Consider the following 56,585-nt stretch of genomic DNA (forward strand, 5'->3'; position numbering starts at 1 on the left):
AACAAATCCTCAAGATGCCCCAGTCTCTCCTGAGCGTCACAACCGTCTTTCCAGTCCGTCAGGCCGCCTCTCCAGCCCGTCACCAACGCCTCACCAGCGCCGGTGAAGGGGTATTTACGGATTAGGTCCGGGACCTGCAAGACCCATTTTCAAAAAACTTCCATTTTTTTCTCAGATGACGATTTTTCTATTAAATTACATACAATTAACGACTTCATCATGCAGCTTTCATCCAACTGTACGCCCGTTTTGCCCCGAGAAACTTTAGCAAATGATGCCGCAACGCGGAATCGCAGTGGGAATCCGCTGTCGGGACATGGGTCGGAGCATTCGCAGCAATACAAAAGGCCGCCCCGATCAATATCGGGGCGGCCTCCATGGGTCAGCGAACCTGCGGTTCAGACCAGGTCGAACCGGTCCGCGTTCATCACCTTGGTCCAGGCGGCGACGAAGTCAGACACGAACTTGCCGTCCGCATCCGCCTGCCCGTAAACCTCGGAAATCGCCCTCAGTTGCGAATTCGAGCCGAACACCAGATCGACGCGCGTGCCAGTCCATTTCACGTCGCCCGTGGCCCGGTCGCGGCCTTCATACACGCCCGGCTGGTCCTCCGCAGGTTTCCACTCGATTCCCATATCCAGCAGGTTGGTGAAGAAATCGGTGCTCAGCGCTCCGACCCGGTCGGTGAACACGCCATGCGGCGATCCGCCGTGGTTTGCACCCAGAACCCGCAGCCCGGCGACCAGAACGGTCATCTCGGGCGCCGACAGGGTCAACAGCTGGGCCTTGTCCACCAGCAGATCCTCGGGCGAGACGCTGTATTCCTGGCGCTGATAGTTGCGGAACCCGTCGACCATGGGTTCGAGCACCGAGAAGGATTCGACATCCGTCTGCTCCTGCGATGCGTCCGTGCGGCCCGGGGCGAAGGGGACCTCGACCTTGTGCCCGGCGGCAGCGGCGGCCTGTTCGACGGCGGCGGCCCCGCCCAGAACGATCAGATCGGCCAGCGACACTTTCTTGTTTCCGCTTTGCGCCGCGTTGAACGCTGCCCGGATGCCTTCGAGGACCGAGAGCACCTGGGACAGCTTTTCCGGCTCGTTCACGGCCCAGTCCTTCTGCGGGGCCAGCCGGATCCGCGCACCGTTTGCGCCTCCGCGCTTGTCAGAGCCGCGGAAAGTCGAGGCCGACGCCCAAGCGGTCGAGACCAGCTGTGGGATCGACAAGCCGCTGTCCAGAATCCGGGCCTTGAGATCGGCGATATCCTCCGCGTCGATCAGGTCATGATCCACCGGCGGCACGTTGTCCTGCCAGATCAGCTCCTCGTCCGGCGCCTCGGGGCCGATATACCGGATCTTGGGGCCCATGTCGCGGTGGGTCAGCTTGAACCAGGCGCGCGCGAAGGCATCGGCGAATTCTTCGGGGTTCTCGTGGAACCGCTTCGAGATCGGGCCATAGATCGGATCCATCCGCATCGCCATGTCGGCGGTCGACATGAAGATCGGAACCCGCTTCGACGGGTCTTCCGGATCGGGAGCCATGTCCTCGGGCTGGATGTCCTTGGGTGTCCAGACCCAAGCCCCGGCCGGGCTTTTGACCAGTTCCCAATCATATTTGAACAACACGTCGAAATAGCCGTTGTCCCACCGGATCGGGTTCGCGGTCCAGGCACCTTCCAGCCCGCTGGTGATGGTGTCGCGCCCTTTGCCCTTGCCGAAGGTGGACAGCCAGCCGAACCCCATCGCCTCGATCGGGGCGGCTTCGGGCTCGGGGCCCACATGGCTGGGATCGCCCGCGCCGTGCATCTTGCCGAAGGTATGGCCGCCCGCGGTCAGCGCCACCGTTTCCTCGTCGTTCATAGCCATCCGCGCGAAAGTCTCGCGGATGTCACGGCCCGAGGCCACCGGGTCCGGCTTGCCGTCGGGGCCTTCGGGGTTCACGTAGATCAGGCCCATCTGCACGGCGGCCAGCGGGTTTTCCAGCTCGCGGTCGCCGGTATAACGGCTGCCTTCGGTATCGCTGGTGGCCAGCCATTCGGCCTCGGGGCCCCAATAGATGTCTTCCTCGGGCGCCCAGATATCCTCGCGGCCGCCGGCAAAGCCGAAGGTCTTGCCGCCCATCGATTCGATGGCGCAGTTGCCGGCCAGAATCATCAGGTCGGCCCAGGAAATCTGGTTGCCGTATTTCTGCTTGATCGGCCACAGCAAGCGGCGCGCCTTGTCCAGGTTGCCGTTGTCGGGCCAACTGTTGAGCGGCGCGAACCGCTGGGAACCGGTCGAGGACCCGCCCCGACCATCCGCGGTACGATAGGTTCCGGCGCTGTGCCAGGCCATGCGGATGAACAGTCCGCCGTAGTGGCCATAGTCCGCCGGCCACCAATCCTGCGAATCCGTCATCAGATCATACAGGTCCTGCTTGAGCGCCTGGTAATCCAGCTTCTTGAACGCGTCGGCATAGTTGAAATCGGCGCCCAGAGGATTGCTGACCGGCTGGTGCTGATGCAGGATCGACAGGTTCAGCTGGTTGGGCCACCAGTCCCGATTCGATCGGGTTCCGGCGCCGTGCATGATGGGGCATTGGCCCGTGTTGGGGGTGTCGCTTCCGTCCATCTCAATCTCCGATCCTGGCTGGTGTCAGTCTGTTTGCGAGGCAACCGTGCGAATGGCACGTCAAAAAGGGGCGGACCGCAGTCCGCCGGAATACCCCGAGTCATAGCAAATCCCAGCCATGAGAAAAAATTTTGTTTTCGGATTGATTTGATAGATATTGATTATGGCTCTGCCGGGTTCCTTCAAACCGATCCCCATCCACATGACGCGGCGTTCCCCAACGCCCAGATTGCCTTTTGCGGCCGGTGCTTCAAACTGCGGGCTGTGACGCGCGACACCGCGCGGGCCACAGGGGAGGATCGCCATGCAATTCGACTACGTCATCGTCGGCGGAGGGTCCGCGGGATGTGTGCTGGCCAACCGTCTGAGCGCCAATCCGGGCACGCGGGTCTGCCTGCTTGAGGCGGGCGGGGGCGGAAACGGCATTCTGGTCCGAATGCCCGCCGGGGTGGTCGCAATGCTGCCGGGGCGACCCAGGATCAACAACTGGGCCTTCGAGACGGTGCCGCAACCGGGGCTGGACGGCCGCAAGGGCTATCAGCCGCGCGGCCGGGCCCTGGGCGGATCCAGCGCGATCAACGCGATGCTCTATGTGCGCGGGCAACGGCAGGATTATGACGGCTGGGCCGATCTGGGCTGCGAGGGCTGGGACTGGGACAGCGTCCTGCCCTATTTCAAACGGTCCGAGAACAACGAACGCGGCGCGGATGACCTGCATGGCGCCGACGGCCCGCTTCAGGTGTCCGACCAGAAAGAAGAACGCCCGATCACGCGCGCCTTCGTCGAGGCCGCCGCCCAGTTGCAACACAAGGTGACCGACGATTTCAATCGCGGCGACAACGAAGGCGCGGGGCTGTACCAAGTCACCCAGTTCCATGACCCCGACAAAAACGGCGAGCGGTGCTCGGCCGCCGCGGCCTATCTGTTTCCAGTCATGGACCGGCCGAACCTGACGGTCATCACCGGGGCGCAGGCGCGCGAGATCACCTTTGACGGCCACCGCGCCACGGGCGTGATCTATCGCCAGGGCAGTAAGGGCGCCGACCTCACCGTCACCGCCACGCGCGAGGTTCTGGTTTGCTCGGGCGCGCTGAAATCGCCGCAACTGCTGCAGCTGTCGGGCATCGGCGACCCCGAGGACCTGACCCCGCATGGCATCGCCGTCCGCCACGCGTTGCCAGGCGTGGGCAAGAACCTGCAGGATCACCTGGATTTCATCCTGGCCTACAAGACAAAGGACACAGACAATTTCGGCATCGGCGCCGCCGGTACGGTGGGGCTGATCAAACATCTCATGCGGTGGCGCAAGAGCGGGGTGTCGATGGCTGCCACCCCCTTTGCGGAAGGCGCCGCCTTTCTGAAGACCTCTCCCGATCTGGACCGCCCCGACATCCAGCTGCATTTCACCATCGCGCTGGTGGACGACCACGCGCGCAAGCTGCATCTGGGCTATGGGTTCAGCTGCCATATCTGCAAGCTGCGCCCCGAAAGCCGCGGCACCGTCTCGCTGCACAGCGCCGACCCCTTTGCCGCCCCGGCGATCGACCCGGCCTATCTGTCCGACCCGCGCGATCTGGACACAATGATCAAGGGCGCGCGGATGACGCGCGAAATCCTCGAGGCTCCGGCCCTTGCCGAATACCGCCACAAGGAAATGTTCGGCACCGACACCGCCCGGACCGACACGGATTGGGAACGCCATATCCGCGCGCGGGCCGATACGATCTATCACCCCGTGGGCACCTGCAAGATGGGAGTGGACGACATGGCGGTGGTCGATCCACAGCTGCGGGTGCACGGGATGCAGGGGCTACGGGTGGTCGATGCTTCGGTCATGCCGACGCTGGTTTCAGGCAACACCAACGCGCCCACGATCATGATCGCGGAAAAGGCCGCCGACACGATCCTGGCGGATGTGGCCTGATCAGTCGCCGTTCAACGCCTGATCCGCGTGCAGCGCCTCAAGGCCCACGCGATAGTTGGGGTATTTCAGCTTCACGCCCAGATCGGTCTTGATCCGGTCGTTCCGAACGCGCTTGTTCTCGTTGTAGAAGCTGCGGGCCATCGGCGTCAGGTCGGCCGTATCGAAATCCACCGCAGGCGGCAGCGGCAGGCCCTGAAGCTGCGCGGCATAGCCGATCACGTCCTGCGGCGGCACCGGTTCGTCATCGCAGACATTGTAGATCGCGCCCGGATCGGGACGGAGCATCGACGCCTCGAGCACCTGTGCGATGTCCTCGACATGAATGCGCGAAAACACCTGCCCCGGCTTGATGATCCGCCGCAGCCCGCCTTTCTTCAGCTTGGAGAACGGCCCCCGCCCCGGCCCGTAGATGCCCGCAAGGCGAAAGATGTGCAGCGGCAGGCCGGGAATTGCGGCCCAGTCCTGCTCGGCCTGCAACCGCCAGCGCCCGCGCTCGGCCGTCGGGGTCGCCGGCGTGGACTCATCGACCCAACCGCCCTGGTGGTCGCCATAGACGGCGGTGGTCGACAGGTACCCGACCCAGTCGAACCGCCCGGCGCGGGCGGCGAGCTCATCCCGCAGGGCGACCAGAACCGGATCTCCCTTGGCCGTGGGCGCGGTCGAAATCAACAGATGCGTGACCCCGTTCAGATCGGGGTCCTCGCCCGGCCAGACCAGCGGTTCGGCCCCGGTGGCGCGGATGGCGTCTTTCTCGGCGGCATCGCGGGTGGTTCCGACGATGCGCCAACCCTTGGGGGCCAGCCGGCGCGACAGCGCGCGCGCGGTATAGCCGTGCCCGAATGAAAAAAGAGTTCCAGTCATGGCCCCTTGTTGATCGCGCCGCGGGCGGGATGCAAGCGCCGGATGGACGCACTTGATTCGAATCTCCGCCTGCGCCTTCATGGTGTGATGAGCGATGACAAACCCAGCCTGCACGCGGCTTATGCGCTGAAAACTCCGGCAGACAACAAACGGCTCTATGCCGAATGGGCGGGAGATTACGATCGCGGATTCGCCGCGCGCGAGGATTACCAGCTGCACATCCATACCGCCCGCGCCTTTGTCGGCGCCGGGGGGCAGGGTCCGGTGCTGGATGTGGGCGCGGGCACCGGCCTGTGCGGCGCGGTTCTGGCCGATCTGGGCGTGGGGCCGATCGACGCCACCGACATCAGCGCCGAGATGCTGGACAAGGCAATGCGCAAGGACATCTACCGCGACGCGATCGAGGCTGACCTGAACGAGGGCATCCCGGTTCCACGTGACAGCTATTCGGGCATCGTGTCGTCGGGCACCTTCACCCACGGCCATCTGGGCCCCGAGGTTCTGCCCGCCCTGCTGCGGGTGGCCCGGCCCGGGGCGCAATTCGCCCTGTCGATCAACGCCAAACACTTCGAGGCGCTGGGATTCGCAACCGCCTTCGACAATCTGCAGGCCGAGGGCCGTATGGAACATCTGACCCTGACCCCGGTCCGCATCTACGGCGACCTCGCCTCAGGCCCCAACAAGGACGACACCGCGCTGATCGCCCTGTTCGAGAAATCCTGATCCGCCTCAGCGACCCTTCCAGACCGGGTCGCGTTTCTCGGCAAAGGCGCGGGCGCCTTCCAGATTGTCCTCGGAGCCATAGAGAACATCGACCGTGCGCAGCTGCCGCTTGGTGATGCGGTTCATGATGTCCTGGAACTTGGAATCCTCGGCCTCGCGCACGATCTCTTTGATTGCGGCATAGACCAGCGGCGGACCGCTGGCCAGCAGGCGAGCCAGCTCCCATGCACGGTCCATCAGCTGGTCGGCCGGGACGATCTCATTCACCAAGCCCCAGCGATGCGCCTCTTCGGCGTCGAACCAGCGGCCGGTCAGCAGCAGTTCCATCGCGATGTGGTAAGGTATGCGCTTGGGCAGCTTGACGCTGGCCGCGTCCGCCACCGTGCCCGAGCGGATTTCCGGCAGGGCAAAGGTGGCGTGATCGGCCGCCAGAATCATGTCGGCACTCAAGGCCAGCTCCAGCCCGCCGCCGCAGGCAATCCCGTTCACGGCGGCAATCACCGGCTTGTTCATGTCCCGCAACTCCTGAAGGCCACCGAAACCGCCGACCCCGTAATCCCCATCCACGGCATCGCCCTCAGCCGCGGCCTTCAGGTCCCAGCCGGGGCAAAAGAATTTCTCTCCGCCCCCCGTCAGGATCGCCACCCGCAGGTCGGGATCATCGCGGAAGTCGCGGAACACTTCGCCCATCACCCGGCTGGTGGCCAAGTCGATCGCGTTTGCCTTGGGCCGGTCCAGGGTGACTTCCAGAATGGCGCCGTCGCGTTTGGTCTTCACTGGGTTCATGAGCTTGCCTTTCGGATCAGGGCATCAACCGCCACCGCGCCCGTCGCGGTGCAGATGAGGGGGTTGATTTCAACTTCGCTGACAGTGGCGGCATTGGCAATCACATAGGACTGCACCGCGTCGATGGCGTCGAGAATCGCCTCGAGATCGGCTGCGGACTTGCCGCGATAGCCCGCCAAAAGCGGGGCATAGGCCAGCTTGCTCAGCGCCGCCCGGGTTGCGTTACGATCCGAGGGCACCAGCAGCGACACGGTATCGCGCAGGATCTCGGTCAGGACGCCCCCGGTGCCGAGGGTCAGCACGAACCCATGCGCCGGATCGCGCGTGACACCGATCAGCAGTTCCGCAACACCGCCGGCCGCCATTTCCTCGACCAGCACGTCGGCGGTGCCCACCCGGCGGGCGGCGTCCGCGATTTCGCTCGCCTCCACGCCCAGCAGAACCGCGCCATGTTCGGATTTGTGCGCCAGCCCGACGCCCTTGACCGCGAAGGGGCCGGTCAGGTGGCGTGTCGCCTCTTCAGCCTGATCGGCCGGAAAGACCACGCTGCGCGGCACCGTCAGGCCGTGTTTCGCAAGCGCCTGTTTCGCCTCGGCCTCGGTCAGGGTTGTGTCCGCCTCCCGCTTACCGGGCAACTGGACAGGCGCGGCCGGCGCGGGCAGCGGGCGGGCGGCGGCCTCGGCTGCGGCCAACGCCTCGTGCAGGCCGGCAAAGGGAACCACGCCACCGTCCAGCAGTTTTTGCGCCACGTCTTCGGGCATCAGCTCGGGCAGGGTGGCCACCACGGCAAAGGGCCTGCCAGTTTCGCTTGAGCAGTTCAGCGCCGCCTGTGTTGCGCAGGCCCAGTCGGTGGCATCCGTATGCGGATAGTCCACAATCGACAGTGTCAGAGCCACATCCGGGCCCGTCATTCCTTTCCACGCCCGCGTCATCGCCTGAGTGTCTCGCCAAATATAGGTGTGGTAGTCGAGCGGATTTGCCAGCGCCACCATCGGCCCCAGCGCCGTGCGCAGTTCTCTTCGCTGATCCTGTGTCAGCGGTGGAAAATGCAGATCCCGCCCGACCGCCATGTCGGCTCCCAGACTGGCTTCGCCCCCCGAACAGCTGATCATGCTCAGGCCGTTCCCGCGGAGCCTGCCGGCGACGTGGAACAGCTTGAGCGTTTCCAGGAAGCTTGGCACATCGACCAGACGCGCAATGCCCAGCCGGTCCAGAAACGCCTGCGCCCCGGCATCACCGCCTGCCAGCGATGCCGTGTGCGAGATTGTTGCGGCTTGGGCATGCTCCGACCGACCCACCTTGAGCGCCACGATCGGCACGCCGCGCTCGCGCGCACGGGCGGCCAGCGCCTCCCATTTGCGCAGGTCGCCAAAGCCCTCGACATGCACACCGATGGCGGTGATCCGGTCATCCTCCAGCAGCGCCATGGCGATTTCGGCTTGGTGGGACTGTGCCTGATTCCCGCAGGTCAGCATGAAAGCCAGCGGCAGCGCCCGGCGCTGCATGGTCATGTTGATGGCGATGTTTGAGCTTTGCGTCAGAATGGCGACGCCCCGCTCCACCGGGCGCATCCCGTGCTGGTCGGGCCAGATCGCCACCCGGTCCAGTCCGTTGACGAAGCCATAGCAGTTGGGGCCGAGGATCGGCATGTCCCCCGCTGCAGCCACAAGCTGCGCCTGCAAGTCCGGCCCGTCCGCATCCTCAGCCAGCGCCTCGGTAAAGCCCGAGGCGAAACACACCGCCCCGCCCGCGCCAATGCGGGACAGAACCTCAACCGCCTCGATGGTGGCGCGGCGGTTGATGCCGACAAAGGCCGCGTCGGGCGCTTGGGGTAGGTCTTCGATCGTGGCAAAGACGCGCTCGCCCGCCACCTCGTCGGCCTTGGGATGCACCGGCCAGACCGGACCGGTGAACCCCAGTTTCCGCACCTGCCGGATGACCTCGGCACACCAAGCGCCCCCGCCGATCACCGCCAGCGAACGAAACCCCAGCATCCGCCTCAGCGCGGCGAGTTTTCCCGGCGTGAGCACATCCGCCGCGCCGCTCAGGCCCGGCGTCATATTCACGCTCCCAACGCGCGCAGCAGGTCGCGGCTGATGATGTGGCGCTGGATCTCGCTGGTACCGTCCCAGATCCTCTCCACCCGGGCATCGCGCCAGAACCGTTCCAGCGGATAGTCATCCATCAGACCCATCCCGCCATGCACCTGGATCGCCGCATCGGTCACCCGCGCCAGCATCTCCGAGGCAAAAAGCTTGGCCGAGGCGATCTCGCGGTTGGCGGGCAGGCCCTTGTCCAGCCGGTCGGCAGCGGCCAGGGTCAGCAGGTCGGCGGCGTCGATCTCGGTGATCATGTCGGCGATCTGAAAGCTGACGCCCTGGAACTTGCCGATCTTTTGGCCGAACTGTTCGCGCGTGGCGGCATAGTCCAGCGCATAGTCGAAGGCCCGCCGCGCGCGACCCACGCACATGGCGGCCACGGTGATGCGGGTGGCGTAAAGCCAGGTGTTCATCACCTCGAACCCGCCATCGACCTCGCCCAGCACCTGCGCGTCGGGCAGGCGGCAGTCGTCGAACTCCAGCACCATGTTCTTGTAACCGCGATGGCTGACCGACTTGTAGCCGTCGCGGATGGTGAACCCCGGCGTGCCGCGATCGACCAGAAAGGCGGTGATGCGCTTCTTGGGGCCTTTCGGCGTCTGATCCTCGCCCGTGGCGATAAAGACGATGATGAAATCGGCATGTTCCGCGCCCGAGATGAAATGCTTGGTGCCGTTCACCACCCAATCGCCGCCATCACGAACGGCGGAACACTTCATGCCCCGCACATCCGAACCCGCGCCCGGTTCGGTCATCGCCAGCGCATCCATCTTCTCGCCGCGCACGGCGGGCATCAGATAGCGTTCGACCTGATCGCCCTGACAGGCCATCAGGATGTTCTGCGGCCGCCCGAAGAAATGGTTCAACGCCATCGACCCGCGGCCCAGTTCCCGTTCGACCAGCGCGAATTCCAGGTGGTTCAACCCAGCGCAACCCACGCTTTCGGGAAAGTTGCAGGCGTAGAAGCCCAGCTCGATCGTCTTGCGCTTGATCTCGTCGGCGATCTCTTTCGGCACCTCTCCGGTGCGCTCGACCAGCTCTTCGTGGGGATAGATCTCTTTTTCCACAAAGCTGCGGACGGTCGAGACGATCATTTCCTGTTCTTCGGACAGACCGAATTGCATAGCGGTTCTCCAAGTGCAGATGTTGCGAACAGCCTGACCCGTCTTGCGCGCGTTTTCATGCAGTAATAGACATTTAATATGCAGAAATGGACTAAATCGACCTCTGCGATGCAGCATTTTGGCGTGTTGCTGTTCGACGGGTTTTCGAACCACTGTTTGGCCAACACAGTCGAGCCGCTGCGCGCGGCCAACACGCTGTCGGGGCGCACGCTCTACAAGTGGCAGTTTCTGTCGCTGAACGCGGGGCCGGTGACCTCATCCTCGGGGCTGCAGGTGTCGCCGCATGACAGGCTCGGCAACGTGTCCGGCGACCTGCTGGCGGTCATGCCATCCTATGGCTTTCGCGATCACGGCGGCTGGCGCATGCAGGCCAGCCTGCGCGCCGCCGCGCAACGGTTCCGCATCATGGCCGGAATGGACACGGGCAGCTGGCTGCTGGCCGAGGCCGGCTTGCTGGACGGGCATCGCGCGACCATCCACTGGGAGGAGTTGACGGGGTTCTCGGAACGCTTCCCCGAGGTGGAAACCTGCCGCGAACGCTATGTCATCGACGGAGACCGCATCACCTGCTCGGGCGCGATGGCGGCGTTTGACCTGGTGATGCACCTGATCGGGCGGGATCACGGTCAGGCACTGGCGCTGGAAGTGGCGCAGCTGTTCATGACCCGCGATTCCGCCCGTTCACATATGGGCGGGGCCGGGTCGGCCAGCGCCTTCGTCAACAAAGCGTTGGCGCTGATGCAGGAACATCTGGAAACGCCCCTGCCCATCCCCGAGGTCGCACGGCGGGTCGGCCGCTCGCAAAAGGCGCTGGAATCGCGGATGCGGGCCGATCTGGGGGCCAGCCCCGCGCAGGTCTATCGCCGCCTGCGCCTGAACCTGGCCCGCAAGCTGGTATCCGAGACCGATCTGCCCATCGGCGAGATCGCCCTGCGCGCGGGCTATGACGACCCCAGCGCGATGACCCGCGCCTTCCGCGCCGAGTTCGGCACCTCGCCGCGCGCGATCCGGGCGGCCTCGTAACGCGGTCAGCCGCGCCCGCGATAGGTGGGAACGCCCTGATCGGGGATCCACACGCCCGGCAGCTCCGGCCCGGTCTGATAGAACACGTCGATCGGGATACCGCCGCGCGGATACCAATAGGCGCCGACACGCAGCCATTTCGGCTCCAGCACCTCTTCCAGCCGCTTGCCGATCGTGACACTGCAATCTTCGTGGAACGCGCCATGGTTGCGGAACGAACCCAGGAACAGCTTGAGCGACTTGCTTTCCACCAGCCAGTCACCCGGCACATAGTCGATCACGATATGCGCGAAATCCGGCTGCGCCGTCAGCGGGCAGAGCGAGGTGAACTCCGGCGCGGTGAAGCGCACGGCATAATCGGTGCCGGCCTGCGGGTTCGGCACCCGCTCCAGCACCGCCTCTTCGGGCGAGTTCGGCAGGTCGGTCTTGCTGCCCAGTTGGGTCAGGTTTGCGTAGATGTCTTGGTTTGCCATTGTTAGAGCCTCATACACCGCGCTTGTTGCCCCAGATCAGGACATGCAGCTGCGGCAGGATGGTGGGGGTGAACCAGCGGTCGCCGAGGGTCTTGTCGATCAGCCATTCATAGCGGGACATGATCCCGTCCATGTCGATCTCGGCATCCTCGGCGTCGGGTGGCGGCGGGGTGTGGTTGCCCGGTTGCAGATAGAGCGGCAGCGCCGGAAACCGCTCGGCCGCGGCGCGGGCCCAGCGGTAATCCTCATCATCGAAGACCACGATCTTCATGACGGTGGGCGCGCCGTCGGCCCGGGTGATGCAGTCCTCGAACCGCGCCCAGTCGACGGTTTCGCCGGACGAGGGCGGTTTCGGGCTGAGGATCAGGGTGGACAATTCGCGGAACCAGTCCTGCGCCACCGAGCCCTGGGTTTCCATCACGAAGTCATAGCCCTTGGATTTGCCCAGCGCGATCAGCGGGCCGAAATCCTGAATGGCCGGGTTGCCGCCCGACAGCGACACGGTCAGGGGTGTGCCGCCGGACAGGGCTTCGACCTGCGCCCAGATCTGTTCGGGGGTCATCGGCGTCCAGTCATGGCGATAGGCGCTGTCCACCGCATGCAGGCTGTCGCACCAGCTGCAGCGGTAATCGCAGCCACCCGCCCGCACGAAGACGGTCGGCACCCCGATCACGGCGCCTTCGCCCTGGATCGTGGGGCCGAAGATCTCGGCGATGCGCAGCGGTTTCACGGCCGATACTCCGCCCAGGTCTTGGGCGTCTCGCTGACCCGCACCGCGCTGGTCTGCGCCCAGCGCGCCTTGCAGAAGTCATAGATCTCTTTCGCCAGCCACTCCGAGGTAACCATGTCATGCCCGAACACATCGTTCAGGTGCCGGTGATCCAGTTCCTCGTCGATATAGGTCTTGAGCGGCTTCAGATCGCGGTAGTCCACCACGAAACCGTTTGCATCCAGCTCCTCGGCGGCCAGCTCCACCTCGACGATGTAATTGTGGCCGTGCAGACGGGCACAGGGGTGGTCGTCGGGCAGGTGGCACAGCTGGTGCGAGGCCGAGAAGTGGAATTCCTTGGTGATACGGAACATCAGTGCCCCTCCACCGCGGCTTTCCAGAACTCGGGGTCGGCATAGGCGGTCGGGTCTTCAATGCCGGCGATGTGAAACGCCTCGCGCCGTTCGACACAGGTTCCACAACGGCCGCAATGGGTCTCGCCGCCCTTGTAGCAGGACCAGGTATCGGCGAAGGGCGTTCCGTGCTTTGCGCCCTCGGTCACGATGGCCGATTTCGGGATGTGAACGAAGGGCGTATAGAGCCTGACATTGGCATATCCGTCCAATGCCTTGGCCTGCATGACCTCGAAGGCTTCGGTGAATTCCGGCCGGCAGTCGGGGTAGATGAAGTGATCCCCGCCATGCACCGCCGTCGCCACGGTATCCGCCTGCTTGGCGGCGGCCACGCCAAAGGCGATGGCCAGCATGATGGCGTTGCGGTTCGGGACCACGGTGACCTTCATGTTCTCTTCGGCATAGTGCCCGTCGGGCACGTCGACGTCATCGGTCAGGGCCGAGCCCGACAGATGCTTGCCGATATGGCTCATGTCGATCAGGTCATGCGGCACGCCCAGCCGCTCCGCGCAGCGGGCGGCAAACTCGACTTCCTTGCGGTGACGCTGACCGTAGTCGAAAGAGATCAGGCGGATCAGTTCGTTTTCGGCGGCAACCTTGTGCGCCAGAGAAACCGAATCCAGTCCGCCCGAGCAGATGACGATTGTCTTCACTTTTCAGATCCTTGTTTTGTAAGCCGGGTAGGCTGCGACCGGCGCCCGGTTCATCCGGACCAGCGGCGTCTATCAGACCCCGCGCGGAAAGGTAAAGACCCTTCAAAACGGAAAGCCGCCCATCGGCGGCTTGTCCAGACGGTGTCACAGCTTGGGGTGCGGCAGGTGCCCTTCAGCCGAACCGCCTTTTCTTGTAGGCGCGGGTGCGTTCCGTCGCCGCGGCCGAGCCGTCGTGATAGGTGCCGAACCACCGGTCGAAGGGAATCTCGGACGTGCCGTAGTTGCACTCGAAATACCGGTGGTGCAACTGGTGAAAAAAATCCCCCGCGCGCGCCGCTTCGGTTTCCCCCGCTTTCAGCTTTTCGAACCCCGAATGGGACAGGATCGGGCTGACCTGCTGGAAATAGGCGTGAAACAGCAGATGCAGCGGGTGCGACGGCACGATCAGGTGGATGAAATAGGTCGTGAAATACAGCAGGTTCTCGTACCAGTGGTTGGAGATGCCCGACCACGGACCAACATTGACGTTCCGGTGATGCACGGCGTGCACATGCTTGAACAGTTTCGGATGATGCTCCAGCCGGTGCACCCAATAGAAGTGCAGCCCCGACCACATCGGGATGAACAGCATCCAGACCACGCACCAGACCGGCGCCTGTTCCCATGTGACGGTTGGCACCCAACCGTTGGCCATCACCCAGTAGATGCCCCATTGATAGACGGTCGCCACCGTCATGGCGCTGCCCAGGGTCCACCAGATGTTGTCCCAGACCTGGTTGTTGAAGGTGAAGATGCCGTTGTTGCGCGTCAGGTCGCGGCGATCGAACTTTTTGTACATACCCTGGCCCTTGCGCATGTAGAGCCACCAATGCAGCCCACCCGCAACAAGGATCTGAGGCACCATGTTCAGCAGCCAGATGCGGAACATCCAACCAGGTGCGAAGCTTTGCATCGCCTCGAGCGGCGGCAGAAAAAGCACATAAGCTGTCAGCGCCAACACCATGCACAGGGTCAGCGCGGTGATCTGCAACCACGCACCGCTGTACCATTTCACTACCGCCATCGGTCTGGGCGGCCAGCTGAACAAAGGGTTCAACGCCACTGGATCAGATGGCCGATAGTGCCAGCGGGCAGCTTCGGGATCATGCGAGGCATCGGTCATGGCAAAACCCTCTAAGTGGCGTAATCCGAGCCTTCGGCATCCAGAACGGCCTTGATCTCGCGCAGATGGGCCTCGGCCTGCCCCGGATAGTTATCCAGCTCCTGCGCGGTCTTTTCGGCGATCTCGTCCGAAAGCAGCCGCAACGGCCGGCCCGTCTGAAGGGCGCGAATATAGGTCTCGGCGGCGCGCTCGAAATAATAGAGTCTATTGAAGGCATCTGCCGCGTCGCTGCCGATCACAAGCACACCGTGGTTGCCCATGATCATGACTTTCTTTTTCGGGTCCTGCAGCATTGCGGCGCAACGCTCACCCTCGCTTTCAAAGGCCAAACCGCCAAATTCGTCATCAATGACATAGCGGTTGTGAAAGGTCGCGGTGTTCTGGTCGATCGGCGGCAGGGTGCTGTCGGCCAAGGAGGCCAGGACGGTGGCAAAGATCGAATGCACATGCATCACGCAACGCGCATGCGGACACCTGCGGTGAATCGAGCCATGCAGCCCCCATGCGGTGGGGTCCGGTGCGCCGGGCTTGCTCATCGTGTCGGGATCGTTGGCATCCAGCAGCAGAAGGTCCGAGGCACGGATGCGCGCGAAATGCATCTGGTTCGGGTTCATCAGGAACTGCGTGCCACCCTCGTTCACGGCAAGGCTGAAATGGTTGGCGACCCCTTCATGCATGTTCAACCTTTCGGTCCAACGGAAGGCCGCCGCCATGTCCACGCGCTCCTGCCAATGGTCGATATTCGGCTTCAGATTGGTGACGCTCATCCGGAGGCTCCGTTCGGCTTGGGCAGAGGGCTGATACAAACCGTGCCGGGCCGGGGCGCAATTGACCAACGAAAAAATTGGCGTTTTGGCATTAGCTGAGCTTATGATTGGATTATGAAACCCCGGACTTCCCTTCCCCCGCTTGGCTGGCTGCGCACGTTCGAGGCTGCGGCCCGACACCTGTCGTTCACCGGCGCGGCGCGCGATCTGAACATGACGCAAAGCGCCGTCAGCCAGCAGATCAAATCGCTCGAGGGCTATCTGGGCCAACCTCTGTTTCACCGCCGCCCCCGCGCATTGGAACTGACCGAGGCCGGAATCACATATCTGCCCGTGGTGCGCGAGGCGTTCCGGACGCTGGTTCGCGGCACCCAGGCCGTGACCGGGCAGCAGCAGAATACCGTTCAGGTTCAATGCAACATCACCTTTTCGGTGAACTGGTTGGCCCCCCGCTTGCCCGCGTTCCGCGCGCTGCACCCCGATGTCCACCTGAACATTTTCACCGAACTGTGGGAGCCGCGCGAGATGGCCGAAGGCGCGGCGGTGGAAATCCGTTATTCACTGCGCCCGGCCGACACGGTCCGAACCGAGCTTTTGCGCAGCGATCACTATTACCCGGTCTGCGCCCCCGGTTTCCCGGTCACGCTGGAGACCCTTCAGCGGCAACCGCTCTACGATTGCTCAAACCTGCTGTCGAACTGGGCCAGCTGGGCCGAAGATCAGGGTCTAAACTGGGGTAATCCACCGATCACCTATGCCACGACCTATATGGTCGGCCTGTCCGTTGCGATGGCCAGCGGCGGGCTGTGCCTGGCCCATGATACCATCGCAAAGCGCCTTCTGGACGAAGGCCGTCTGATCGCACCCTTCGAGCATCGCGCACCGATGCCAGAAGCCTACTACCTGCTGCTGTCGCCTCAGGCCGAGGAGACGCCGGGTGCCGTGGCCTTTGCCGAGTGGATCAGGGCGGAAATCGCGGCCGAGCAACACCGCGCCTAACCTTCAGCCGTCCTTGGGGCGGCTGGCGACCCAGGCATAGCCGTTCTCGCACAGGATATAGGTCTCACGCAGGCCATGGGGCTTGTCGGTCGGCTCCTGCAGGACGACCGCGCCAGCGGACCTGGCGCGCTCCGCCGCCTCGTCCGGGTCGGTGTCGTACAAGTGAATCTCGATCCCGCCACCGCGCGGGGGCGTTTCAGGAACCAGCCCAAGCAGAGGGTTGGAATGATAGGTGCCGTCCGAATGCAGCTGAAACACCTGATCGCCATAGGTGACGATGGCGAAATCCGCCGTCACTTGATGGGATTTCAGGCCAAAAACAGTCTCTAAAAAGTCGCATTCCGCCCGCACGTCGCGCACCAGCAGGTTCAGCCCGATCCCGCGCAGGCTGCGGCCGAAACTGTCGGCATTTATGGTTTCGTAGTCCATGCCCTTACCAGACCCCGCATCGCGGCGCGGATCAAGCATTTGCTGCCCCGGACCGGGCCGGATGACGGTTTCATGAAGGTGGCACGGCAGGGGTTGCACCTTCCGATGCATTCGGGAAAGTTGTGCCATGGAATACGCACCCTTCCCCTCTTGGCCCGACGTCGCCCCCCGCCTGATCGCCGTTGCCGCCGGCCGCGAAGCCGCCGACATGGTCATTCGCGGCGGGATCTGGATCAACGTACACAGCCGCGAGGCGCTGCCCGATCACTCCATCGCCATCGCCGCCGGACGCGTGGCCTATGTCGGCCCCGACGCCAGCCACTGCATCGGCCCCGACACGCAGATCATCGAGGCCAAGGGCCGCTACATGATCCCCGGCCTGTGCGACGCGCATATGCACATCGAATCCGGCATGCTGACCCCGGCCGAGTTCGCCCGCGCTGTGATCCCGCATGGCACGACGTCGATGTTCACCGACCCGCATGAGATCGCCAACGTGCTGGGGCTCGACGGCGTGCGGATGATGCATGACGAAGCGCTGATGCAGCCGGTCAACATCTTTACCCAGATGCCGTCCTGCGCGCCCTCGGCGCCGGGTCTGGAAACCACCGGCTATGAGATCATCCCCGAAGACGTGGCCGAGGCGATGACCTGGCCCGGCATCATCGGGCTGGGCGAGATGATGAACTTTCCCGGCGTGATCCATGCAGACCCCAAAATGCTGGCCGAAATCGCCGCCACCCAGCGCGCGGGCAAGACCGTGGGCGGACACTATGCATCCCCTGATTTAGGGCCTGATTTTGCCGCTTATGTCGCCGGCGGCCCGGCGGATGACCACGAAGGCACCTGCGAGGCCGACGCCATTGCCCGCGTGCGACAAGGGATGCGGTCGATGATGCGGCTGGGCTCGGCCTGGTATGACGTGGAAAGCCAGATCACCGCCGTCACCGAAAAAGGGCTGGACCCGCGCAACTTCATCCTGTGCACCGATGACTGCCATTCGGGCACGCTGGTGAACGAGGGCCACATGAACCGCGTCGTCCGTCATGCCATCGCCTGTGGCTGCGACCCGCTGATCGCGTTACAGATGGCCACGATCAACACCGCCACCCATTTCGGGCTGGAGCGCGAGATCGGCTCGATCACGCCGGGCCGCCGGGCGGACGTGATCCTCAGTTCGGACCTGACCGACTTGCCGATCGAGATGGTCATCGCGCGCGGACAGGTGGTGGCCGAAAATGGCGCGATCAAGGTGGATTGCCCGCATTACGACTGGCCCGACCGGGCGCGCAACACAGTACATCTGGGCCATGCCCTGACCGCCGCCGATTTCGAGATCCCCGCGCCCGAGGGCGCCAACCGCGTCCGCGCCAACGTGATCGGCGTGGTGGAAAACCAGGCCCCCACTCAGGCGCTGAAGGCCGAGCTGCCCATCATCGGCGGGCTGGTCGAGGGCGAAGGCGATGTCTGCCAGATCGCGCTGGTCGAGCGGCACCGGGCCACGGGCGGTGTCACCAACGCCTTCGTATCCGGCTTTGGCTATCAGGGCCGGATGGCCATGGCCTCGACCGTGGCGCATGACAGCCACCACATGATCGTGGTCGGCACCGACCGCGAGCAGATGGCGCTGGCCGCCAATCGTCTGGCCGAAGTGGGCGGCGGCATCACCATCTTCCGAGATGGCGAAGAGCTGGCGCTGGTCGAACTGCCCATCGCCGGCCTGATGTCCGACAGCCCGGCCTCCGACGTCGCGGCCAAGGCGCAAAAGATGGTCGAGGCGATGCAGACCTGCGGCTGTCAGCTGAACAATGCCTACATGCAGCACTCGCTGCTGGCCCTTGTCGTGATCCCCGAACTACGGATATCCGATCTGGGACTGGTGGATGTCCGCACATTCGAAAAAATTGACCTTCTGGAACCCCTCGCATGACAAAAATAACAACGCCCGAACCACGGGACCCCGAGATTTTCACCGATGCCGCCGCAGCCGTTGCCAGGCTGGAAGAGCTGTATAACGAGGCCACCGCCTTTCTGTGCGAAAGCTTTGCCGAGGCGATGGAAAGCGGCGCGCCCAAGGTCCGGTACAGAGCCTATTATCCGGAAATCCGTATCCGTACGGCGTCCTACGCGCATGTGGACAGCCGCCTGAGCTTTGGTCACGTGTCCGAGCCGGGGGTCCATGCCACGACGGTAACCCGGCCGGATCTGTTCCGGTCCTACCTCACGCAGCAGATCGCGCTGCTGATCAAGAACCACAACCAGCCGGTGACCATCGGCCCATCGACCACGCCGATGCCGGTGCATTTCGCCGTGGCCGGCAACCCCGATCTGGTGGTTCCGCATCAGGGTGCGGCGGGGTTCACCCTGCGCGACGTGTTCGACGTGCCCGATCTGACCACCACCAATGACGACATCGTCAACGGTGTGCACGAACCGCTGGATGGCGTCGGCCCGCTGGCCTTGTTCACAGCGCAACGCATCGATTACTCGCTGGCCCGGCTGGCCCACTACACAGCCACCGACCCGGACCATTTCCAGAACCACGTTCTGTTCACAAACTACCAGTTCTACGTCTCGGAATTCGAGAACTATGCCCGCGCGCAACTGGCCGACCCGGACAGCGGCTATACCAGTTTCGTTTCGACCGGGAATGTCGAGATCACCGACCCCGACGCGCCGCTGGACCAGCCGCTGAAGCTGCCGCAGATGCCGACCTATCACCTGAAACGCGCCGACGGGTCGGGGATCACGCTGGTCAATATCGGCGTCGGGCCATCCAACGCCAAAACCGCCACCGATCACATCGCGGTGCTGCGCCCACATGCCTGGCTGATGGTTGGCCACTGCGCAGGGCTGCGCAACACGCAGGCCCTGGGCGACTTTGTGCTGGCCCATGCCTATCTGCGCGAAGACAAGGTGCTGGACGACGACCTGCCCGTCTGGGTGCCGATCCCGCCGCTGGCCGAAGTTCAGGTCGCGCTGGAACGCGCCGTGGCCGAAGTGACCGAGCTGGACGGCTATGAGCTGAAGCGGATCATGCGCACCGGCACGGTGGCCTCGGTCGACAACCGCAACTGGGAACTGCGCGACCAATCCGGCCCGGTGCAACGGCTGAGCCAGTCGCGCGCCATCGCGCTGGACATGGAAAGCGCAACGATCGCCGCCAACGGCTATCGGTTCCGCGTGCCCTACGGTACCTTGCTGTGCGTGTCCGACAAGCCCCTGCATGGCGAATTGAAGTTGCCCGGCATGGCGTCCGAGTTCTATACAACTCAGGTCGGCCGCCATCTGGCGATTGGAATCCGGGCGATGGAACACCTGCGGGGCATGCCGCTGGAACGTCTGCACAGCCGGAAATTGCGCTCGTTCGATGAAACGGCCTTCCTCTGACGCAAAAAAGCAACGAAATCCCCATATTTTTTGGGGGTTCGGCGCTACTATTCGTTGTGTTCGCCCACAATATCCCGTTACAGTTACGCGGTGAGGCCCAATAGATCGGGCACGTTAAGGAGACCAAGAAATGGCAAAGCCTATGACGAAGACTCAGCTGGTTGCTGCTCTCGCTGAGGAAATGGGAACCGACAAGAAATCCGCGAACGCGGCGCTGGAAGCGATCACCAACCTGATCACCCGCGAAGTTTCGGCCGGTGGCGCCGTGACCCTGCCGGGCGTCGGCAAGATCTACTGCCGCGAGCGCCCCGAGCGTCAGGTGCGCAACCCGGCCACCGGTGAGACCTTTACCAAAGAGGCCGACAAGGTCGTGAAAATGACCATCGCCAAGGCCCTGAAGGACAGCGTCAACAGCTGATCCCACCCCAAGGTGGTACGAAACAGGGGCCGCGATTTCGCGGCCCTTTTTCTATGCCGCACGGTGCCATCCGCCGGTTGCAGACCCAGAGAAAATCAGGAACAGTCGCCACGGAATTCAAACGAGGCTTGTCATGGATCCGCGCGCCATCGCCATGGGGCTGGCCTTTGCCTTCATCTGGTCGTCGGCCTTCACCTCGGCGCGGATCATCGTCGCGGATGCCTCGCCGCTGTTTTCGCTGGCCGTGCGCTTTTTGATTTCCGGCATCCTGGGTGTCGCCATCGCCGCGGCCATGGGCCAGAGCTGGCGCCTGACGCGGTCGCAATGGTACGCGACCATCCTGTTCGGAATCTGCCAGAATGCCCTGTATTTGGGTCTGAATTTCTATGCGATGCAAACGGTCGAGGCCTCGGTCGCGGCGATCATCGCATCGACCATGCCTCTGCTGGTGGCGCTGGCCGGTTGGCTGCTGTTCGGGGAACGGTTGCGCCCGCTGGGTGTCCTGGGGCTGCTGGCCGGGTTCGCCGGTGTGGCCCTGATCATGAGCAGCCGGATCAGCGCCGGGATCGACCTGTTCGGCGTTGCCCTCTGCGGGCTGGGCGCGCTGGCTCTGACTTTCGCCACGCTGGCCGTGCGCGGGGCGACCTCGGGCGGGAACTTCATGATGGTCGTCGGCCTGCAGATGTTCGTCGGCTCGGCGGTTCTGTTCATCGCCGCCCCGCTGTTCGAGACGATTTATGTCCGCCCGACCTGGCCGCTGGCGCTGGCCTTCACCTACACGACCCTGTTCCCCGGCCTGCTGGCCACGCTGATCTGGTTCCTGCTGCTCAACCGGATCGGGCCGATCCGCGCGGCGACCTTCCATTTCCTCAACCCGGTGTTCGGGGTCACGATCGCCGCGATTCTTCTGGGTGAACGGTTGGGCGCAATGGATGCCGTCGGTGTTGCGGTCACCACGCTGGGCATTCTGGCCGTGCAGTTGTCACGCCAGCCGGTTCAGCGCAGCAGGGCCTCGACCTGACGGCGCAGCTTGCGGGAGTCCGGCCGCGTCGTCGACCCAAAGGTCGCCACGACCTCGCCTTCGGGGCTCAGCAGGATCTTGTTGAAATTCCAGTTGGGCACAAACCCGGTCTCGGCGGCAACCGCCTTGTAGAACGGGTGGGCCTGCGGACCGGTCACGGGGGTGATGTCGGTCATGGGCAGGGTCAGGTCATAGTTCAACTCGCAGAACTCCTTGACCTCGCTGGCGGTTTCCAATTCCTGGTTGAAGGAATCCGACGGGACCGCCAGAACCACCAAACCCTCGGATCCATAGGTGTCCTGCAGCTTTTGCAGCCCAGCATATTGCCCGGTGAACCCGCATTGCGAGGCCGTGTTGACCACCAGAACCGGCTGGCCGCGCCAATCCGATAGCGACAGCGTGCCGCCATCAATTGAAGCGAACTCTCCGGACACAGGCGCGGCCTGCACCATCCGGCCGATCAGCAACAGGGCAGACAACAGCAGCATTCTGAACATGGCTTGACCTCCTCTTTGTCATTGATACGCACGAAGAACGGCGGCAGATCACCCGCACGATCGCGCGAGCCGGGCAAAACAGGGCTTTGCTTTTGTCGCGGCGCACCCCAATTATCTCGGGAAAGGAATAACGCCGGAGGACCCATGTCAAAATATACCAAAGATCCATCGGTTGTCGCCGCCCTCTCGCCCGAGGAATTCCACGTCACCCAGCGCAACGGGACCGAACGCCCCGGCACCGGCAAATACCTACACCACAAGGAACCGGGCATTTATGTGGATGTCGTATCGGGTGAACCGCTGTTCGCCTCGACCCACAAATACGAATCGGGCTGTGGCTGGCCCAGTTTCACCAAACCCATCGTGCATGACCACGTCACCGAGCTTGAGGACCGCTCGCTGGGCATGATCCGGACGGAGGTCCGCTCGAAACACGGCGACAGCCACCTGGGCCATGTGTTTCCCGATGGTCCGCTGGACCAGGGTGGGCTACGCTACTGCATCAACTCCGCCGCGCTGCGATTCATCCATCGTGACGACATGGAGGCCGAGGGCTATGGCGAATACCTCGATCAAGTGGAGGACCCGAAATGACCGAACAACGCGCCGTTCTGGCCGGAGGCTGCTTCTGGGGCATGCAGGATCTGATCCGCAAGCTGCCCGGCGTTCTGCGCACCCGCGTCGGATATACCGGCGGCGACGTGCCCAACGCGACTTATCGCAACCACGGCACCCATGCCGAAGGGATCGAGATCTGGTTCGACCCCGCGCAGGTCACCTATCGCGATCTGCTTGAGTTCTTCTTCCAGATCCACGACCCGACCACCGTGAACCGTCAGGGCAATGACATCGGAATGAGCTATCGCTCGGCCATCTATTACTGCGACGAGACCCAGAAACAGATCGCTCTGGACACGATCGCCGATGTGGATGCCAGCGGGCTGTGGCCCGGCAAGGTCGTGACCGAGGTCGAACCCGTCGGCGATTTCTGGGAGGCCGAGCCCGAGCATCAGGACTACCTTCAGCGTATCCCCAATGGCTATACCTGCCACTTCCCGCGCCCGGACTGGGTTCTGCCCAAACGCAGCAGCGCTGCAGAATAGCGGTCAGCCGACGGCCATCCGCGGGCGGCCGCTGGCTTCGACGGTCAGCATCGCCTCGACAAATACATCCTTGCCCTCGATCCGGGCGGTGCGGATGTCGCGGTTGACGATCACGCGGACATCCTGGGCACCGGCCTCGCGCACGGCGCTTTCGGTCTCGCGCCGCAGTTCAGCCTCCAGCAGGTCCAGCGCGGGTTCGGGCGTTGGGAAATCCTGCGGCCCGTCGTTCAGATGCACGCGGTACCGGCCTTCGGACGGAGCGGTCACCGTGCCCGCCCGGCGCATGGTCAACCGCCCCACGACGGCCCCGATCGCATTAGCCACCCCGGCATGGTCGGGCAGCACCATGGTACAGCGCAGCCGCTCACCGACCGCCGGGTAATAGCTTGGCGCCGAGGCCCCCAGCCCGACCACATCCACGTTCATCTTCGTATCCAGCGCCAGCAGACCGCGATGCCCGCGCAAGCCCCGCCGGGTCAGCACATGGCGCGCCAGATCCTCGGGCGGCAGGCCGAACGCCTCGGCCTCTTCTGCAAAAGCAGTCTCTAACAAGGTCAAAACGGTCTGTTCGGTCAACTGATCCACGATCATCCCGGCCAGTTCATCGGCCGAGCCCGCCAGTCGGTCGCCCGACCCCACACGCCGGCGCGCAATCAACTCCAGCGCCTTGCGCGCGGCATCGGCATCCCAATCGGACAGACGCCCCAGAACGTGGCTGGCATCCGACGGCGTCACCCCCGAGACCTGAACGATCCCGCGGTCCACCAGCCGGGTCAGAGCACCGTTTTCCATCCGGGTGCGCAACAGGGCGCTCAGGGCCAGAACCTTGTCCCCCAGCCGCTCCAACAGCCCCGCCTCGCGCGGACCCAGACCCTCGGCGTGGATGCCGGGCACACGGCGGGCGAAACGGGTATCGTGCTCGCCCACCGTGGTCGCGCGCAACTGCTCGTCCAGAGCGGCATGGACCACTTCGGGCGCCTGGGCCGCGATCAGAGACACCGGCAGCACCCGGCGCGGACCGAGGAAAACGCCGCCGCGCAGGCCCTCGGTCACCACATGCACCTGGCTGTCACCGCCCAGACCATGAGTGCGCATCGCCACCGCCTCGACCATGGTGCGGAACCCGCCAACCCGGGCGCCCGCCGGGTCGATCGCGGGTTTACCATCGCGGATCAGCGCCACATCGGTCGTCGTCCCTCCGATATCCGAAACCAGCGCGTCCTGAACTCCGGTCAGCCACCGCGCGCCCACGATCGAGGCCGCCGGACCGCTGAGGATGGTCTCGATCGGCCGTTCCCGCGCCTGCTCGGCGCTCATCAAGGCTCCGTCCCCACGCACCACCATCATCGGCGCGTCGATGCCCAGCTCGTGCAGAACATCCTGAGCCCGGCCGATCAGGCGGTCGATCATTCCGATCAGACGCGCGTTCAGCACCGCCGTCACCGCACGTTTCGGCCCGTTCAGCTTGGCCGACAACTGATGCGAGCAGGTCACAGGCGCGCCGGTCTTCTCGGTGATGATCCGCGCAACCTCAAGCTCATGCGCGGGGTTGCGCGTGGCGAACTGGGCCGCGACCGCAAACCCGGAAATCCCGGACTGCTGGTCCAGAAATTCGGTCAACGCCCTTGTATCCAACGGCGCGGCCTCGGCCCCGGCATGGCTGTGCCCGCCCGCGATCACCAGCGCCGGGTCGCCCTTCAGCGCATCGCGCAGCCCATGCCTGTCCAGATCACCATCCCGAAACCCAACATATATCAGCGCAACGCGCCCGCCCTGCCCCTCGACCAGCGCGTTCGTGGCCAGCGTCGTCGACAGCGACGCCATCGAGATCTGGCCGGGTGCGACCTGCGCCCGGTCCAGCACCGCCTGGATCGCCCGCCCGACGCCGATCGCAAGATCCTCGCGCGTGGTCAGGGACTTGGCCGAGGCGATCACCTCTTCCTCGTCCCGGATCAGCACCGCATCGGTGTAGGTTCCACCGGTATCCACGCCCAAAGCCAACGCCATCGGGGTCTCCATCCTGTTCGCAGTCACGGGTGTAGCGGATTGAACCGACGCGTCCAGCCTGTTTGCGGCATTCACGACAGTTGTTCGACCGCCCAGCGCGCCGCGTCGGCCACCGTCGGATCGGGATCCTCGGTCAGCGCCTGCGCGACCGGAATCAACTCGGCCGACCCGGAATTGCCGATGGCATACAGAACGTTGCGCACGAACCGGTCGCGCCCGATCCGCTTGATCGGAGACCCCGAGAACTTGTCCCGGAACGCCGCATCGTCCAACCCGGCCAATTCCGCCAGCGGCGGCGCCATCAGGTCTTTGCGCGCGGCATAGCGGATGTCGCTGGCCGCCACCGCGAACTTGTTCCACGGACAAGCGGCCAAGCAATCATCACAGCCATAGATCCGGTTGCCCAGCTTGCCGCGCAGCTTTTGATCCACCGGCCCCTTGTGCTCGATGGTCAGATAGGAAATGCAGCGCCGCGCATCCAACTGATAGGGTGCCGGGAAAGCATCCGTCGGACAGGCATCCAGACAGGCCCGACACGACCCGCAATGATCCACTTCCGGTGGATCTGCCGGCAGGTTCAGAGTGGTGAAAACAGACCCTAAAAAGGCCCAATTGCCCCAATCGCGGCTGACCAGATTGGTATGTTTGCCCTGCCACCCCAGCCCGGCCGCATGGCCCAGTGCTTTCTCGGGCACCGGCGCGGTATCGACGAACACCTTTACCTCGCCGCCAGCCTCGGCAATCAGCCATCGGGCCAGCCGCTTCAGCCGCTTCTTGACCAGATCGTGGTAATCCCTGTTCTGCGCATAGACCGAGATCGCCCCGCGATCGGGTCGCCCCAGAACCTCGGTCGGATCATGATCCGGCGTGTAACTCTCGGCCAGCATGATGACCGAGCGCGCCTCGGGCCACAGCTTCGCCGGATCCCCCCGCCAATGGGTCCGCTCGGCCATCCAACCCATTTGCCCGTGATAGCCCGCCGCCAGAAAGGCGGCCAACCGCGCAGGCACCTCCGGTACGTCCCACGGGCGGCAGATCCGGCACGACACGAACCCCTCGGCCCGGGCCTGCGCCACCAACCTGTCCTTCAATGCTGTCGCGCTGTTCATCTGGCCCAAAATATCCTCGGGGGTGAATTGGCCCAACGGGCCAAGAGGGGGCAGACAGCCCCCTGAGCCAACCTATCAGAAATCAAGGTCAGCGTAATGGGCAGGCGGGCGGAATCCCGGTACTTGGTCCGCAAGGATCGATCGGAATGCCGGGCGTGATTTGATCTTGGCGTACCAGTCCTTGACCACCTGGCTGCGGTTCCAGTCCACGTCTGAAATATAGTCCAGCGCCGAAAGGTGCGCCGCAGCTGCAAAATCGGCCAAGGTCATCTGATCCCCCGCCAGCCAGCGCCGCTGATCCAGCAGCCAGGCCATGTAGTCCAGGTGGAACTTGATAGCCCGCGCGCCCTCTTTCACATTCCTGCTGTCCGGATAGCCCTGCCCGGTCATCTTCTTGTTCACCCGTTCGTACAACAGCTTCGACGTCACCTCATGGTGGAACTTGTCGTCGAACCAGTTGACCAGACGGCGCACCTCGTACCGGGCTTCGGGTTTGCGGGGCATCAGGGCGGGGTCCGGGCGGGTTTCCTCGATATATTCACAAATCGCGGTGCTTTCTGCCATGATCCGCCCATCCAGCCGCAGAACCGGGACTTTTCCGGCCGGGTTACGACGCAGGAAATCCGGATCCTTCTCCCAATATTTCTCGGAGACCAGCTCAACCTCGATCTTCTTTTCGGCCAGCGCCAGACGGACCTTTCGGCAAAACGGGGAAAGGGGAACGTGAAACAAACGCGCCATGAGAGTCCATTCGATCCAGTGAATACCGCTCAGCAATAGCCGCTGAGCGGCAAGGGTTTCAATCCTCGAAACAATCGGCGCGGCCATCTGCGCGGATGGTGGCCGCCCCATCCAGTATCGCGGCGGCCCGCCGGCGGGTATAGACCGACGGGTCCGTCACCGATCGCGCGCGCGGCGCGGGCAGGATCGCGGCCAGGCGGGCGGCCTGCACTGGGCTCAGCTCCGCGGCGCTTACACCGAAATTGCGGCGCGCCGCAGCCTCGACCCCGAATAGCCCCTCTCCGGTTTCGGCCACATTCAGATAGACTTCGAGGATCCGCTTCTTGCTCCAGAAAATTTCGACCACCGGGGTCAGCACTGTCTCCATCGCCTTGCGGACCCAGCTGCGCCCCTGCCACAGGAACACGTTCTTCACCAACTGCTGCGTGATGGTCGAGGCGCCGCGGTTGCCGCCATCCTCCAGCGCGTCTCGGATGGCGTTCACGTCGAACCCCCAGTGCAGGCAGAAATTGGCATCCTCGGCCGCCACGGCCGCACGGGCCATGACCGGGGCAATCTCCTCGATCGGCACCCAGTCGCGCTCGACCTTGCCCAGACGGCGCCATTCCGACCAGATCGTGTGGGTGATCGGCGGGTTCACCACCGAATAGATCAACACCAGCGCCAGAAAGACGCCGGCAACCGCCAAAGCGCCGCGCACCACCCATCGCCGCATACGGGGCAGGAGCGTCCGAGTCTTTTTCGGCCGGGTCGCCTGTTTCTTTTTGCCGCTGCTCTTGCGGGCCGCTTTCTTCGCCATGGGTCCGCTATACGCCGCGCAGCCGAATTTTGGAACGGCTTTGTCAGCCGAACAGCTGCGCATCGCGTGGGCGGATGACCGGGCGCGCGGTCTTCAACATGCCCAGATCCGCACGGTCGAGTTCGGGGAACAGATCGAAAAGCTCGCGGCAGGTATCCCGGTCGGATTGCGACAGGGCATGTCCGGGGTAATAGCTTTCGCTTCTGGCACCATTTGCCGTCACGATCTCGTGCTGATCGAACAACAGATGGTAATAGGTAACGTCTCCACCCTCGACCCGGGTCACGCTGGTGCCATTCACAAGGCAATGCGCGGCGATCAGGATTTCGGGATAGCCATAGAAGTACTCGGCCCGCCAGTCGTCGATCAACATCCGGTGCTGCGGCGAAACCAGTGTTTCCCGATCCAGCCCCAGAACACCGGCGGCAAACCGGATCGGTGCGGTCTTTCCGACGGCCGGCACGCGGGTCTTTCCGACCCACAGCAACGGTTTGGCACCGTTGTCGACGGTCAGAACCAGATCGCCGGCGCTCAGGTCCTGAATCGGCGTTGGGCCGTTTGGCGTCTCGATCAACGTATCGCGCGTGAAACAGGGCGGCCCCAGCTCACCGGGCACAGTCAGGGGACCTTGCGAAGAAACGAATGACGTGGACACCAATGTGCCCTGCTGCAGCACCTGCCCATCCGTCGGAGTGAACACGCGGCTGCCATCGGCCAGATAGAAGGTGATGCCGGTGTAAGTCACGTTCCCCGTGCCGGGCACGTTGACCGTGACTGTGTCGCCGGGCCACGAATTGGTGACATCCTGACCGTTGACCGAGTCATTGTCGAACCGGTCGATGTCTCCGTCATCATTCTGATCGATCAGATTGTATTTCTGGACCACCATAACAGTCCCTGCCGCAGGCGGGCTGAAGGGATCAATGATAAAAAACTGATCGAGATAGGTGGTCGGCATTCCCAAGGCTCCTGCGATTTCTGCGACCTTATCGAACGATTGGCCCGATTTCACGATGATTTTGTGGCGCAATTCGCCCATAACCCCGCCTGCGAGGGCGGTCACCCGGACGTCTGCCCGCATGAAAACAAAGAACCCGCGCGCCGGGCTGCGGCACGCGGGTCTTGTTCGGGTTCGGCCCGGGTTACTCGGCCGGAACCGCCGTCGCCTCGTGGCTGAGCGGATAGGCCAGCTTGTTCAGCATCTCTTTCGGGCAGATTTGCAGGAAATTGGCCTTTTCCACGTCCCAGTGCTGCAGGATGTCGGCGGCCTTGCGGCTGCCGGTTTCCGTGGCGTGGCGCTCGATCAGCGATTTCAGCTGCATCTCCCAATGCTCGACCGTTACGGGGGAGGTCACCAGGGTTTCCATGTTCATCAGAAGCTGCGCCTTGCCTTCGGGGTCGTACAGATAGGCCATGCCGCCCGTCATCCCCGCGCCAAAGTTCGCGCCGATGTCCCCCAAGATCACCGCAACCCCGCCGGTCATGTATTCGCACCCGTTCGAGCCGCAACCCTCGACCACCACCTTGGCCCCCGAGTTGCGCACGGCGAACCGCTCGCCTGCCCGGCCAGCCGCGAACAGGTACCCGTCGGTCGCGCCGTAAAGAACCGTGTTGCCGATGATCGTGTTCCGGTCGGCCTGCAGCGGGCTGACCTGCGGCGGGCGCACGACGATGGTGCCGCCCGACAGGCCCTTGCCCACATAGTCGTTGGCGTCGCCCGACACCTCGAGCTTGAGCCCCGGCGCGGCGAAGGCGCCCAGCGACTGACCGGCTGAGCCTTGCAATTTCACATGCAGATGGTCCGGCTGGAACGTGTTGCGCATGCCGAAATTCTGCACGATGTGGCTCGAGACCCGGGTGCCCACCGTCCGGTGCGTGTTCTGCACCGCGTAAGACAGCTGCATCTTTTCGCCGTCCTTCAGGAACCGCGCCGCGTCGCGCACGATTTCGGCGTCCAGCGTGTCGGGCACCTCGTTGCGGGGCTTGTCGCGGTCATAGACGATGTTCTGGGCGCCATCGACGGTGATCAGCAGCGGATTCAGGTCCAGATCGTCCAGATGCGCCGACCCGCGGCTGACCTGCGCCAACAGATCGGCCCGACCAATGATCTCGTCCAGCGACCGGGCGCCGATGCTGGCCAGAATCTCGCGCACTTCCTGCGCGTAGAAGGTGATCAGGTTAACCACCTTGTCGGCATTGCCGGTGAACTTGGCGCGCAGGGATTCGTCTTGCGTACAGACGCCCACTGGGCAGGTGTTCGACTGGCACTGGCGCACCATGATGCAGCCCATCGCGATCAGGGCGGCGGTGCCGATGCCGTATTCCTCGGCCCCCATCATCGCGGCCATGACGATGTCGCGCCCGGTGCGCAGGCCGCCATCGGTGCGCAGGGTCACCCGGTCGCGCAGGTTGTTCATCGCCAGAACCTGATGCGCCTCGGTCAGGCCCATTTCCCACGGCAGGCCGGCATATTTGATGCTGGTCGCGGGCGATGCCCCGGTGCCGCCATTGTGGCCCGAGATCAGGATGATGTCGGCTTTGGCCTTGGCCACCCCGGCGGCGATCGTGCCCACGCCCGAAGACGCCACCAGTTTCACAGTCACCTTGCAGCGCGGGTTGATCTGTTTCAGGTCATAGATCAGCTGCGCCAGATCCTCGATCGAGTAGATGTCGTGATGCGGCGGCGGCGAGATCAGGGTCACGCCCTTGGTCGAGTGACGCAGGCGCGCGATCAGATCGGTGACCTTCATGCCGGGCAGCTGGCCGCCCTCGCCGGGCTTGGCGCCCTGGGCCACCTTGATTTCCAACTCTTCGCAGTGGTTGAGGTATTCGGCGGTCACGCCGAACCGGCCCGAGGCCACCTGCTTGATCTTGGCCGAGGGGTTGTCGCCATTCGGCTCGGGCACGAAATGTGCGGGATCTTCCCCACCTTCACCCGAGTCGGATTTCGCGCCGATCCGGTTCATCGCCACGTTCAGCGTCTTGTGCGCCTCGGGGCTGAGCGCGCCCAGCGACATGCCCGGCGTGACGAACCGCTTGCGGATCGAGGTGATCGATTCGACCTCTTCGATCGGGATCGGCTTGCCCAGCGGTTTGAAATCCATCAGGTCGCGCAGATGGATCGGCGGGTTCGCCTGCATCTTGGCCGAATACTGCTTCCACAGCTCGTACGAGGCGCGGTTGCAGGCCATCTGCATCATGTGCATCGAGGTCGCTTCCCACGCATGGGTCTCACCGGATTTGCGGGCCTTGTAGAACCCACCGATGGGCAGAACGTCCAGGCCGCTCTCCCAGCCCTTGGCGTGGATTTCCTCGGCCTTGGCCTGAATGCCGGTGACGCCGATGCCGGAAATCCGGCTCGTCATGCCGGGGAAATATTCGGCCACCATGGCGCGGCTCAGTCCCACGGCCTCGAAATTCAGGCCGCCGCGATAGGACGAGATCACCGAGATGCCCATCTTGGCCATGATCTTCAGCAGGCCCTGGTCGATCGCCTCGCGGTAACGCGCGACGGTTTCGGTCAGGCTGCCTTCCAGCAACCCGCGTTCGATCCGGTCGGCGAGCGAATCCTCGGCCAGATAGGCGTTGACCACGGTCGCGCCACAGCCGATCAGCACCGCGAAATAATGCGGGTCGATGCATTCCGCCGAGCGTACGTTCAACGAACAGAAGGTCCGCAGACCCTGACGGATCAAGTGCGAATGAACCGCGCTGGTGGCCAAGATCATCGGCATCGCCACTTTGCCGGGGCCGGAATACTGATCGGTCAGAACCAAGTGACCCGCGCCCGAGCGCACGGCCTCCTCCGCCTCGGCTCGGATTCGCGCCAGCGCGGCGCTCAGCGCGCCGGGACCCGGTTCGAAGGTACAGTCGATCTCGGCCAGCGGCGCATCGAAATTCGCCACCAGTTCTTCCCACTGAGCATTGCCGACAAAGGGGCTTTCCAGCACGATGATCTCGGTCTGGCTGCTGTCCTCGTCCAGCACGTTCTTGAGGTTGCCGAACCGTGTCTTCAGCGACATCACACGGTATTCGCGCAGGCTGTCGATCGGCGGGTTGGTCACCTGGCTGAAATTCTGGCGGAAGAAATGGCTGAGCGGTCGGTACTGTTTGGACAGAACCGCCGAGGGCGTATCGTCGCCCATCGAGGCGATGGCCTCTTTGCCGTCCTCGGCCATAGGGGCAAGGATCTGCTCCAGCTCTTCGACCGTGTAGCCCGCCGCGATCTGGCGCTTGCGCAGCTCTTCACCGGTGAACAGCGGCCTTTCGGCGACCTTCGCCAGCTTTTCGTCCAGATCGTTGATCTTGCTGACCCATTCGCCGAACGGCAGGGCTGCGGCCAGCTTGTCTTTGATCTGCTTGTCGCGATACAGCTTGCCCTTTTTCATATCGACGGCCAGCATCTGGCCCGGACCCAGCGCGCCTTTCTCGACAACGCTGGCCTCGTCGATCGGGACCATGCCCGCCTCGGACCCGGCGATTACCAGACCGTCGCCGGTGACCACATAGCGCATCGGGCGCAGGCCGTTGCGGTCCAGCCCGGCGCAGACCCAGCGGCCATCGGTCATGGCCAGCGCGGCGGGGCCGTCCCACGGCTCCATCACCGAGTTGCAATAGGAATACATGTCGCGCCAGGACTGCGGCAGTTCCACCGCCTGTTTCGACCAGCTTTCCGGCACCAGCATCGTCTTTGCCATCGGGGCCGAGCGGCCCGCGCGCACCAGAACCTCGAACACCGAGTCTAGCGCCGCCGAATCCGACGATCCGCCTGCGATGATCGGCTTGATGTCTTCGGCATAGTCGCCAAAGGTTGCCGAGGCCATGCGGATCTCGTGGCTTTTCATCCAGTTGATGTTGCCCTTCAGCGTGTTGATCTCGCCATTGTGGGCCAGCATGCGGAATGGCTGCGCCAGCCACCATTGCGGGAAGGTGTTGGTGGAATAGCGCTGGTGATAGATCGCAAAGGCCGACTCGAAACGGTCGTCCATCAGGTCGGGGTAGAACACGGCGACCTGCTCGGCCAGCATCATGCCCTTGTAGATGATCGACCGGCAGCTGAGCGAGGCCAGATACAGACCTGAAATCCCCGCGGCGGCGGCGGCTTTCTCGATCCGGCGGCGGATGACGTACAGCTCGCGCTCGAACGTGTCCTCGTCAACGCCCTTGGAATTCGAGATCAGGATCTGCTCGATCTCGGGCCGGGTCGCGTTGGCCTTTTCGCCCAGGCAGGTGACATCCACCGGCACGTGGCGCCAGCCATAGATGTAGTAACCCATCCGCAGAACTTCGGTTTCCACGATGGTCCGGCAGCGCTCCTGCGCGCCGAAATCGGTGCGTGGCAAGAACACCTGCCCCACAGCGATCAGCTGGTCCATCTTGGGCTCGTGCCCGGTGCGGCGGATCTGGTCATAGAAGAAGGGGGCCGGGATCTGCACATGGATGCCCGCGCCGTCGCCGGTCTTGCCGTCGGCATCCACCGCACCGCGGTGCCAGATTGCCTTGAGCGCATCGATCCCGGCCTCGACCACCTTGCGGCTTTTCTTGCCGTCAACCGAAACCACCAGGCCGACCCCGCACGAGGAATGCTCTTCCTGCTCGGAATAGAGACCGTTTTCGGCCATCCACTTGCGCTTGGCTTCCTCGGCCCGGACCCAATCGGCATCATATTTCGTCATTGGCTGTCTCCTTCTTCCGACGGGGCGTACATGGCCATGACCTCGGCTTCGGTCATATGGCGGCGTTCACCTGCGAACGCGTAACCCTCGGGCTTCTTGTCGATGTAGAGTTCAAGTTTGAGCGTGTTGCCGGCCGCGTTGTCGAACAGGCCGGCCGCGATCTGTGTCTGGCCGTGCATCTCGCCCGGCAGGGTGATCCGGTACCACAGGGCCGAGCCGCACTCCTCGCAGAAGGCGCGTTCGGCCCAGTCTGACGAGGTGAAGGTCTTGACCGGCCCCAGCGCCGCATAGCCCGGCTGTGCCGGAAAGGTGACCAGCACACTGCTGGTCCAGCGGCGGCACATGTCGCAATGGCAGGCGCCCAGCGCGTCGCGGGCGGGGGTCGCGGTCACGGTGACCGCGCCGCACATGCATTGGCCTTGCAATTCGGGCATCCTGTCGCTCCTGTCGCTGGGCTGCGGTGTCACTCGGCCGCAAGCGCGGCCTTGCCGTTGAACCGGTCGATGATGGCCTGCGCGCAGTCACGCCCGTCGCGGATCGCCCAGACCACCAGCGAGGCACCGCGCACGATGTCACCGATGGCATAGACGCCGTCCATCTCGGTCTCGCCGGTCTCGAACGCGGCTTTGATGGTGCCCCAGCGGGTCACGGGCAGGTCGGGCTGGCCGAACAGGGTGGGCAGGTCCTCGGGCTCGAAGCCCAGCGCCTTGATGACCAGATCGGCCTCTTCGACGTAATCCGCGCCTTCGATTACTTCGGGCGTTTGGCGGCCAGTCGCGTCGGGTTGGCCCAGGCGCATCTTCTGCACTATTACACCGGTAACGCGCTCATCGCCCACGAACCCCTTGGGCGCGCTGAGCCATTCGAAGATTACGCCCTCTTCCTCGGCGTTCTGGGTTTCGCGCTGCGAACCTGGCATGTTCGCCCGGTCGCGGCGATACAGACATTTGACTGAGGTCGCGCCTTCGCGGATCGCGGTGCGCACGCAATCCATCGCGGTATCGCCGCCGCCGATCACGACCACCTTCTTGCCCTTGGCGTTCAGACGACCGCTGTCATATTCCGGCACCGTGTCACCAAAGCTTTTGCGGTTCGAGGCAGTCAGGAAATCGATCGCCTTTTCGATGCCGGGCAGACCGCTGCCGGGCATGGACAGATCCCGCGACTTGTAGACGCCCGTTGCAATGATCACGGCGTCATGCTTGGCGCGGATCTCGGCGAACTTGGCCGCATCCACGTTGCAGTTCAACTCAAAGGTCACGCCACCCTCGGCCAACAGCTCGTTGCGGCGTTGAACCACGTCCTTTTCCAGTTTGAAGCCCGGAATGCCATACATCAGCAACCCGCCCGCGCGGTCATAGCGATCATAGACCGTGACCTGGATCCCGGCCCGGCGCAGCATGTCCGCCGCCGCCAGACCGCCGGGGCCGCCACCGATGATACCCACGCTTTCGGGGCGCTCGGCGGCTGGCGAGACCGGCTTGACCCAACCTTTGTCCCACGCGGTGTCGGTGATGTATTTTTCGATCGCGCCGATGGTCACCGTTCCGTGGCCGGATTGTTCAATGACGCAGTTGCCCTCGCACAGGCGGTCCTGCGGGCAGATGCGACCGCAGATCTCGGGGAAGGTGTTGGTGGCCTGGCTGGTCTGATAGGCCTCCTCCAGCCGCCCCGTTGCGGTCAGGCGCAACCAGTCGGGGATGTTGTTGTGCAGCGGGCAGTGCGACTGGCAATAGGGCACCCCACACTGGCTGCAACGGCTGGCCTGTTCGGCGGCCTTTTCCGCGGCGAACTCGGCATAGATTTCGTGGAAGTCATCCTTGCGGTCATCAGCAGCACGCTTTTGGGGCATGTTACGATCGATCTGCACGAATTTCAGCATCGGTTGCTTGGCCACGGTCAGACTCCATGAATTGGCTTGGTCGAGTTTCTTTAGGCGACAGCTTTTCGAATGAAAAGTCAACTGTACTGACCTAAATTCAAAAAAATGCTGGAAATGCGCCGTGAGCACCCAGATTTTTTTGTTTTTTATGTCCGCTTCGGACCCATCTCGGCGCTTTCCTTTTCATCATGCCAGTTATACCCATTGCGGACAAAGAAAACGTGACAGCGGGCAGGTGTGCGGATGAGTCTTTTTCAGCTGATTCTGGTGGCGATCATCCAAGGTATCACCGAGTTTCTACCGATCTCGTCCTCGGGCCACCTGATCTTGCTACCCAGCCTCACCGGGATGGACGATCAGGGCCTGGCCATCGACGTGGCGGTGCATGTGGGCACCTTGGGCGCGGTGGTTCTGTATTTCTGGAGCGACGTTAAGCTGGCCCTTGCAGGCCTGCCCCGTGCGTTGCGCGGACGCATCGACACCCCGCAATCGCGATTGACCTTGGCCTTGATCGTGGCCACCATCCCGACCGTCATCGTCGGTGCCATCCTGCACCTGACCGGGCTCAGCAGCGCGATGCGGTCCGTGGCGGTGATCGGATGGACGATGCTGGGCTTCGGGCTGCTGCTGTACTGGATGGACCAGAAAGGCCCCCAGACCAAAGAGGCCGCCGACTGGGGGTTGCGCGATGCGGTGATCTTGGGCCTGTGGCAGGTTCTGGCGCTGATTCCCGGCACCTCGCGGTCGGGGATCTGCATCACCGGCGCGCGCCATCTGGGCTATACCCGCGAGGACGGCGCGCGCATCGCGATGCTGATGTCGATCCCGACGATCCTCGCCTCGGGTGCTCTGCTGTCGCTGGACGTGATCGATCAGGCCGATACCCAACTGGCCAAGGACAGCGCGATTGCCGCCGTGTTCGCCTTCGTCTCGGCCCTGCTGGCGCTAAGCCTGATGATGCGGCTGTTGCGCAGCGTCAGCTTCACGCCCTATGTGATCTATCGCGTGATCCTGGGCGTTGTCCTGCTGAGCATCGCTTACGGCTGATCAGGCCCGCAGGTTTCGGGCCGAGTTCTGGATCTCGTCGTACTGTCCCGACGGGCGGAACTTCCACAGGTATTCCGGCAGCACCGATTCAAGCGTGGCCGGCTCGATCCCCAGATCGGCGAAACCTTTCGCCCCCTCCGACAAGACATTGTCGCGGCGCAGATTCTTCAGTTGGTCGCGGGTCAGGATGTTGTTCGGAAACAGCTGGAAGCTGACGAATTTCACGATGTCCAGAACCCCGGCCATGATCCGCCCCACCCAGAACGGCAGGCCGATGATGATACGGCTGCGGTGGATCACCCCAAGCATCTGCTGCATCAGCTCGCGGAAGGTTTTGACCTCGGGGCCGCCCAGCTCGTAGTTCCCCGGCTCGGCCTGCACCAACACGCCCTTGATCGCGGCCTGCGCCACGTCATCCACATAGACCGGCTGGAACCGGGTGTCGGCACCGAAAATCGGCAGAAACGGCGACATCCGGGTCATTCCCGCGAACCGGTTGAAGAACTGATCCTCGGGCCCGAAGATCACCGAGGGCCGCAGGATGACGGCGTCGGGCATATGGGTCAGAACGCCGGCCTCGCCCTGTGCCTTGGTGCGCGCGTATTCGCTGTCGGAATCGGGATCCGCGCCTATGGCCGAAATATGCACCATCCGCTTGATTCCCTGCTGCGCGGCCAGACGCGCGATCCGCTCGGCCCCTTCGGCCTGCACCGCCTCAAAGCCGTTCTTGCCCAAATCGTTCAGAACACCGACGCAGTTCACCACCGCATCCGCGCCCCGCATTGCATTTGCTACCGAAGCGTCGTCGCGGATGTTGCACAGGATCGGCTCGACCTGCCCCACGACGCCATAGGTCTTGACGAAAATGGCCTCGTTCGGGCGCCGAACCGCGACGCGGACGCGCCACCCTTCATTCGCCATGCGCCGCGCGACATAGCGACCGACGAATCCCGATCCACCGAAAATCGTGACCAGTTTGGACATGACAGCGCTCCTACTGTGTGGGTCTTGATGTGATCTAACGTCCGCAAGCGCTGCAAACAAGGCGCAATAACGCCGCGCAAGCGACGAAAACCCCGCATTTGACCCAGGGGTCCCGAACCGATTTCGGCGGCGGCAAAAAAACTTTCAAAAATCTGTTCGAATCCTGTTGACGCCCCCCGCGACTAGGCTTAAACGCCCCTCCACGACACCTGCCCAGGTGGCGGAATTGGTAGACGCGCTAGCTTCAGGTGCTAGTGTCCGTATGGACGTGGAGGTTCGAGTCCTCTCCTGGGCACCATTCCCCTATAACGAAAAATTTCCCAAAACGCGGTATTACCGCAAGCTGTCTTGATGTGGCCACACAGGCTTGTTGATCGGGAAATCATTGTTCTATCGGACTGGCGGCTCAAGATGCGCTGGTGATCGAACCGGACACGGGCGGAGCCCGCCACACCGTCATGGTAGTGGGGGTGGGTCTGAAGGGTTTCGGAGCCTGCATGGCTCCAGTGGCGCAATCCGGGGCGACGTGTCAAATCAGGGGGTGACGGGGAGCGGATGGCGAGCAGCTCGAGCGCAAGATGATTCCTCTCAACCCATTGTTTTTAATCTATATTTCCTGCGGAAAGCCGGCTATCGCACCATCCGGCCAACCACCTTGCGCGCTCTATTTCGTTCTTTTGCGCGGACAGTTGGCTATTTTGACAACATTTTGATTTTTATGGCGACCCCGGCAGGATTCGAACCTGCAACCTGCCCCTTAGGAGGGGGCTGCTCTATCCAGTTGAGCCACGGGGCCGCGCGGCGCCTTCTCTAGCCGGGTTTTTCCCGCTTGTCATGACCTTTGCACAACAGTTGAACAGATTGCCCCGTTCGCGCTAGCATCGGGGTAAACAACAATGCAGGTATCCCCGGTGACAACAGAAACGAAACGCCCGCTTACCCTCCGTGATGTCTCTGAAGCATCCGGTGTGTCGGAAATGACGGTCAGCCGGGTCCTGCGCAATCGGGGCGATGTGTCCGAGGCCACCCGAACCCGGGTTCTGGCCGCCGCGAAAGAGCTGGGGTACGTGCCCAACAAGATCGCCGGTGCACTGGCCTCGAGCCGGGTGAACCTAGTGGCGGTGATCATCCCGTCGCTGTCGAACATGGTCTTCCCCGAGGTGCTGACCGGCATCAACCAGGTGCTCGAGGATACCGAGCTGCAGCCCGTGGTCGGCGTCACCGACTATCTGCCGGAAAAAGAGGAGAAGGTTCTGTACGAGATGCTCTCGTGGCGTCCCTCGGGCGTGATCATCGCCGGGCTGGAACACACCGAGGCCGCGCGGGCCATGCTGGATTCGGCGGGCATTCCGGTGGTCGAGATCATGGATACGGACGGCAAGCCTGTGGACGCGATGGTGGGCATTTCGCATCGCCGGGCCGGGCGCGAGATGGCGCAGGCGATCCTGAAGGCCGGGTATCAGCATATCGGCTTCATGGGCACCAAGATGCCGTTGGACCACCGCGCGCGCAAACGGTTCGAGGGCTTCACCGAAGTTCTGGGCAAGCACGGAATCGAGATCGAGGACCGAGAGTTCTATTCCGGCGGTTCGGCCCTGGCCAAGGGGCGCGAGATGACCAAAGCCATGCTCGAACGCTCCCCGGATCTGGATTTCCTGTATTACTCCAACGACATGATCGGCGCAGGCGGGCTGCTGTACCTGCTTGAGCAAGGTATCGATGTGCCCGGGCAGATCGGTCTGGCCGGATTCAACAACGTTGAACTGCTGCAGGGTCTGCCGCGCAAGCTGGCGACGATGGATGCCTGCCGATTGGAAATCGGGCGCAAGGCGGCCGAAATCATCGCCGCCAAGCGGGCCGATCCCGACGCCGAGATCGAGACCCGCATCACCCTTACGCCCAAGATCAGCTATGGCGACACGCTCAAGCGGCGCTGAGGCACCCGCGCGACCCCGGCTGGACAACCGAACCGCCCGTGCGTTGTTCATGGACCGCCACGCGCTGGCGGAACAACCCGCAGGTCCGGCCAAGGGGCCCGACCTGCTGCACCTGATCCACCGGCTGGGGTTCGTGCAGCTCGACAGCATCAACACCGTTGCCCGCGCTCATGACATGATCCTGTTCTCGCGCCGCCCGTCCTATCGGCCGAACGACCTCAAGCGCTTGTACGAGCGCGACCGCGGCCTGTTCGAACACTGGACCCACGACGCCGCCGCGATCCCGATGGCGTTCTATCCGCATTGGCATCTGCGCTTCCAGCGCGACGCCGAGATGCTGCGGGCCCGCTGGCGCAACTGGCGGCGCGACGGGTTCGAACAGCAGTTCGAGACCGTGCTGCGGCACATCCGCGACCATGGCCCGGTATGCTCGGCCGATCTGGGTCAGGATGAGAAAAAGAGCTCGGGCGGCTGGTGGGATTGGCATCCCTCGAAAACGGCGCTGGAATACCTATGGCGCTCGGGCGCGCTGACGGTGGTGGGGCGCCGAGGGTTTCAAAAGCAATACGACCTGACCGAGCGCGTGATCGATACCCATCTATGCCCCGGCGTGATGGAGTGCGACCATCACGCGACGGTGGACTGGCTGTGCCGCGCGGCGCTCGACCGGTTGGGCTTTGCCACCTCGGGCGAACTGGCCGCCTTTTGGGATACGGTCACCCCTGCCGAGGCGAAAGAGTGGTGCAAACAGGCTCTGACACGGGGTGATCTGCAGGAAATCGAGGTGGAATGTGCCGATGGTCGAATGCGTCGCGTGTTTGCGCGGCCCGATCTAACGGACCGGGCTGCCGACCCTGCCCCCGCGCCGGGGCGGATCCGTGTGCTCAGCCCGTTCGACCCGATGCTGCGCGACCGCAACCGCGCCCAGCGCCTGTTCGGCTTCCACTACCGGATCGAGGTCTTCGTGCCCGAGGCCAAGCGCACCTATGGGTACTACGTCTTTCCGCTGCTCGAGAAAGACCGTCTGATCGGACGGATCGACATGAAGGCCCATCGCGACGAAGGCACCTTGCGGGTCCGCGCCCTGTGGCCCGAGCGCGGGGTCCGGTGGTCGCACGCCCGCACCCGGCGGCTCGAGGCCGAGCTGGACCGGGTGCGCCGGTTTGCCGGGCTGGATCGGGTCGTCTTTGACGCAGACTGGCTTCGCGCGCCTGTTTGAGCAGCTGAAAAACCCTTCTTAGGGTCTATTCCGCCGGCCCGAGGGTTAGGCGGACGGGGTCCAGCCCGTCGATACCGCCGGTCAGCACGTCTCCGGCGACAACCGGGCCGACACCGGCGGGCGTTCCGGTCAGGATTAGGTCGCCGGGCCGCAGGTGATAGAACCGGGACAGGTGCATGACGATCTCGTCGATCTGCCAGATCAGTTCGGACAAGGTGGCGTCCTGCCGGACCTCACCGTTGACGCTCAGATGGATGCGAATGTCATCTGTCGCCGCCCAATCGGCGGCTCGGGTCAGCGGTGCGAAGACCGCGCCGTTTTCCACATCCTTGCCCAGATCCCAGGGGCGCTGCTTGTTGCGCTCGCGGATCTGCAGGTCGCGCCGTGTCATGTCCAGCGCGCAGCAATATCCGAACACGGCATCCCAAGCCTGCTGCGACGTCGCCTGAAACACCGGGCGACCGATGGCCAAGGCCAGTTCCATTTCGTGATGATAATTCTCGGTTCCCGGCGGGTAAGGCACGGTCTGCCCGGTCAGAGTGGCGTTCTGCGGGGACTTGGTGAAATAGAACGGCGCCTCACGGTCGACCTCGTTTCCCATCTCGGCCGCATGGGCGGCATAGTTCCGGCCGACGCAAAAGATGCGCCCAACCGGATAGGTGGTATCTTCGCCTGATACAGGGATCGCCAAGGGGTCGGGCAGGGAAAACAGAGGTCGGGTCATGGCGTGTCCGTTTGTGGCCGTTGCCCGCAGCATAGACACCACACCCGGACGTTCAAGCATTCCGGGCAGTGGTGCGCGAGGGGCTGTTCGGAATTTCGATTGACCTGCGCCGCAGTGTGTCCATCACTATCGCGGAAAAGATGCAAAGAAATAGGTGACCGATGGAATGGAGTGAATTCTCGGACTGGGGCAAGCGGGTGGCCGAATGGGCACAGCATTATCACCAGACCGTCGGCGATCACCCCGTGCGCGCCCGGACCCGGCCGGGCGACGTGCTGAACGCCCTGCCGCCCGCCCCGCCCGAAACCGGCGAGTCGATCGAGGGGATATTCGAGGATTTCGAACGGATCGTGATGCCCGGCATCACCCATTGGCAGCACCCGCGCTTCTTCGCCTATTTCAACTCGAACGCCTCGGCGCCGTCGGTGCTGGCCGAGTTTCTGGCCAGCGCGATCGCGCCGCAATGCATGTTGTGGCAAACCTCGCCCGCGGCGACTGAGATGGAAACCCGGATGATGGACTGGCTGCGGCAGGCGCTGGACCTGCCCGAAGGGTTTGCCGGTGTGATCCAGGATTCGGCCTCCTCGGCCACGCTGGCCGCCGTTCTGACCATGCGGGAAAAGGCGCTGAACTGGCAGGGCAACCGTCAGGGCCTGTTCGGGCAGAAACCCTTGCGCGTCTATTGCTCGTCCGAGGTGCACACATCGGTCGACCGCGCCATCTGGGTCGCCGGGATCGGGCAGGACAACCTGGTGCGCGTCCCGATCAAGGGTGACTGGCGCGGCATGGACCCTGCGGCGCTCGAGGCCACGATCCGGGCCGATCTGGACGTCGGCCTTCACCCCGCGGGGGTGATCCTGTGCGTCGGCGGCACCGGAACCGGCGCGACCGATCCGGTGGATGAGTGCCTGAAAGTCGCGCAGAAATACGGGCTGTACACGCATGTGGATGCGGCCTGGGCCGGGTCGGCGATGATCTGCCCCGAATACCGCCACTATTGGCCGGGGATCGACCGGGCCGACAGCATCGTTTTCAACCCGCACAAATGGTTGGGGGTTCAGTTCGACTGCTGCGCGCATTTCCTGAAAAACCCCGACGATCTGGTGCAGACGCTGGCGATCAGCCCCGAATATCTGAAAACCCATGGTCAGGACGGGATTATCAACTATTCGGAATGGTCGGTGCCGCTGGGCCGCAGGTTCCGGGCGCTGAAACTGTGGTTCGTGATCCGCGCCTACGGGCTGGAAGGGTTGCGCGCGCGGCTGCGCAACCACGTCAACTGGTCGCGCGACCTGCATGACCGGCTGGCGGTCGAGCCGGATTTCCGGATCGTCACCCCGCCCATGTGGTCCCTGTGGACTTTCCGCTATGAGCCACCCGGCACCGCGGATCTGGACGACCTGAACCTGCGGCTGGTCAACGCCATCAACGATGACGGCCGCATCTATCTGACCCAGACCCGAGTCGATGGCGACATCGTCATCCGTTTCCAGGCCGGCCAGTTCGAAACCACCGAGGAGGACGTCCGGATGGCCTTTGACGTTATCACCCAAATCGCCCGCACCTTGCCCACACCCCCGAAGGAGGACAACTGATGCCCGCCCCCAAAAACCCGTTCAAACAGGCTCTGACACAGGGCGAAATGCAGATTGGCTGCTGGATGAGTTTTGCCGAGCCCGTCACCGCCGAAATCATGGGAACCGCCGGGTTCGACTGGCTGGTGATCGATGGCGAACATGCCCCAAACGACATCCGCTCGATCCGCGATCAGCTGATGGCGCTGGCCAACAGCCGCTCGCACCCGGTGGTGCGGGTGCCCGTGGGCGAGACCTGGCTGATCAAGATGGTGCTGGATGCCGGCGCCCAGGCCGTTCTGGTACCGATCGTCGAAAGCGCCGACCAGGCGCGCGAACTGGTGCGTGCCTGCCGCTATCCGCCGACAGGCGCGCGCGGCGTCGGGGCGGCGGCGTCGCGGGCGACGATGTACGGTCAGGTCGGCGACTATGTGCAGACCGCCGATGACGAGATCTGCCTGCTGGTGCAGGTGGAAAACCGGGCGGGTCTGGCCGCGCTGGACGAGATCCTGCAGGTCGAGGGTGTGGATGGTGTGTTCATCGGCCCGGCCGATCTGTCCACTGACATGGGATACCAGGGCGACAGCACCGCGCCCGAGGTCCGCTCGGCCATCGCCGATGCGCTGAAACGGATCCGGGCCGCAGGCAAGGCGCCTGGCATTCTGGGCACCAATGATGAAGCGGTTCAAGCGTATCGGGACATGGGCGCGAAGTTCCTGGCGGTCGGCATCGACGTCATGCTTCTGGCGCAGGCGGCGCGCGGGCTGGCCGCGAAGTGGAAGGCCTAGAGCCGGCTCAACCCCGCATCACGGCGGCAGCCCGTGCATAGCCGCCCGAGGCGCCATCGACGAAATGCACATGATCGTCGCGGGTGGCGGCGGGGACGACGCAGGTCATCATCGCCTCGTGCTGGGAATGGATGCCGTACCGAACCTTGCCGCGCCCGCGCGCATCGTCGAGCAGCCGGGTGATCCGCGACAGGGTCTCGCCGTCGCAATCCAGCGTCATCTTCAACCCGTCATCGAATTTGCGGAAATCCGCATTTCGGCTGACCATGGTCTTGTAGTGGCCCGGCTCAAACTCGCCCAGTCTCTTGCCCGTTTTGAACAACAGCCAGATCAGCAGGTTCTGTACCAGCAGCGCGGCCTTGCGCACCGCCAGGTTGCGCCCCGCGCGCGAGACATGAGCATCGAGCGCCAGCCCCGGCGGCGGCCATTTCATTGGCGGTCCTCCAGCCGGCACGGGATGACCCGCGCGCTCCAGCGCCTCGGCGGCGGACAGGACCGATTGGGCCAGATCGGCAAAATCGCGTTCGGTCGCGCGGGCGGTCGGCTGGATGACCAGCGACACGATCTGCCCGTGCCGGGCCGGGCTGTTGGACCAGCGGCAGGACAGGCCCGTCAGGTCGGGTTGTGCGTCGGATCCGGCGGGCGGAACCTCGTACCGGCCAGCCTTCATCTGCGCCTCGGCCCAGGCCAGCCCGCCGCCGGTGAACATAGCGTAGTCCACCCCTGAGGACGGCGCATGGCGTGCCACCCGCAGGTCGTGCCCTGCCGCGCGCAGGTCGGACACGGGCACCAGGGCCGCGCGCAGGGCGATGTCGAACTCGGCCGCGGCCCAGCTGCGCAGCGCCGCCAGCGTGGCGCGTGCCTTGGATTCGTGTTCGGGCGCGACGGCGAATCCGGCCCCGTCGCCGCCGAATACATACGGGAAATTCTGACCGCCCAGCGCGTTGAGCATACCCGAGATCACCGCCGCACCCACCGTGTTCACGGTTTTGTAGCGGCCACGGGCGATTTCGCCGGTCGAGTCCACGATATCGGCCACCCCGACGATCCAACCGTCCGGGACCGGCGTGAACCGCGCCGGGTCGGACAGGGCAAGAAAATCGCGCGTGACGGGAATCCGGTCATAGAATCCCAGATCGGCGTCTTTCATCGTCCCTCCCATTACCTCAAGATCATGTTAGCGCAGTCCGCGTGCCTGTCCCGACATTGCAACATATCACACGCGCTTGTGCATGGCATCGGGACGTGCCAAGCATCCTGCCAAAGCGGACGTTAGGGAGACTGACATGCAGGCAGGTTTGGTGATCTTGTGTCTGGCCTATGTCCTCAGCCAGTTCTTCCGCGCGTTCCTTGCGGTTCTGACCGCCGATCTGGCCCGCGACATCGGCGCCACGCCCGAGGATCTGGCTTGGGCCTCGGGCCTGTGGTTTCTGGTCTTTGCGGCCATGCAGATCCCGGTGGGCTGGGCGCTGGACCGGGTTGGCCCGCGGCAGACGGCGGCGGTTCTGCTGCTGATCGGCGGCGCGGGTGGGGCCGCGGTGTTCGCGCTGGCCACGACGCCCCTGCACGTGGCGTTGGCGATGGCGTTGATCGGGGTCGGGTGTTCGCCGGTTCTGATGGCCTCGTATTTCATCTTTGCCCGCGAGTATCCGCCCGCGAAATTCGCGACCCTGGCCGCGGTGATGCTGGGCGTGGGGTCGGTTGGCAACCTCGTAGCTTCGTATCCCACGGCGCTGGCGGTCGAGCTGATGGGGTGGCGCGCGACGCTGGCCGGGCTGGCCGCGATCTCGGGCGCGGTGGCCTTGGGCATCTGGGTCACGGTCAAAGACCCCGCGCGGGTGGTGTCAAAGCAGAAGGGTTCGGTTTTGGACCTGCTGCGCGAGCCAGCTCTGTGGGCGATTTTGCCGTTGATGCTGGTGGCCTATGCGCCCTCGGCCGCGCTGCGGGGGCTGTGGGCCGGCCCCTATCTGCTGGACGTGTTCGGGCTGAGCGCCACCCAGATCGGGCAGGCCACGCTGGTCATGGGCGCCGCGATGATCGCGGGCACCTTTGTATATGGGCCGCTGGACCGGCTGCTGAACACCCGCAAATGGGTGATCTTCGGCGGCAACGCGCTGGCGGTAATGGCGCTGGGGCTGTTGGGGCTGTGGGTCGCGGACGCCGTCTGGCTGTCGGTTCTGCTGATGTCGCTGATCGGGTTTCTGGGGGCATCCTTCCCGGTGATCATGGCGCATGGGCGCGCCTTCATCCCGGCGCACCTGGTGGGGCGCGGCGTGACCCTGCTGAACCTGTTCGGGATCGGCGGCGTGGGGCTGGCGCAATTCGCCACCGGCCGCATCCATGCGGCGACGGTGGACATGGGACCAACCGCACCCTACACAGCGATATTCGCCTTCTTTGCCGTCACGCTGGCGATCGGCTGCGTGATCTACCTGTTCAGCCGTGACAGCATGGAGTGAGACCCCGCCGGAGCGCATCCCGTGAAAGACCCCGTTGTCCTTGCCCCCAACCTGAAACGCCGCCTGTCGGGCGTGACCGCCACGATCGCACGGCTGGTGCCGTTGCAGGCGCAGTGGATCGACATCGCCGCCACCGGCCCGGGCCTGCCTGAGGACATCCCGCACATCCCGCTGGGCCACCTGCCCTTTCTGTCGCGCAAGACGCTGCGGGTCTGGCACGCCCGCCGCAACACCGAGATGCTGCTGGGCCTGATCCTGCGCGACCTGCTGCGGCTGCGGCTGAAACTGCTGTTCACCAGCGCCTCGCAGCGGGCGCATACGGGCTATACCAAGTGGCTGATCGGCAAGATGGACGCGGTGGTGGCCACCTCACGCAAGACGGCCGAATACCTCGAGCGCGACGCGCAGGTGATCATGCACGGCATCAATCTGCAGGATTTCATCCCTCCGCAGGACAAGGCGGCGCTGCGCCAGAAGCTGGGGCTGCCCGACGGGTTGCTGCTGGGTTGTTACGGGCGCATCCGGCACCAGAAGGGCACCGACGCTTTCGTGGATGCCATGATCGGGCTGTGCGGGCAGTTCGACGACGTGTCAGGCATCGTCATGGGGCGGGCCACGGAAAAGCATGTGGGCTTTCTGACCGAACTGAAGGACAAGGTGGCCCAAGCCGGCCTTTCCGACCGCATCCTGTTCAAGCCCGAGGTCACCGTGGACAAGATCGCCCAATGGTACCAGGTGCTGGACCTGTTCATCGCCCCCCAACGCTGGGAGGGGTTCGGACTGACCCCCCTCGAAGCGATGGCCTGCGGCGTGCCCGTGGTGGCCACCGATGTGGGTGCGTTTTCCGAGATCGTGACCGACCCCGCGTTGGGTCGGGTGGTGCCTCCGGGCGACATTCCGGCGCTGGCCGCAGCCGCGGCCGAGATGTTGGCGGACCGTGATTCCCTGGCCCGCGCGGGTCAGGCCGCCCGCGCCCATGTTGAACGGAATTTCGACATCAACGGCGAGGCGCAGGCGCTTGTTGCGCTCTATCGACGGCTGCTGGCCGGCTGAGGTGCCGCAAAACTGCGTCAAACGGTCAATTCCGCCGCGAAGACCCTTTTTTCTTTTCGGTTTCGCGGCTATGAACGCGCGTCCTTAATTCAGGAGACTAGACATGGGCTATCGCGTCGTTGTCGTCGGCGCCACGGGGAACGTGGGCCGCGAAATGCTGAACATCCTGGCCGAGCGCCAGTTCCCGGTTGACGAAATCGCCGCTCTGGCGAGCCGCCGTTCGCTGGGCACCGAGGTCAGCTTTGGCGACAAGACACTCAAGACCCAGGATCTGGACAAGTTCGATTTCACCGGCTGGGACATGGCGCTGTTCGCCGTGGGCTCGGCCGCGACTAAGGATTACGCCCCCAAGGCGGCGGCCGCGGGCTGCGTGGTGATCGACAACTCGTCGCTCTATCGCTACGACCCCGAGATCCCGCTGATCGTTCCGGAAGTGAACCCGCAGGCGATCCACGACTACAAGAACAAGAACATCATCGCCAACCCCAACTGCTCGACCGCGCAGATGGTGGTGGCGCTGAAGCCGTTGCATGACCGCGCCAAGATCAAGCGCGTCGTGGTCTCGACCTATCAGTCGGTCTCGGGCGCCGGCAAGGAGGGCATGGACGAGCTGTGGGACCAGACCAAGGCCGTCTACAACCCGATTAACGATGTGCCGCCGAAGAAGTTCACCAAGCAGATCGCCTTCAACGTCATTCCGCATATCGACGTCTTCATGGAAGACGGCTCGACCAAAGAAGAGTGGAAGATGGTCGCCGAAACCAAGAAGATCGTCGATCCCTCGATCAAGCTGACCGCCACCTGCGTGCGCGTGCCGGTCTTCGTGGGCCATTCCGAGGCGATCAATATCGAGTTCGAGGAATTCCTGGACGAGGACGAGGCCCGCGACATCCTGCGCGAGGCCCCCGGCCTGATGGTGATCGACAAGCGCGAGGACGGTGGATACGTCACGCCGGTCGAATGCGCGGGCGATTTCGCCACCTTCATCAGCCGCATCCGTCAGGATTCGACCGTGGAAAACGGCCTGAACCTGTGGTGCGTATCGGACAACCTGCGCAAGGGCGCAGCCCTGAACGCCGTCCAGATCGCCGAGCTGCTGGGCCGCGAGGTTCTGAAAAAGGGCTGACATCCGGCCCTGATGCAATTGCAAGGCCGCCTCCGCCGAGGCGGCCTTGCGTGTTTTCGGGACGGGCGCCCGTGGGCAGCCATTATTGTGGCAGCGGGTCTGGACGCGAGGCGGGTCAGAGCGCATATCCTGACCTGACCGTAGACCCGGGGCGTTGAATGCAGGCATTGACCGGAAAAGCCATCTTGCGGCGCTTGATTGCGTTGTGCGCCGCGCTGTTGGCGGGCATCGTCCTGATGGGATTCACCGGGCGCTATCTGGCCGTGGGGGATTCGCTGGCCTTGCTGCGCCCTCAGGCCGGGGCCTTGCTGATGGTCTGCGCCTTGGTGCTGGCGCTGGTCCGGGCCTGGCGGCTGGCTCTGGTCTCGATGGCGTTTTCACTGGTCGCCGCTGCATCGATCGCGCTGGGCTACGCGCCGGCCGACACCAGCTGTGACGACGGCTGCCTGACCTTCTATCAGAAGAATCTGATGCGGAAGGCATGGCCTCGATACGAGCTGGCCGAGGATATCATCGCATCCGGCGCCCGGATCGTGACGCTGCAGGAGGTCTCGAGCCACAACCGAAAATACATGCACACCCTGTTCGAGCACTACCCTACTGCGGTGTACTGCAGGTTTCGACCCGAACAGAACGTGGCGGTTCTGACCGATCTGCCCGCCATCGACGGGTCGGACTTCTGCCTGTCAGGGCTGGGTGCGGCCGGGATCAAGGTGCTGACCCCGGACAACGGGCCGGTCTGGGTGGTCTCGATCCACATGCAGTGGCCGTTTCCGTATGACCAGTTCGACCAAAGCCGCAAAATCGCCGAATATATCGAAAACCTGGATGGCCCGGTTCTGGTCGGTGGCGATTTCAACATGGTGCCCTGGGGCGGCAGCGTGGCGCGAATCCGCTCGGCCACCGGCAACCGGAATTTCGGAATGGTGCTGAACACCCATTCCCTGGGCAGCTGGATGATGCCGATGCCCATCGACAACCTCCTTTTCCCCATGGGCACGACCGGCACGGTGCATCTCCGCCCCTATCTGGGGTCGGACCATCTGGGCATACTGGCGCGGATTCGCCTGCCCTGACCCGCCGGGTCGAATCGGCCGGGTGCGCGCGTACGCGCCGATCAGACCAAGGCGAACTTCTTCTCCTTGGGGTCGTAGAATTCCAGCGCGCCCTCGCCGATATCTGTCCACAGCCCGTGGATCGACATCTCGCCGGCTTTCACGGCGCTTTCGACGAAGGGAAAGGTCATCAGGTTCTCGAGCGAGGCGACGACCGCCTGCCGCTCGAACTGGCGGGCCTGTTCAGTACTGTCGTCAACATCGGCGACCAGATCGAACCGGGGCTTGAGGATGTCCATCCAGCGGCCGACAAAGCTTTCCTTGGCCTCCAACTGCGGAGCGTTGCCCTTGCACATGTCGATGCAACCCTGCACGCCACCGCATTGCGAATGGCCCAGCACAATCAGATGCGCCACCTTCAGTGCCGTGACCGCATATTCGATCGCCGCGCTGGTGCCGTGGCGCTCGCCATCGGGCTCGTAGGGCGGAACCAGGTTGGCGATGTTGCGGTGGATGAAGAACTCGCCCTGATCGGCGCCGAAGATCGAGGTGACATGCACCCGGCTGTCACAGCACGAAATCACCATGGCGCGCGGGCGTTGCCCCTCGGTTGCCAAGCGTCGGTACCAGGCCTGGTTCTCGGAATAGGTGGTGGCCTTCCAGCCGTGATACCGCTGAACCAGATAGCTCGGCAGAGGTTTGGCAAATTGCATTGGGCTGTCCCTGATAGTCTTTCTGGCGGCCGCTGTAACCCAAATTCAGGAAAAATTCGAGCGATTTTGCCGGTTGGCCTCAAGGAATTGCAAAGGTTCAGTGTGGCAGGGTCACCGGTGCCGTGGGGGCATGAAGATTGGGGTGAATGTGGTGGAAAAGATTGTCACGCTTGAACAGAAGGAATCCGTCCGTCTGGACCCGGACTGCCTGAGCGGGCTGTACCGGCAGCTGGGCGACCAGAACGCGATGGACGTGCTGTGCCGCACGGTCGAGGAACTGGCCGTGCGTCTGTCGAATTGCGAGCGGCACTGGCGTCAGCGCAACTGGACCGACCTGCGCAAATGCGCCAGGTCTCTGATCGCGATCGCCGAACAGGTGGGCATGACCCTGCTGGCCCGTGTAGCCGCGGACGTGACCCGGGCCGTAGATGCGGGCGATGCGGTGGCCGCCGGCGCCACGCTTAACCGGCTGATCCGGGTGGGCGAACGGTCGCTGACCGCCGTGTGGGACCAGCAGGATCTTTCGATCTGACGGGGGTTGCGGGCGCCATACCTGTCGCTAGTCTGTGCACGACCCTGATCAGACCGAGGCGCCCATGACCCTGACATTCGCTTCCCCCGACCAACCGGCCACTGCGCTGCATGTCATCGACCAGGACGCACGCGATGGGTGGCTCGAAGCGCAGCCGCCGCAGGTTCAGGCCTGGGTGGCGGCGAACAAGTTCACCGGGGCGTTGGGGCAGGTGTTGCTGATCCCGGGTGCTGAAGGGGCGCCCGATCGTGCACTGGCCGGCTATGGCACCGCCGACCGGCGCGCGCGGGTTCGGTTCCCGCTGGCCGCCGCGGCCGAGGCGCTGCCCGAGGGCACCTATGCCATCGCTTCGGGCCTGCCCGCCGACCGCGCCGAGGTCGAGGCGCTGGGCTGGTTGCTGACCGGCTATGCCTTTGACCGATATGCCACGCAATCGGCCGCCAAGGCCCTACTGGTCGCGCCGGACGGGGTGAACGCCGCGCGGGTCGAGATCATGGCCAATGCCGAGGCGCTGATCCGCGATCTGGTCAACACGCCCGCGGCCGACATGGGCCCCGATCAGCTTCAGGCCGCGGCCGAGGCGCTGGCCGGGGAGTTCGGCGCCCGGTGTTCGGTGACGCAGGGCGACGCGCTATTGGAACGGAATTTCCCGATGATCCACGCCGTGGGCCGGGCCGCCGAACAGGCCCCGCGCCTGATCGAGATGACCTGGGGCACGTCAGGGCCGAAACTGACTCTGGTCGGCAAAGGCGTCTGTTTCGACACCGGCGGGCTGGATCTTAAGCCCGCCGCCGCGATGGGTTTGATGAAAAAGGACATGGGCGGCGCGGCGAACGTGCTGGGGCTGGCGCGCATGATCATGGCGCTGGATCTACCGCTGCAATTGCGTGTGCTGATCCCGGCGGTGGAAAACGCGGTGGCGGGCAACGCGTTCCGGCCGGGCGACATCCTGACCTCACGCAAGGGCCTGACGGTCGAGATCAACAACACCGATGCTGAAGGGCGGCTTGTGCTGGCCGATGCGCTGGCGCTGGCGGATGAGGGCGCGCCGGATCTGGTGATCTCGATGGCGACGCTGACCGGGGCGGCGCGGGTGGCGGTGGGGGCGGATCTGGCCCCGTTCTACACCAATGACGACGCCGCCGCGCAGGCGTTGGCGCAGGCCGCCGTTCAGGCGGCTGACCCGGTCTGGCGGATGCCGTTCCACACGCCCTACGAGACGTTGATCGAGCCGGGCATCGCCGATCTCGACAACGCGCCGGCGGGCGGGTTCGCCGGGTCGATCACCGCGGCGTTGTTCCTGCGGCGGTTCGTGGAAAACAGCCGGTACATACATTTCGACATCTATTCCTGGCAAAAGGCCAAAGAGCCCGGCCGCAGCAAGGGCGGGTTGGGGCAAGGGCCGCGCGCCCTGCTGACCGCCCTGCCCGGGATGCTGGGCCTGTGAACCGCGCGCGCGCCATCCGCCCCGTCGTGGACCTGCTGCGCAACCCCAAGGGTCCGCGCGACCGGCAGCTGCTGTATGGCGACGGCCTTGACGTCACCGAACAGTCCGGCGGCTGGTGCCGGGTGGTTTCCGACAAGGATGGGTATCAAGGCTGGCTGCGCGCCGACCAACTAGGCCCCGACGCCCCGGCCACGCATTGGATTTGGGCCCCGGCGACCCACGCCTATTCCGAACCCGAAATCAAAAGCCCCGACCGGGTCAGCCTGAGCTTTGGCAGCCGGATCGTGGTGCTGTCGCAGCAGGACCGCTTTGTCGAGACCGAGCTTGGGTTCATCCCCGCAGTGCATGTCAAACCGGTCGGAACTTTGCTGAACGACCCGGTGGCGGTGGCCGAACTGTTTCTGGGCACACCCTATCTGTGGGGCGGCAACAGCCGGTGGGGGCTGGATTGTTCGGGCCTGGTGCAGGCGGGGCTGCTGGCCTGCGGCGTGGCCTGCCCCGGCGACAGCGGCGATCAAGAGCGGGACCTGGGGACCGCATTGCCTCAAGGCTCCCCGGCGCAGCGTGGCGATCTGCTGTTTTGGAAAGGCCATGTGGCCTGGGTGTCCGGTGACAACCTGCTGCTGCATGCCAATGCCCACCACATGGCCGTGGTATTCGAGCCGATGGATCAGGCCATCGCCCGGATCGAGGCCCAGGGCGACGGGCCGGTCACGGCGCACAAGCGGCTCTAATCCGGGTCGACCGAGCGGATCAGCTTGCGCTCAAGTACCCGCAGGACGGCGCGCAGGTCGTGCCCGCGTTTAAGGATGCGTCCGTCCATGCCCACCACCGAGAACATGCCCTGTTTCTGCCGCAGACGCGGGTGTTTCTCGATGCGGTAGATCGGGTGTTCGGCAGTGCGCCGGAAGACCGAAAAGATCGCCACGTCGCGCAGGTTGGATATTCCGTAATCGCGCCATTCTCCGGCGGCGACCATCCGTCCATAGACGGAAAGAATCAATGACATCTCTTGCCGGTTGAAGGCCACCGGCATCTGGGTCGGCCCTGCAGGGTTCCGGCTGGGAGGCTGCATGTTCATGTCTTCAGCCTTGCCGGAAACGGAGATCAGATCAAGTCTGTCACGACAGGGTGTGGTATTTTTGAACCGCCAGTCAGGGCTTGCGACCCACCTGGCGGCAGATCAGGATCACCGGCAGCAGCCCCACGGCCAGGATCACCAGCGACGGAACGGCGGCGCCCTCCAACCGTTCGTCCGAGGCCAGCCGATAGGCCTGCACCGCCAGCGTATCAAAGTTGAACGGCCGCATGATCAGCGTGGCCGGCAGTTCCTTCATCACGTCCACGAACACGATCAACAGTGCCGTCAGCAACGACGGCGTGAGGATCGGCAGATGCACCCGCCTCAACGTGCCCAATGGTGTCTGCCCCAAGGACCGGGCAGCGGCGTCCATATTTGCATGCACCGTGCTCTGGCCACTTTCATAGGCGCTGAGCGCGGCGGCCAAAAAGCGCACCATGTAGGCCGCCACCAACAGCCAGATCGAGCCGGTGACCAGCAACCCGGTCGACACGCCGAAGGACTGCCGCATCCAGGCGTCCAGCGCATTGTCGAATCCAGCAAAGGGCACAATCAGCCCCACCGCGATGACCCCGCCTGGCACGGCGTAGCCCAACCGCGCCACATAGGCCGCCATGGCCGAGCCGCGCCCGGGCCGCAGCCGTTGATAGAACCCCACGCAGACCGCCGCGCAGACGGTGATCACCGCCGCCGTTCCCGCCAGCGTCAGAGAATTGCGAATGAACCCCAGATAGCGTGCCGACAGCAGGTTCTGCTCGGACTCCAACCCCATCTGAACCAGAACGACGACCGGCAACAGAAACCCCAAAAGAACCGGGATGGCACACAGGACCCACGCCGCCACGGCCTGCCAACCGGACAATTGCGCCGCCGGCAAGGCCGAATGGCGTTTGCCCGGCTGGTAGTATTTGGCTTTGCCGCGCTGGGTGCGCTCGGTCACGGCCATCACCAGCGCAAAGGCCAGAAGGCACAGCGCCAGCTGCGCTGCCGCCGCGCGGTCGGCCATCGAAAACCAGCTGGTATAGATGCCGGTGGCAAAGGTCTGAACCCCGAAATAGGCGACCGTGCCGAAATCGGCGATGGTCTCCATCACCGCCAGCAGTACGCCTCCGGCGATGGCGGGTCGCGCCATCGGCAGCGAGACACGCCAGAAGGCCGACCACGGGCTGCTGCCCAGCGCCCGCGCCGCCAGAAAGGCGGTGGCGCTTTGTTGCAGAAAGGCCGCGCGGGCCAACAGATAGACATAGGGGTACAGCACCAGGATCAGCATGACTGCCGCACCCTCGGTCGAGCGGATCTCGGGGAACCAATAGTCGCGCGGGCCCCAGCCGGTCACCTGGCGCAGCGTGGTCTGAACGATGCCGGGGTGATCGAGGATGAAGGTATAGGCATAGGCCAGCACATAGGCCGGAAAGGCCAGCGGCAGCACCAGTGCCACTTCGAACAGGCGTACCCCGGGAAAACGGGTCATGGTGACCAGCCACGCGGCCCCGACCCCGATGGCGAAGGTGCCGGCCGAGACCAGAACCACCAGAATAGCCGTGGTGGCGGCATAGCCGGGCAGGACCGTGTCCAGCAGATGCCGGATCGTGTCGGTACCGCCGGTGACGGCCGCCAGCACCACGGCGACCATCGGCAACAGGCAGGCTGCCGCCACCAGATAGGCCAAGGCCCCGACGAACCGGGTGCCAAGAGCCCCGCGGTTGCGCGATCCATGTTCTGAAAATTCGATCTGGGCCATGGCCTCGGGTCGACAAAGGTTGCGGTTCCCCTTTAATCGACCAAAAAACTCGGAAACGCCAGTGGGCAGGCACAGGATTCTGCGGCGTAATTGGCCGCAGAATCCAGGGCCGGATCAATCGTAGACGCGCTGATCCTCGATCACCAGCCCGTCCTTGGGCAGCGAGCCGGGCGGCACCACCTGAACCGCACCCTTCAACTTGAGCACCTCGACCACAGATTTGGCATAGGTATCGGCGTCGCCGCCTGGGCTTTCGATCTGAACGGTCATCGTGTCCATCTCGCCCTGCCGGGCGGCGATCACGCGGGCCTTGACGATCTCGTCATGCTTGGCGACTAGCGCGGCCACCTGTTCGGGGCGCACGAACATGCCCTTGATCTTGGTGGTCTGGTCGGCACGCCCCATCCAGCCCTTGATGCGCAGGTTGGTGCGACCACAGGGCGACCGCCCGGGCAACACCGCCGACAGATCACCGGTGGCAAAGCGGATCAGCGGATAGTCGGGGTTGAGGGAGGTCACCACGACCTCGCCGACCTCGCCTTCCGCCACCGGTGTTCCGGTACCGGGGGTCACGATTTCGACGATGACATGCTCGTCGATGATCATGCCCTCCATCGCGGCGCTTTCATAGGCGATATTGCCCAGATCGGCCGTGGCATAGCACTGCAGACAGGAGATGCCCCGATCGGCATAGGCCTGGCGCAGGCTGGGGAACAGAGCCCCGCCGCCCACGACGGCCTTCGAGAAGTTCAGCGAAACGCCCATCTCGTCGGCCTTGTCCAAGATCACCTTCAGGTAATCCGGCGTGCCGGCATAGGCGGTGCAGCCCACGTCGCGCGCGGCGGTCACCTGAAGTTCGGTCTGGCCGGTGCCGGCGGGCAGCACGGCGGCGCCCACTGCACGGGCGCCGTTTTCAAAGATCATGCCCGCGGGTGTCAGGTGATAGCCAAAACAGTTCTGCACGATATCGCCCTGGCCCACGCCCGCCGCATGCAGGAACCGGCCCATGCGCCACCAGTCGTGATCGACTCCGCCGGGTTCATAGATCGGCCCCGGCGACTGGAACACATGGGCAAAGCCATGCGCAGGCTTGACGGTAAAGCCACCAAAGGGCGGGTGCTGACCCTGCGCCTTGGTCAGGTCGGACTTGCGCAGAACCGGCAGCCTGGGCAGATCGGCGATGGTCTGGATCGCATCCAGATCGACATCGGCGAAATGGGCCGCGAAACCGGGCGCGGATTTCGCCCGCGCCAGCTGTTCGCGCAGACCGGCCGATTGCTCGGCGGCGCGCTGGTCGGCCGAACGGGTTTCCAGAGCATCGTAGAATGTCATCGCCAGATCCTCCATCCGCTCACAGCCACCTTTTGCGGCGACGATAGGACCGCACGTCGCGGAAGCTCTTGCGGCCTTCGTCGGACATGCCGAGGTAGAATTCCTTGACGTCCGGGTTCTCGCGCAGTTCGGCGGCAGGGCCGTCCATCACCACGCGCCCCGATTCAAGGATGTATCCGTAATGGGCAAAGCGCAGCGCCACGTTGGTGTTCTGCTCGGCCAGCAGGAAGGACACGCCTTCCTGTTCGTTCAGGTCCTTCACGATGGTGAAGATCTCCTCGACCAGCTGCGGCGCAAGGCCCATCGAGGGCTCGTCTAGCAGGATCGTCTCGGGGCGGCTCATCAGCGCGCGGCCCATGGCCACCATCTGTTGTTCCCCG

General features: G+C 64.1%; 52 protein-coding genes and 2 tRNA genes (1 of these 54 running past the window's edge). 23 read left to right on the forward strand and 31 right to left on the reverse strand.

Going from position 1 to position 56,585, the window contains the following annotated elements; all coding sequences use genetic code 11:
• Positions 1-398: 398 nt before the first annotated feature.
• Both katG and AC2FMD_RS14080 read right to left on the reverse strand, forming a co-directional pair.
• Positions 399-2,606, reverse strand: a complete 2,208-nt coding sequence (katG, locus tag AC2FMD_RS14075) for a catalase/peroxidase HPI (protein ID WP_496742965.1) — start codon at positions 2,604-2,606, stop codon at positions 399-401.
• Positions 2,607-2,666: 60 nt separating this feature from the next.
• Entirely contained in the window at positions 2,667-2,912 is a 246-nt protein-coding gene (locus AC2FMD_RS14080; RefSeq protein ID WP_496795132.1) for a hypothetical protein, read from the reverse strand.
• Here AC2FMD_RS14080 and AC2FMD_RS14085 point away from each other — a divergent pair.
• Positions 2,911-4,530 (forward strand): GMC family oxidoreductase, encoded by a 1,620-nt coding sequence (locus tag AC2FMD_RS14085; protein WP_496795133.1) that lies wholly within the window; start codon positions 2,911-2,913, stop codon positions 4,528-4,530. The two genes, AC2FMD_RS14080 and AC2FMD_RS14085, sit on opposite strands and share 2 nt — an antisense overlap.
• On the opposite strand, the gene AC2FMD_RS14090 is transcribed toward AC2FMD_RS14085, so the two are convergent.
• Positions 4,531-5,391 carry an SDR family oxidoreductase gene (locus AC2FMD_RS14090; protein ID WP_496742968.1) on the reverse strand — a complete coding sequence of 287 codons (861 nt, stop codon included), beginning with the start codon at positions 5,389-5,391 and terminating at the stop codon, positions 4,531-4,533. It lies immediately after the preceding gene.
• 87 nt (positions 5,392-5,478) lie between these two features.
• Between AC2FMD_RS14090 and AC2FMD_RS14095 the strand changes: the two genes are divergently transcribed.
• Positions 5,479-6,114, forward strand: coding sequence for a class I SAM-dependent DNA methyltransferase (locus tag AC2FMD_RS14095; protein ID WP_496742969.1), 636 nt, complete (start codon positions 5,479-5,481; stop codon positions 6,112-6,114).
• Positions 6,115-6,120: 6 nt separating this feature from the next.
• On the opposite strand, the gene AC2FMD_RS14100 is transcribed toward AC2FMD_RS14095, so the two are convergent.
• Genes AC2FMD_RS14100 through AC2FMD_RS14110 form a run of 3 tightly spaced genes read right to left on the reverse strand, consistent with a single transcriptional unit; the run spans position 6,121 to position 10,123 of the window.
• Positions 6,121-6,900: a carnitinyl-CoA dehydratase gene (locus tag AC2FMD_RS14100; RefSeq protein WP_496742971.1), complete on the reverse strand. Its 780-nt coding sequence runs from the start codon at positions 6,898-6,900 to the stop codon at positions 6,121-6,123.
• Positions 6,897-8,960, reverse strand: a complete 2,064-nt coding sequence (locus AC2FMD_RS14105) for an acetate--CoA ligase family protein (protein WP_496742973.1) — start codon at positions 8,958-8,960, stop codon at positions 6,897-6,899. Before AC2FMD_RS14105 ends, AC2FMD_RS14100 begins: the two co-directional genes overlap by 4 nt.
• 2 nt (positions 8,961-8,962) lie before the next feature.
• On the reverse strand, positions 8,963-10,123 hold the full coding sequence (locus AC2FMD_RS14110) for an acyl-CoA dehydrogenase family protein (protein ID WP_496795134.1): 1,161 nt from the start codon (positions 10,121-10,123) through the stop codon (positions 8,963-8,965).
• Positions 10,124-10,201: 78 nt separating this feature from the next.
• Between AC2FMD_RS14110 and AC2FMD_RS14115 the strand changes: the two genes are divergently transcribed.
• Complete coding sequence (locus AC2FMD_RS14115; protein WP_496795135.1) at positions 10,202-11,146, forward strand: GlxA family transcriptional regulator; 945 nt, start codon at positions 10,202-10,204, stop codon at positions 11,144-11,146.
• A 5-nt stretch (positions 11,147-11,151) separates the two neighbouring features.
• Here AC2FMD_RS14115 and queF read toward each other — a convergent pair whose 3' ends face one another.
• The 6 genes from queF to AC2FMD_RS14145 all read right to left on the reverse strand — a co-directional run bounded on the left by queF (position 11,152) and on the right by AC2FMD_RS14145 (position 15,323).
• Positions 11,152-11,619, reverse strand: coding sequence for a preQ(1) synthase (gene queF, locus AC2FMD_RS14120; RefSeq protein ID WP_068347314.1), 468 nt, complete (start codon positions 11,617-11,619; stop codon positions 11,152-11,154).
• Between the two features lie 10 nt (positions 11,620-11,629).
• Positions 11,630-12,349 (reverse strand): 7-carboxy-7-deazaguanine synthase QueE, encoded by a 720-nt coding sequence (gene queE, locus AC2FMD_RS14125; protein WP_496795136.1) that lies wholly within the window; start codon positions 12,347-12,349, stop codon positions 11,630-11,632.
• Complete coding sequence (gene queD / locus AC2FMD_RS14130; protein ID WP_496742980.1) at positions 12,346-12,702, reverse strand: 6-carboxytetrahydropterin synthase QueD; 357 nt, start codon at positions 12,700-12,702, stop codon at positions 12,346-12,348. The genes queE and queD overlap by 4 nt, the downstream gene beginning before the upstream one ends.
• Positions 12,702-13,394 (reverse strand): 7-cyano-7-deazaguanine synthase QueC, encoded by a 693-nt coding sequence (queC, locus tag AC2FMD_RS14135; protein WP_496795137.1) that lies wholly within the window; start codon positions 13,392-13,394, stop codon positions 12,702-12,704. Before queC ends, queD begins: the two co-directional genes overlap by 1 nt.
• Before the next feature lie 172 nt (positions 13,395-13,566).
• Positions 13,567-14,556, reverse strand: a complete 990-nt coding sequence (locus AC2FMD_RS14140) for a sterol desaturase family protein (RefSeq protein WP_496742983.1) — start codon at positions 14,554-14,556, stop codon at positions 13,567-13,569.
• An 11-nt stretch (positions 14,557-14,567) separates the two neighbouring features.
• Positions 14,568-15,323: a class II aldolase and adducin N-terminal domain-containing protein gene (locus AC2FMD_RS14145; protein WP_496742984.1), complete on the reverse strand. Its 756-nt coding sequence runs from the start codon at positions 15,321-15,323 to the stop codon at positions 14,568-14,570.
• A gap of 114 nt (positions 15,324-15,437) precedes the next feature.
• Between AC2FMD_RS14145 and AC2FMD_RS14150 the strand changes: the two genes are divergently transcribed.
• Positions 15,438-16,322: a LysR family transcriptional regulator gene (locus AC2FMD_RS14150; protein WP_496742986.1), complete on the forward strand. Its 885-nt coding sequence runs from the start codon at positions 15,438-15,440 to the stop codon at positions 16,320-16,322.
• 3 nt (positions 16,323-16,325) lie between these two features.
• Here AC2FMD_RS14150 and AC2FMD_RS14155 read toward each other — a convergent pair whose 3' ends face one another.
• Positions 16,326-16,751, reverse strand: a complete 426-nt coding sequence (locus tag AC2FMD_RS14155; RefSeq protein WP_496743007.1) for a VOC family protein — start codon at positions 16,749-16,751, stop codon at positions 16,326-16,328.
• Positions 16,752-16,878: 127 nt separating this feature from the next.
• Between AC2FMD_RS14155 and ade the strand changes: the two genes are divergently transcribed.
• The 4 genes from ade (at position 16,879) to AC2FMD_RS14175 (ending at position 21,580) form a co-directional block, all read left to right on the forward strand.
• Positions 16,879-18,681, forward strand: coding sequence for an adenine deaminase (gene ade, locus AC2FMD_RS14160; RefSeq protein WP_496742987.1), 1,803 nt, complete (start codon positions 16,879-16,881; stop codon positions 18,679-18,681).
• Entirely contained in the window at positions 18,678-20,141 is a 1,464-nt protein-coding gene (locus AC2FMD_RS14165; protein WP_496687715.1) for an AMP nucleosidase, read from the forward strand. Before ade ends, AC2FMD_RS14165 begins: the two co-directional genes overlap by 4 nt.
• Before the next feature lie 130 nt (positions 20,142-20,271).
• On the forward strand, positions 20,272-20,559 hold the full coding sequence (locus AC2FMD_RS14170) for an HU family DNA-binding protein (protein ID WP_005979685.1): 288 nt from the start codon (positions 20,272-20,274) through the stop codon (positions 20,557-20,559).
• 133 nt (positions 20,560-20,692) lie between these two features.
• Positions 20,693-21,580 (forward strand): DMT family transporter, encoded by an 888-nt coding sequence (locus AC2FMD_RS14175; RefSeq protein WP_496742989.1) that lies wholly within the window; start codon positions 20,693-20,695, stop codon positions 21,578-21,580.
• On the opposite strand, the gene AC2FMD_RS14180 is transcribed toward AC2FMD_RS14175, so the two are convergent.
• A complete protein-coding gene (locus tag AC2FMD_RS14180; protein WP_496683174.1) occupies positions 21,556-22,077 on the reverse strand; it encodes a glutathione peroxidase in 522 nt (173 codons plus the stop codon). The genes AC2FMD_RS14175 and AC2FMD_RS14180 overlap by 25 nt on opposite strands.
• Before the next feature lie 144 nt (positions 22,078-22,221).
• On the opposite strand from AC2FMD_RS14180, the gene msrB reads away from it, so the two are divergent.
• Positions 22,222-22,671, forward strand: a complete 450-nt coding sequence (msrB, locus tag AC2FMD_RS14185) for a peptide-methionine (R)-S-oxide reductase MsrB (protein WP_496683177.1) — start codon at positions 22,222-22,224, stop codon at positions 22,669-22,671.
• On the forward strand, positions 22,668-23,180 hold the full coding sequence (gene msrA / locus AC2FMD_RS14190) for a peptide-methionine (S)-S-oxide reductase MsrA (RefSeq protein ID WP_496742993.1): 513 nt from the start codon (positions 22,668-22,670) through the stop codon (positions 23,178-23,180). Before msrB ends, msrA begins: the two co-directional genes overlap by 4 nt.
• 3 nt (positions 23,181-23,183) lie before the next feature.
• Here msrA and AC2FMD_RS14195 read toward each other — a convergent pair whose 3' ends face one another.
• From AC2FMD_RS14195 to AC2FMD_RS14230, 8 genes are all read right to left on the reverse strand, one after another.
• Positions 23,184-25,187, reverse strand: a complete 2,004-nt coding sequence (locus AC2FMD_RS14195; RefSeq protein ID WP_496742994.1) for a hydantoinase/oxoprolinase N-terminal domain-containing protein — start codon at positions 25,185-25,187, stop codon at positions 23,184-23,186.
• Between the two features lie 71 nt (positions 25,188-25,258).
• Positions 25,259-26,296 carry a tRNA epoxyqueuosine(34) reductase QueG gene (queG, locus tag AC2FMD_RS14200; protein ID WP_496683182.1) on the reverse strand — a complete coding sequence of 346 codons (1,038 nt, stop codon included), beginning with the start codon at positions 26,294-26,296 and terminating at the stop codon, positions 25,259-25,261.
• Between the two features lie 75 nt (positions 26,297-26,371).
• Positions 26,372-27,037: an FtsZ-binding protein FzlA gene (fzlA, locus tag AC2FMD_RS14205; protein WP_496683184.1), complete on the reverse strand. Its 666-nt coding sequence runs from the start codon at positions 27,035-27,037 to the stop codon at positions 26,372-26,374.
• A 58-nt stretch (positions 27,038-27,095) separates the two neighbouring features.
• Positions 27,096-27,836 (reverse strand): monofunctional biosynthetic peptidoglycan transglycosylase, encoded by a 741-nt coding sequence (mtgA, locus tag AC2FMD_RS14210; RefSeq protein ID WP_496742995.1) that lies wholly within the window; start codon positions 27,834-27,836, stop codon positions 27,096-27,098.
• Between the two features lie 43 nt (positions 27,837-27,879).
• The gene (locus AC2FMD_RS14215) at positions 27,880-28,725 is read right to left on the reverse strand and encodes a Hint domain-containing protein (protein WP_496795138.1); all 846 of its coding nucleotides are present in this window, start codon (positions 28,723-28,725) and stop codon (positions 27,880-27,882) included.
• 253 nt (positions 28,726-28,978) lie between these two features.
• A complete protein-coding gene (gltB, locus tag AC2FMD_RS14220) occupies positions 28,979-33,511 on the reverse strand; it encodes a glutamate synthase large subunit (RefSeq protein ID WP_496795139.1) in 4,533 nt (1,510 codons plus the stop codon).
• On the reverse strand, positions 33,508-33,945 hold the full coding sequence (locus AC2FMD_RS14225) for a GFA family protein (RefSeq protein ID WP_496743000.1): 438 nt from the start codon (positions 33,943-33,945) through the stop codon (positions 33,508-33,510). Before AC2FMD_RS14225 ends, gltB begins: the two co-directional genes overlap by 4 nt.
• Before the next feature lie 29 nt (positions 33,946-33,974).
• Positions 33,975-35,408 (reverse strand): NAD(P)-dependent oxidoreductase, encoded by a 1,434-nt coding sequence (locus AC2FMD_RS14230; RefSeq protein WP_496743002.1) that lies wholly within the window; start codon positions 35,406-35,408, stop codon positions 33,975-33,977.
• A gap of 228 nt (positions 35,409-35,636) precedes the next feature.
• Between AC2FMD_RS14230 and AC2FMD_RS14235 the strand changes: the two genes are divergently transcribed.
• The gene (locus AC2FMD_RS14235; protein ID WP_496743003.1) at positions 35,637-36,440 is read left to right on the forward strand and encodes an undecaprenyl-diphosphate phosphatase; all 804 of its coding nucleotides are present in this window, start codon (positions 35,637-35,639) and stop codon (positions 36,438-36,440) included.
• On the opposite strand, the gene AC2FMD_RS14240 is transcribed toward AC2FMD_RS14235, so the two are convergent.
• Entirely contained in the window at positions 36,441-37,424 is a 984-nt protein-coding gene (locus tag AC2FMD_RS14240; RefSeq protein WP_496795140.1) for a complex I NDUFA9 subunit family protein, read from the reverse strand.
• Positions 37,425-37,635: 211 nt separating this feature from the next.
• Between AC2FMD_RS14240 and AC2FMD_RS14245 the strand changes: the two genes are divergently transcribed.
• A tRNA-Leu gene (locus AC2FMD_RS14245) sits at positions 37,636-37,722 on the forward strand.
• Positions 37,723-38,143: 421 nt separating this feature from the next.
• Here the strand turns inward: AC2FMD_RS14245 and AC2FMD_RS14250 are convergent.
• Positions 38,144-38,220, reverse strand: a tRNA-Arg gene (locus AC2FMD_RS14250).
• A 115-nt stretch (positions 38,221-38,335) separates the two neighbouring features.
• Between AC2FMD_RS14250 and AC2FMD_RS14255 the strand changes: the two genes are divergently transcribed.
• Positions 38,336-39,361: a LacI family DNA-binding transcriptional regulator gene (locus AC2FMD_RS14255; protein WP_496687741.1), complete on the forward strand. Its 1,026-nt coding sequence runs from the start codon at positions 38,336-38,338 to the stop codon at positions 39,359-39,361.
• Positions 39,336-40,580, forward strand: a complete 1,245-nt coding sequence (locus AC2FMD_RS14260) for a winged helix-turn-helix domain-containing protein (RefSeq protein WP_496795141.1) — start codon at positions 39,336-39,338, stop codon at positions 40,578-40,580. The genes AC2FMD_RS14255 and AC2FMD_RS14260 overlap by 26 nt, the downstream gene beginning before the upstream one ends.
• 25 nt (positions 40,581-40,605) lie before the next feature.
• Here AC2FMD_RS14260 and AC2FMD_RS14265 read toward each other — a convergent pair whose 3' ends face one another.
• Entirely contained in the window at positions 40,606-41,304 is a 699-nt protein-coding gene (locus AC2FMD_RS14265) for a fumarylacetoacetate hydrolase family protein (RefSeq protein ID WP_496742891.1), read from the reverse strand.
• A gap of 161 nt (positions 41,305-41,465) precedes the next feature.
• Here AC2FMD_RS14265 and AC2FMD_RS14270 point away from each other — a divergent pair, with 161 nt between their 5' ends.
• Together AC2FMD_RS14270 and AC2FMD_RS14275 are read left to right on the forward strand one after the other, a co-directional pair.
• The gene (locus AC2FMD_RS14270) at positions 41,466-42,899 is read left to right on the forward strand and encodes a pyridoxal phosphate-dependent decarboxylase family protein (protein ID WP_496742893.1); all 1,434 of its coding nucleotides are present in this window, start codon (positions 41,466-41,468) and stop codon (positions 42,897-42,899) included.
• Positions 42,899-43,666 carry an HpcH/HpaI aldolase family protein gene (locus AC2FMD_RS14275; RefSeq protein ID WP_496795142.1) on the forward strand — a complete coding sequence of 256 codons (768 nt, stop codon included), beginning with the start codon at positions 42,899-42,901 and terminating at the stop codon, positions 43,664-43,666. The genes AC2FMD_RS14270 and AC2FMD_RS14275 overlap by 1 nt, the downstream gene beginning before the upstream one ends.
• Positions 43,667-43,673: 7 nt before the next feature.
• On the opposite strand, the gene AC2FMD_RS14280 is transcribed toward AC2FMD_RS14275, so the two are convergent.
• Positions 43,674-44,816 (reverse strand): DUF3095 domain-containing protein, encoded by a 1,143-nt coding sequence (locus tag AC2FMD_RS14280; protein WP_496795143.1) that lies wholly within the window; start codon positions 44,814-44,816, stop codon positions 43,674-43,676.
• A gap of 136 nt (positions 44,817-44,952) precedes the next feature.
• Between AC2FMD_RS14280 and AC2FMD_RS14285 the strand changes: the two genes are divergently transcribed.
• From AC2FMD_RS14285 to AC2FMD_RS14300, 4 genes are all read left to right on the forward strand, one after another.
• The gene (locus AC2FMD_RS14285; RefSeq protein ID WP_496795144.1) at positions 44,953-46,125 is read left to right on the forward strand and encodes an MFS transporter; all 1,173 of its coding nucleotides are present in this window, start codon (positions 44,953-44,955) and stop codon (positions 46,123-46,125) included.
• Positions 46,126-46,146: 21 nt separating this feature from the next.
• Positions 46,147-47,178 (forward strand): glycosyltransferase family 4 protein, encoded by a 1,032-nt coding sequence (locus tag AC2FMD_RS14290; RefSeq protein WP_496795145.1) that lies wholly within the window; start codon positions 46,147-46,149, stop codon positions 47,176-47,178.
• Between the two features lie 103 nt (positions 47,179-47,281).
• Positions 47,282-48,304 carry an aspartate-semialdehyde dehydrogenase gene (locus AC2FMD_RS14295; RefSeq protein WP_496742903.1) on the forward strand — a complete coding sequence of 341 codons (1,023 nt, stop codon included), beginning with the start codon at positions 47,282-47,284 and terminating at the stop codon, positions 48,302-48,304.
• 158 nt (positions 48,305-48,462) lie between these two features.
• Positions 48,463-49,380: an endonuclease/exonuclease/phosphatase family protein gene (locus tag AC2FMD_RS14300; protein WP_496742905.1), complete on the forward strand. Its 918-nt coding sequence runs from the start codon at positions 48,463-48,465 to the stop codon at positions 49,378-49,380.
• A 41-nt stretch (positions 49,381-49,421) separates the two neighbouring features.
• Here AC2FMD_RS14300 and AC2FMD_RS14305 read toward each other — a convergent pair whose 3' ends face one another.
• The gene (locus tag AC2FMD_RS14305; protein ID WP_496681001.1) at positions 49,422-50,072 is read right to left on the reverse strand and encodes a carbonic anhydrase; all 651 of its coding nucleotides are present in this window, start codon (positions 50,070-50,072) and stop codon (positions 49,422-49,424) included.
• Between the two features lie 142 nt (positions 50,073-50,214).
• On the opposite strand from AC2FMD_RS14305, the gene AC2FMD_RS14310 reads away from it, so the two are divergent.
• The 3 genes from AC2FMD_RS14310 (at position 50,215) to AC2FMD_RS14320 (ending at position 52,785) form a co-directional block, all read left to right on the forward strand.
• Positions 50,215-50,604, forward strand: a complete 390-nt coding sequence (locus AC2FMD_RS14310; RefSeq protein WP_496742939.1) for a hypothetical protein — start codon at positions 50,215-50,217, stop codon at positions 50,602-50,604.
• A gap of 64 nt (positions 50,605-50,668) precedes the next feature.
• Positions 50,669-52,051 (forward strand): leucyl aminopeptidase family protein, encoded by a 1,383-nt coding sequence (locus AC2FMD_RS14315; RefSeq protein WP_496742907.1) that lies wholly within the window; start codon positions 50,669-50,671, stop codon positions 52,049-52,051.
• Positions 52,048-52,785, forward strand: coding sequence for a C40 family peptidase (locus tag AC2FMD_RS14320; RefSeq protein WP_496687772.1), 738 nt, complete (start codon positions 52,048-52,050; stop codon positions 52,783-52,785). The genes AC2FMD_RS14315 and AC2FMD_RS14320 overlap by 4 nt, the downstream gene beginning before the upstream one ends.
• Here AC2FMD_RS14320 and AC2FMD_RS14325 read toward each other — a convergent pair.
• The 4 genes from AC2FMD_RS14325 to AC2FMD_RS14340 form a co-directional block, all read right to left on the reverse strand.
• Entirely contained in the window at positions 52,782-53,132 is a 351-nt protein-coding gene (locus AC2FMD_RS14325) for a DUF2794 domain-containing protein (protein WP_496681005.1), read from the reverse strand. The genes AC2FMD_RS14320 and AC2FMD_RS14325 overlap by 4 nt on opposite strands.
• A 73-nt stretch (positions 53,133-53,205) precedes the next feature.
• The gene (locus tag AC2FMD_RS14330; RefSeq protein ID WP_496687775.1) at positions 53,206-54,873 is read right to left on the reverse strand and encodes an ABC transporter permease; all 1,668 of its coding nucleotides are present in this window, start codon (positions 54,871-54,873) and stop codon (positions 53,206-53,208) included.
• 114 nt (positions 54,874-54,987) lie between these two features.
• Positions 54,988-56,205: a phenylacetate--CoA ligase family protein gene (locus AC2FMD_RS14335; protein WP_496742910.1), complete on the reverse strand. Its 1,218-nt coding sequence runs from the start codon at positions 56,203-56,205 to the stop codon at positions 54,988-54,990.
• Between the two features lie 19 nt (positions 56,206-56,224).
• A protein-coding gene (locus AC2FMD_RS14340; RefSeq protein WP_496795146.1) for an ABC transporter ATP-binding protein crosses the window boundary here: on the reverse strand, positions 56,225-56,585 show its end. The gene runs 473 nt beyond the window's last position; only the last 361 of its 834 coding nucleotides appear in the window; its start codon lies beyond the right edge, outside the window — the gene reads right to left on this strand; it ends in the stop codon at positions 56,225-56,227.

The sequence above is a fragment of the Ruegeria sp. BHSC276 genome (assembly GCF_059612945.1).

Bases quoted from the DNA above. Each gene is read 5' to 3' on its own strand.
- katG (WP_496742965.1), bottom strand. From the start codon at position 2,606: ATGGACGGAAGCGACACCCCCAACACGGGCCAATGCCCCATCATGCAC.
- AC2FMD_RS14085 (WP_496795133.1), top strand. From the start codon at position 2,911: ATGCAATTCGACTACGTCATCGTCGGCGGAGGGTCCGCGGGATGTGTG.
- AC2FMD_RS14080 (WP_496795132.1), bottom strand. From the start codon at position 2,912: ATGGCGATCCTCCCCTGTGGCCCGCGCGGTGTCGCGCGTCACAGCCCG.
- AC2FMD_RS14090 (WP_496742968.1), bottom strand. From the start codon at position 5,391: ATGACTGGAACTCTTTTTTCATTCGGGCACGGCTATACCGCGCGCGCG.
- AC2FMD_RS14095 (WP_496742969.1), top strand. From the start codon at position 5,479: ATGAGCGATGACAAACCCAGCCTGCACGCGGCTTATGCGCTGAAAACT.
- AC2FMD_RS14100 (WP_496742971.1), bottom strand. From the start codon at position 6,900: ATGAACCCAGTGAAGACCAAACGCGACGGCGCCATTCTGGAAGTCACC.
- AC2FMD_RS14105 (WP_496742973.1), bottom strand. From the start codon at position 8,960: ATGACGCCGGGCCTGAGCGGCGCGGCGGATGTGCTCACGCCGGGAAAA.
- AC2FMD_RS14110 (WP_496795134.1), bottom strand. From the start codon at position 10,123: ATGCAATTCGGTCTGTCCGAAGAACAGGAAATGATCGTCTCGACCGTC.
- AC2FMD_RS14115 (WP_496795135.1), top strand. From the start codon at position 10,202: ATGCAGAAATGGACTAAATCGACCTCTGCGATGCAGCATTTTGGCGTG.
- queF (WP_068347314.1), bottom strand. From the start codon at position 11,619: ATGGCAAACCAAGACATCTACGCAAACCTGACCCAACTGGGCAGCAAG.
- queD (WP_496742980.1), bottom strand. From the start codon at position 12,702: ATGTTCCGTATCACCAAGGAATTCCACTTCTCGGCCTCGCACCAGCTG.
- AC2FMD_RS14140 (WP_496742983.1), bottom strand. From the start codon at position 14,556: ATGACCGATGCCTCGCATGATCCCGAAGCTGCCCGCTGGCACTATCGG.
- AC2FMD_RS14145 (WP_496742984.1), bottom strand. From the start codon at position 15,323: ATGAGCGTCACCAATCTGAAGCCGAATATCGACCATTGGCAGGAGCGC.
- AC2FMD_RS14150 (WP_496742986.1), top strand. From the start codon at position 15,438: ATGAAACCCCGGACTTCCCTTCCCCCGCTTGGCTGGCTGCGCACGTTC.
- AC2FMD_RS14155 (WP_496743007.1), bottom strand. From the start codon at position 16,751: ATGGACTACGAAACCATAAATGCCGACAGTTTCGGCCGCAGCCTGCGC.
- ade (WP_496742987.1), top strand. From the start codon at position 16,879: ATGGAATACGCACCCTTCCCCTCTTGGCCCGACGTCGCCCCCCGCCTG.
- AC2FMD_RS14165 (WP_496687715.1), top strand. From the start codon at position 18,678: ATGACAAAAATAACAACGCCCGAACCACGGGACCCCGAGATTTTCACC.
- AC2FMD_RS14170 (WP_005979685.1), top strand. From the start codon at position 20,272: ATGGCAAAGCCTATGACGAAGACTCAGCTGGTTGCTGCTCTCGCTGAG.
- AC2FMD_RS14175 (WP_496742989.1), top strand. From the start codon at position 20,693: ATGGATCCGCGCGCCATCGCCATGGGGCTGGCCTTTGCCTTCATCTGG.
- AC2FMD_RS14180 (WP_496683174.1), bottom strand. From the start codon at position 22,077: ATGTTCAGAATGCTGCTGTTGTCTGCCCTGTTGCTGATCGGCCGGATG.
- msrB (WP_496683177.1), top strand. From the start codon at position 22,222: ATGTCAAAATATACCAAAGATCCATCGGTTGTCGCCGCCCTCTCGCCC.
- msrA (WP_496742993.1), top strand. From the start codon at position 22,668: ATGACCGAACAACGCGCCGTTCTGGCCGGAGGCTGCTTCTGGGGCATG.
- AC2FMD_RS14195 (WP_496742994.1), bottom strand. From the start codon at position 25,187: ATGGCGTTGGCTTTGGGCGTGGATACCGGTGGAACCTACACCGATGCG.
- queG (WP_496683182.1), bottom strand. From the start codon at position 26,296: ATGAACAGCGCGACAGCATTGAAGGACAGGTTGGTGGCGCAGGCCCGG.
- fzlA (WP_496683184.1), bottom strand. From the start codon at position 27,037: ATGGCGCGTTTGTTTCACGTTCCCCTTTCCCCGTTTTGCCGAAAGGTC.
- mtgA (WP_496742995.1), bottom strand. From the start codon at position 27,836: ATGGCGAAGAAAGCGGCCCGCAAGAGCAGCGGCAAAAAGAAACAGGCG.
- AC2FMD_RS14215 (WP_496795138.1), bottom strand. From the start codon at position 28,725: ATGGTGGTCCAGAAATACAATCTGATCGATCAGAATGATGACGGAGAC.
- gltB (WP_496795139.1), bottom strand. From the start codon at position 33,511: ATGACGAAATATGATGCCGATTGGGTCCGGGCCGAGGAAGCCAAGCGC.
- AC2FMD_RS14225 (WP_496743000.1), bottom strand. From the start codon at position 33,945: ATGCCCGAATTGCAAGGCCAATGCATGTGCGGCGCGGTCACCGTGACC.
- AC2FMD_RS14235 (WP_496743003.1), top strand. From the start codon at position 35,637: ATGAGTCTTTTTCAGCTGATTCTGGTGGCGATCATCCAAGGTATCACC.
- AC2FMD_RS14240 (WP_496795140.1), bottom strand. From the start codon at position 37,424: ATGTCCAAACTGGTCACGATTTTCGGTGGATCGGGATTCGTCGGTCGC.
- AC2FMD_RS14260 (WP_496795141.1), top strand. From the start codon at position 39,336: ATGGCGACACGCTCAAGCGGCGCTGAGGCACCCGCGCGACCCCGGCTG.
- AC2FMD_RS14265 (WP_496742891.1), bottom strand. From the start codon at position 41,304: ATGACCCGACCTCTGTTTTCCCTGCCCGACCCCTTGGCGATCCCTGTA.
- AC2FMD_RS14270 (WP_496742893.1), top strand. From the start codon at position 41,466: ATGGAATGGAGTGAATTCTCGGACTGGGGCAAGCGGGTGGCCGAATGG.
- AC2FMD_RS14275 (WP_496795142.1), top strand. From the start codon at position 42,899: ATGCCCGCCCCCAAAAACCCGTTCAAACAGGCTCTGACACAGGGCGAA.
- AC2FMD_RS14280 (WP_496795143.1), bottom strand. From the start codon at position 44,816: ATGAAAGACGCCGATCTGGGATTCTATGACCGGATTCCCGTCACGCGC.
- AC2FMD_RS14285 (WP_496795144.1), top strand. From the start codon at position 44,953: ATGCAGGCAGGTTTGGTGATCTTGTGTCTGGCCTATGTCCTCAGCCAG.
- AC2FMD_RS14295 (WP_496742903.1), top strand. From the start codon at position 47,282: ATGGGCTATCGCGTCGTTGTCGTCGGCGCCACGGGGAACGTGGGCCGC.
- AC2FMD_RS14300 (WP_496742905.1), top strand. From the start codon at position 48,463: ATGCAGGCATTGACCGGAAAAGCCATCTTGCGGCGCTTGATTGCGTTG.
- AC2FMD_RS14305 (WP_496681001.1), bottom strand. From the start codon at position 50,072: ATGCAATTTGCCAAACCTCTGCCGAGCTATCTGGTTCAGCGGTATCAC.
- AC2FMD_RS14315 (WP_496742907.1), top strand. From the start codon at position 50,669: ATGACCCTGACATTCGCTTCCCCCGACCAACCGGCCACTGCGCTGCAT.
- AC2FMD_RS14325 (WP_496681005.1), bottom strand. From the start codon at position 53,132: ATGAACATGCAGCCTCCCAGCCGGAACCCTGCAGGGCCGACCCAGATG.
- AC2FMD_RS14330 (WP_496687775.1), bottom strand. From the start codon at position 54,873: ATGGCCCAGATCGAATTTTCAGAACATGGATCGCGCAACCGCGGGGCT.
- AC2FMD_RS14335 (WP_496742910.1), bottom strand. From the start codon at position 56,205: ATGACATTCTACGATGCTCTGGAAACCCGTTCGGCCGACCAGCGCGCC.